The organism is Amycolatopsis sp. NPDC051045, assembly GCF_040682955.1.
In the GTDB taxonomy this organism is placed as follows: domain Bacteria; phylum Actinomycetota; class Actinomycetes; order Mycobacteriales; family Pseudonocardiaceae; genus Amycolatopsis.
The window spans coordinates 790,389-844,141 of the sequence record NZ_JBFBCC010000001.1 but is presented as its reverse complement, the minus strand read 5'-3'; the positions used below and the strand labels follow the sequence as shown (position 1 = coordinate 844,141).

Genomic DNA, 53,753 nt, shown 5'->3' with positions numbered 1-53,753 from the left:
CCAACCACGGCCGCCAGACCGCCGCCGCGTGCGCGAAGCTCGGCCTGCGCTGCGAACTCGTGCTCACCGCCAAGGTCCCGCGCGACGGCGAGGCGTACGAAAGCGGCGGCAATCTCCCGCTCGACCGGCTCTTCGGCGCGACCGTCCACATCTGTGCCGACGGCGAGGAAACCGGCCGCACCTACGACCGCCTGGTCGCCGAAGCCGCCGCCGACGGCCGGAAGGTCGCGACGATCCCCGTCGGCGGCTCCAACGACCTCGGTGCCCTCGGCTACGTCCGCGCCACCCACGAGCTGGCCCGCCAGCTCGCCGACCGCGGCATCGAGCGGGCCCACCTCGTCGTCCCGCACGCCAGCGGCGGCACCGCGGCCGGGGTGGCGCTGGCCACCGCGCTGCTCGGCGGCCTCGGCGTCGGCATCGCGTGCGTCAGCCACCCGCTCGACGAGGCCACGGAGAACCTGCGCGAACTGACTACCGGCGCGGCGAAGCTGCTGGGCGTCGAACCGCCGTCGCTCGACCACGTCCGGCTGGGCGATTCCACGCTCGGCCCCGGCTACGGCATCCCGACCGACGCGGTCTGGAACGCGCTACGGCTTTTCGGCCGCACCGAGGGCGTCGTGCTCGATCCGGTCTACACCGGCAAGGTGGCCGCCGCGCTGGTCGAATGGGCGGGCCACTTCGCCCCGGACGACCACGTGGTGTTCCTGCACACCGGCGGCATGCCCGGCCTGTACGGCTACGCGCCCGAATTCGCGGCGGCCGTCGAAGGCTGATTCGAGCCGGGGCGCCAGCTGCAGCAGCGTCAGCAGCAGGACGACGTCGGCGAGCAGCAGCAGCCGCTGCATGACCCCGATCGGGAAACCGTCGGAGATCTCGCGGAACGGCTCGATCCCGGCCTCGCTCAGCCGCACGAAGACGAAGCTCAGGGCGAACAGCGCGAACGCCCCCGCGGTCAGCCGGATCGCCCGGACCAGCGCGACCCGTTCGGGGTGGCCCTTCAGCGGTTCCAGCAGCGAAAACGCGGCGCCGGGCAGGCTGCAGAACGCCACCAGGCACGCGTAGAGGTGGATTTCGCCGCTGACCGGGTCCGGCGCCTCGGGGTAGCTGGCCGGGAAGATCGCGGCCGCCGCCATCCCGAGCGACCACAACGTGAGCAGCAGCCGGGTCGTCCGCGACAGCGGCACGCCGGCGACCTGCAGCGCGCCGAGGACCGCGAGCGACCCGATGGCCAGCGAGAGCACGCTCGCCCCGAGCATCCCTTCGCCGCGGTCGGTCACGGTGTAGCTCGACAGCGTGTCGTACACCGGGTTGCGCGAGCTGATGATGTGCAGCACCACGGCCGTGAACAGCCCCCACCCGATCGCGCCCAGCGCGACCAGCCGCCACGGTCTCGTGCGGTTCCCCGCTTCCGTCCCCATGGCATCCAGGGTCTCGGGAAACGCGCCGCCCGTGATCAGGGAAGACCCTGAATAACCCCCGAATTGAAATCGACCAGGACAAGGGCTTGGTCGTCGTGCCGCTTCGGCCGGGGCCAGCGTTCGCCGTCCGGGTCCTGCTTCTCCGCGGTGCGGACGGCGTCCAGCACGGCGTCGGGCCCGTCGGCGCGGGTGACCGCGAGGACCTCGCGCCAGCCGAACAGCTCGTACTGGTCGACGCCGATGGAAACGCCGTCGCTGGCGAGCAGCACGGCGTCGACGTCGGCGCGCCGCCAGCTGCGCCGGACCGCGTGCACGGCGGCGTCCGGCTCGGCTTCGGCGACCCAGAAGCCGTCGTGGGCGTTGCGCCGGCGCCGGACGTCGGCGCCGGTCTGGAGCATCCCGCACCGCCGCAGCCCCGCGAGCCGGTCGTCCGAGACGACGTCGACCCCGAAGCCGCCGAAGCCGATCACCGGGCTGTCGGCCAGCACGAGCGCGTCGACGCGGTCTTCGAGCCAGCGCACGGCCGCGACCGTGCTCGACGGCGATCGCTGCGGCCGCAGGCGGTGCTCCGCCGTGACCGCGGCGATCGCGCCGGCCAGGACGTCGGTCAGGTCGGCTTCGGGGGCCGCGCGGAGGTCGTCGGCGAGGCGCCTCGCCAGCCGTTCCGCGTACCAGCCGCCGGGGGGTTGCGAGGGGTCCGATGAGGTGGCGCCGTCGAGGACGAGCACCGCGTTGTCCAGCACGACGACGTGGTCCTCGGTGGGGCGTGGGTGGCCGTCGGCGCCCACCCCGGCCCGCTCGGCGATCGCGATCTCGGGCATCACCCGACTGTACGGCGCTCCGGCGGCGGCTTCACGCTGAGCGCGTCAACTTCGGTTGACAAGGAACAGGCGTCAACGTAGGTTGACAAGCATGACGGAAGCGACGGATTTGGCCGCCCGGGCGGGTGACCGCGATCCCCGGGTGGGGCTGCGCGCGGTCGCCGCGCTCCGGCGGCTGCTGGAACAACTGGAGGCCGTGCAGGTCCGCAGCGCGCGGGTGCACGGCTGGTCGTGGCAGGAGATCGCCGCCGAGCTGGGGGTCAGCCGGCAGGCCGTGCACAAGAAGTACGGGAGGCACTGATGTTCGAGAGGTTCACGGCCGACGCGCGGATGGCGGTCGTCGAGGCGCAGATCGTGGCGCGGGAGTCCGGTTCGGTGGAGATCGGACCGGCCCACCTGCTCGCCGGGCTGGTGAAAACGGGCGTCCAGGTGCTCGCCGAGCTGGGCGTGTCCACCGACGACATCGCCGCCGAGCTGGCGCGGACCCGCCGCCGCGGCGGCGTGAGCGACGCCGACGCCGAGGCGCTCACCGAGTTCGGCATCGACGTCGAGCAGATCGTCGAACGCGTCGAGCAGACGCACGGTGAAGGAGCGCTGGCCGGGCGGCTCGGCCCGGCCAAGCGCGGGCACATCCCCTTCACCGCCCAGTCGAAGAAGACCTGGGAACTGAGCCTCAAGGAAGCGGTCCGGCTGGGGGACAAGCACCTCGGCCAGGAGCACATCCTGCTGGCGCTGGCCCAGCAGCGCGGCACCGACGACGTGCTCGCCCGGCGCGGCGCCGACTACCTCACGCTGCGCCGGGCCGTGCAGCAGCGCAAGGCGGGTTAGTGCACGGCCTGCTGTTCTTCGCGCTGCGGTTCGCGCCACACGACCAGCGGCAGCAGCGCGTGGGTGAGCGGGCCGATCGTGAGGGCGTAGAGCACGGTGCCGAACCCGAGGGTGCCGCCGAGCGCGAACCCGGCGATCACCACGGTGATCTCGATCCCGGTGCGCACCAGCCGGACCGACCGGCCGGTGCGCGCCGCGAGCCCGGTCATCAGGCCGTCGCGGGCACCGGGGCCCAGCCGGGCGCCGACGTAGGTGGCGGTCGCGAAGCCGTTCAGCGCGACCCCGCCGGCCAGGAGCGCGATCTGCCAGCCGAGGTCGTGCTGCTCCGGCAGGACGGCCCGGACCAGGTCGACGGTCACCGAAATGACCACGACGTTCGCGACCGTGCCGATGCCGGGCCGCTGGCGCAGCGGAATCCACAGCAGCAGCACGGCCACCGAGATCACGCCGGTCGCCGTGCCGAAGGTCAGCCCGGTGTGCTTCATGACGCCTTCGGCCAGCACGCCCCAGGGTTCGAGGCCCAGGTGCGCGCGGGTGAGCATGGCGACGCTGGTGCCGTAGAGGGCGAGGCCCGCGAGCAGCTGGACACTGCGCCGGGCGGGGTCACGGGTGATCCGGACGGGCCGGAGATCGATCTGAGCCACGGTTCCACTATCGGGGGTAAGTGGTCTGGTAAACCATAGCCAATTCCGGGATATTGGTCTTATGGAACCTCTGATCCCGCTGGGTGGACGCATCTCTGGTCCGCGATTGGCCGTCATGCTGGGCTCGTGGCGGCAGGGCGGCTCCCGGCACGGGGCCGCGGACCTGGCCGCGGCGATCGAGCTGCAGGTACTGGACGGCCAGCTCTCGCTGGGCACCCGGTTGCCCGCCGAGCGGGAACTGGCCGACGCGCTCGGGGCGAGCCGGACGCTGATCGGCGCGGCGCTGGACCGGTTGCGGGACAACGGGTTCGTCGCGAGCCGCCGGGGCGCCGGTTCGTGGATCACCGCGCCCGGGCGGCGGCGCCGCGACACGGTCGTCCCGGACGGCGACGACCTGATCGACTTCGCCCACGCGTCGCCGTCGGCCACGCCGGGCATGATCGCGGCGGTCGACGCCGCGCGCTGCGCCCTCGTGGAGCACCTCGGGCAGCACGGGTACCAGGAGCGGGGCCTGCTCGGCCTGCGGGAGAAGATCGCCCGGCGGTACTGCGAGCGCGGGCTGCCGACGACGGCCGGGCAGATCATGGTCACCAACGGCGCGCACCACGCGTTCGTGCTGGTCCTGCGGATGCTGACCGGGCCGGGCGACCGGGTGCTGGTGGAGCAGCCGACCTACCCGAACGCGCTGGAGGCGATCCGGGCCGCGCACGCCATCCCGGTGCCGGTGGCGCTCGACCCGGCCGGCGCCCGCGGCTGGGACATCGCCGGCATCGACGCGGCGTTGCGCCAGGCGTCCCCGCGCCTGGCCTACCTCGTGGTCGACTTCCAGAACCCGACCGGTCTGCGCCTGGACGCCGCGGGCCGCGAACGGCTCGGCGCGGTCCTCGCCCGGGCGCGGACGCCGGTGGTGGTGGACGAGACGCTGGTCGAGCTGGACCTCGAGGGGGACCCGCTGGACGGGCCGCCGCCGCTGGCCGCGTTCGCGGGCGACCTGGCGATCTGCGTCGGCTCGGCGTCGAAGTCCCACTGGGGCGGCCTGCGCCTGGGCTGGATCCGCGCGTCGGAGGACCTGCTCGGCCGCCTGGTTTCGGCGCGCTACGCGGTGGACCTCGGCTCGCCGATCTTCGAGCAGGTGGTGTTCTCCGAGCTGCTGGAGGCCGACGGCTGGGCCGCACTGGCCCGTCGCCGCGAAGAGCTGCGCGGCAACCGCGACGCGCTGGCGGGCGCGGTGAAGTGGCACCTGCCGGACTGGACGTTCACGCTCCCGAAGGGCGGGTTGTCGCTGTGGTGCCGGATGGCGGAACCGGTGAGCTCCCGGCTGGCGGTGGCGGCGGCGAGCCACGGGATCCAGGTGGCCCCGGGCTCCCGCTTCGGCGTCCACGGCGGCATGGAGCGCTGGATCCGCCTGCCGTTCGCCTTGCCGCCGGAGAAGATCCACGAAGCGATCCGCCGCCTGAGCGCGGCGGCGGCGTCGGTTCGGGCGACGCCGGCCTCGCTGGACGCCCCCATCGCATGAACGAACCGGTGCGCTGGATGCGAGCCTGCTCCCAGGGATGGGCGGCGTTCATGTGCATCCAGCGCACCGGTTCGTCATTCCACACACCCGCTCACGGACGTGACCCCGTTCGCGGGTACCGCGGCTTCCCGGCACCGCCCCTCAACGTGCCGGGAAGCCGGCGGCTCAGGTGCGCTCTCGGTACTGCGAGTCCTCGCTCGGCGCGGTGAGCAAGGGCTCCCGGAACGCACCCGGTGTGGGTCCCGGCGCCGCGGGGGCAGCGCGGCGCCGGGACCGGGATCCGACCCGGCCGGGCGCGGTCGGCCGGTCGGAAAGACTGGGTCCGTCGGGAAGACGGTGGGTTCGCATGGGTTTCGCCCCTGGGGGTACGTCGGACGCGCCAAGGCGTCGCGAGACGTGAAAGAACCACGGATCACGTACTGGAGCAGGGGAAACGTCACGCCTCAACGGCGTGCGGGTGCGCCTGGATGATCTTGATTTGGACGCACTTGTCCCCGGCTGCCCGGTTCGGGGTCAGTCGGGGGAGGTGGTGGGCAGGGCGGCTTCCCTGCCTGCGCCGTCGACCTCGTGGTCTCGGCTGGTGCCGATCAGCTTGAGCTGCGTGGTGGTGACGTCGTCGGTGTGGACGGCGAAAGCGTTGCGGGCGCCGCCGGAACCGTCGTGGCCCGGAGCGGCGGTGGGGGCCGGCGCGCTCGGGGCGGTGGTACCGCCGGGGAGGCCGGGGGTGGAGTCGCCGCCACCGCCGTTGCGAGCGTGGGTCCCGGAGTCGCGCGGCTGGTCCTGGACCACCGGAAGCGGCTGCGTGTGCCGGACGACCAGGTGTGCGACCGGGATCCGGGTGGTCTGTTGCTGCTGCTGCGCCGCGTCGGAGACCGCGACCGGGACGGTCTCGGCGACCGTGGCGGGCACCTGCGTGACGACGGCGGGGACGCCGAGCACGACCGCGGTGACGCCGCCGGAGTTGGAGCCGCCGCTGAGCACCGGGCCCAGGATGTCGTCGAGGGGCAGCAGCGCGGGCGCGCCGGGGTAGCCCGCGGACGGCTGGGTGAGCGGCGCGAGCACGGTGTGGGAGAGCGTGTCCGTGACGACGTCGAGCGTGCCCGTGACGGTGGCGAGCGTCCCGCCGACCACGTCGAAGACGCCGCCGACGAGGCCGCCGAGCAGGTCGCCGCCGGCGGAGGTGGCCTTCGTGGACGCTTCGGCGGCCGAGGTGTCCTTTGTGGTCCCGGTGGCTCCGCTGACGGTGTCGAGGGTGCCGCTGACGAGGCCGCCGAGCAGGTTGCCGCTGGAGGAGGTGGCCTTCGGTGCTTCGGTGGGCGAGCTGTCCGAGGAGGCGACCTTTGCGGGTTCCGGGGTGGCCGAGGTGTCCTTTGTGGTCCCGGTGGCTCCGCTGACGGTGTCGAGGGTGCCGCTGACGAGGCCGCCGAGCAGGTTGCCGCCGGAGGAAGTGGTCTCCGGGTCCTCGGTGGCCGAGGTGTCCTTGCCGTCCTTTGTGGTCCCGGACGCAGCGGGCGGTTCGTCGGCCTGCTGCTGCGTCTCGTCCTCGGCGTTGTCGATCTTCGGCCGCTCCGCGCACTTGGCGGCGCCGGTCTCGTGGTGGCTCTTGCGGTGCCGTTCGTGCAGAACCGGTTTCGCGGCATGGTCCACAGTGGAAACCGCGGGCGCTTCGGGGCACCTCGGCTCGCCGGCCGCCGACGCGGTGCTGCCGGACAGCGCGGCGCCGAGCAGCCAGCCCGCGAGGGTCAGGCCACCGGCGACCAGGATCTTGGCGGCGGGCCGCTGCAGGGACGCCACCCACGGGCGTGGTGCGCGTACGCGCGCGTGCGAGGCGGTTTCACCCGTGGTGAGCACGGGCTGGGTGAGCGCAGGACGAGCGGGAGCGCCGCGGCGCACGTTCGCCGTGCTGCTCACCGCCACCACCACCGTCCGCGCCTGAGGCTCTCGCCACACCCGCTCGAGCCTGTTCTTGCTGGGTCTTTCTCCGGCCAGGTCGCAGTTCCCCCGGGGCTGCACTCTTTCTAGCACCGCTCGGGAGTCTTTCATCTCTCCCGCGTTCTATCCAGCCCGTGAGGCGCACCGGCCCGACCGCGCAAGGTATCTGCCGCCGACAAGTTGATCACTCTGAGTGCCGTTCGGGTGTTCGCCTGCAGCCATTCGGCGGAATCCTGCAAGTTGCACACTTGGCGGCTGACCTGATGTTTCCGCACTCCCGATCGCAATCCGTGCCGATTCGATTTCCCTCGGTACGCACACCGCCGCCCCGGCCAAGTGACCGGATCGACACCCGGAACGGGGACGACGACTGGGCCGAACGGGTTCCTCGACCGGCTTCGGTTGTCCTGCGCCGAAACCGCTTGGCTCGAACCGACCCCGGATCCGGCTGCGGTCCGTGATCACGAAACGGCCGGTCCGGCGTTCCCGCGAGGCGTCACGCGCGCCGGGAGGCCGCCAGGCGGAGCGCCGCGCCGCGAACTCTTCCGCGGCCCCCGCGGCCGTCACCGGCGGAGTTCGACTTGATCGCGGACAGTGACGAGATGCGTGAGCCAGTGGTGGACGCGCTGCCCGGCCGGTCCGGCCCGGCCGCCTCCGCCGAGACGAAGCTCCTCCGCCGGTGCCGTCGCGGAAATCGTCTACTGAGCCGGGCGGTGGACGTCAGACCAGTTTGCGCAACCGGGTGATGGCCTCGTCGATGACCTCGTTGCGCTTGCAGAACGCGAAACGCAGCAGGTGTTTCCACTCGTCCGGGTGATCGGTGAACACCTTCACGGGCACCGCGGCGACCCCGACCCGGCCCGGCAGTTCCCACGCCAGATCGGCGGCGTCGGTGAAGCCGAGCGGCCGCACGTCGACGCAGACGAAGTACGTGCCCGCCGTCGGCCGCACGGCGAACCCGGCGTCCGCGAGACCGGTCGAAAGCCGGTCACGCTTTTCCTGCAGCGAATCGCGCAGCCCGTCGACCCAAGGCAGCTCGTGGTCGAGCGCGTACGCCACGGCCGGCTGCAGCGGGCCGCCCGACACGAAGGTGATGAACTGCTTCGCCGCCTTCACCGCCGCGACGAGCTCCGGCGTCGAGCAGACCCAGCCGATCTTCCAGCCGGTGCAGTTGAACGTCTTCCCGGCGCTCGAGATGCTCACCGTCCGCGGCCGCATGCCGGGCAGGGTGACCAGCGGGATGTGCTCGACTCCGCTGGACACGTCGAAGACCAGGTGCTCGTAGACCTCGTCCGTGACGGCGATCAGGTCGTGCTCGACGCACAGGGCGGCCAGCGCCTCCAGTTCGGCACGGGTGAACACCGTGCCGGTCGGGTTGTGCGGCGAGTTGACCAGGATCGCCCTGGTCCGCGGCGTGACGGCGGCGCGCAGGCCGTCGACGTCGAGGGCGAAGCGACCGTCCGGGCCCTCGACCAGCCCGACGACCCGGCGCTCGGCGCCCGCCATCGCGACCGCGGCGGCGTAGGAGTCGTAGTAGGGCTCGATGACGATGACCTCGTCACCGGGCTCGGTCAGGGCCAACAACGCTGCCGCAATGGCCTCGGTGGCGCCTGCGGTGACCAGGATCTCGGTGTCCGGGTCGTACTCGGTGCCGTACCGCTGCCGGTGCCGCGCGATCGCGGCCCGCAGCTCCGGCCGGCCGAGCCCCGGCGGGTACTGGTTGGCCCCGCCGAACAGCGCGTTCTTCGCCGCTTCGAGCATCCCGGCCGGGCCGTCGGTGTCCGGGAAGCCCTGGCCGAGGTTCACCGCGTCGTGCCGGACGGCCAGCGCCGTCATCTCGGCGAAGATGGTCGAGGTGAACGGCCGGAGGCGGGGGACGAGAGCAGGTTCGCGCACGATCAGCCATCCTCACGGACAATGGGGATGTGGAGCAACTGACCCCCGCCAAGGTGACCCCGGCCGACCCGCCGGGCGGCGCAGCCGGTGAAGCGGAAAAAGCGCGCGCGCTGCGCAAGATGAAGCTCGTCGCGCTGTCGTTCCTGCTCGGTGCCACCGTCGTGTTCCTGCTGACCAGCTGGGCGCAGGCGAACGGCTGGCCGGGCTGGGTGGGTTACGTGCGCGCCGCGGCCGAGGCCGGCATGGTCGGCGCGCTGGCCGACTGGTTCGCCGTCACGGCGCTGTTCCGGCACCCGCTCGGGCTGAAGATCCCGCACACGGCGATCATCCCGAACAAGAAGGACGCGCTGGGCAGCAGCCTCGGCGACTTCGTCGGATCGAACTTCCTGTCCGAGGAGGTCGTGCGCGACAAGCTCAAGCGCGTCGAGCTCGCGCGGCGGCTCGGGGGCTGGCTCGCGGAGCCGGACAACGCCGAGCGCGTGACGTCCGAGCTGGCCACGGTGGTCCGCGCCGCCGTGAAGGTGCTCCGCGACGAAGACATCCAGGCGATCATGGAGCAGGCCGTCGCGCGGCGGATCATCGACAAGCCGTGGGGCCCGCCGCTGGGCAAGATCCTCCAGGGCGTGTTCGCCGACGGCGCGCACCACAAGCTCGTGGACCTGATGTGCGACCGCGCCTACGAGTGGGTGCGCGACAACCACACGACGATGCTGCGGGTGGTGTCCGACCGGGCGCCGAGCTGGTCGCCGAAGTTCGTCGACGAGATGCTGGCGGACAAGGTCTACGGCGAGGTGCTGTCCTTCGTGTGGGCGGTGAAGACCGACGTCAACCACCCGATGCGGCTGGCGCTGGACAAGTTCCTCGGCGAGTTCGCCCAGGACCTGCAGACCGACCCCGACGTGATGGCCCGCGCCGAGCAGGTGAAGGGCCAGATCGTGCACCACGACGAGGTGCAGCGGCTGATCGGCTCGGCGTGGAGCACGGCGAAGGAGATGCTGCTCACCGCGGCCGAGGACCCCTCGAGCGAGCTGCGCCGGCGCGTCCGGCTCGGGCTCACCTCGCTCGGGCAGCGGCTGATCACCGACGACCAGTTGCGCGAAAAGGCCGACGGCTGGGTCGAGGGGGCCGCGGCGTACCTCGTGAAGAACTACTCACGGGAGATCACCACGATCATCACCGACACGGTCGAACGGTGGGACGCCGAGGAGACGTCCCGCAAGATCGAGCTCCAGGTGGGCCGCGACCTGCAGTTCATCCGGATCAACGGCACCGTCGTGGGTGCACTCGCCGGGCTCGTCATCTACGCCGTCGCGGAGCTGCTGTTCTGAGCAGCCGGTTCATATACCACAGCCGGGGGCGCTTCAAACCAGTTGTCCACAGGAAGCTGAGTTATCCCCCGGGTTATCCACAGGTTTTCACGGTGATGGCCTAACGGCTGTCCACAACGTGTGGGGGCCGGGCGGTCCCGGCCGTGGATATGTGGGGCATCGTCCCCGAGTTGTCCACAACCGTTCGAGGGTCCGCCGCCCGGCTGAGGGCGCTCAGCCCGCCGCGGCGCGGGCGCGCCAGCCCCGCGCCTTCTCGCGGTTGCCACACACGCGCATCGAGCACCACGTGCGCGAGCGGTTGCGCGACTCGTCGTAGAACGCCCAGAGGCAGGTGTCGGCGGGGCAGATCTTCAGCCGGATCCAGTCGCCGCGCACGACCAGCCGCGCGCAGGCCGCGAAGACCGCGCCGACGACGTCGTCCGCGACGAGCGCCGGCCCGTCGGCGGTGAGGGAGATCCGGGTGCCGACGTCGACGCTGCCGCCGGGCAGCCGCGGGTCGCCGATCGCCGCGCGCAGGGCGTCCCGCGCCGCGCGGGCCTCGGCGGCCGGATTGGCCGCCAACGCGTGCGAAGCCGCCCACCCACGCCACTGCCCGGCATCTTCGAGCAGGTCGGTGCCCTCTTCGACGTTGACCGTGTTGAGGAACTCCACCACGAGGGAGGCGTCGGTGTGCACCTACCGAGTGTACGGCGGACGGTGGTTGCCCCCGACGCTGCTAACCCACATAATCGCTTCGATGGTTACTCATGATCGAAGGGAGCGACGATGAGTGCGGTACCGACGCTGGGTGTGGTGGCGCTCGACTGCCCCGACCCGGTGGCCTTGGCCGAGTTCTACCGGGCGGTGCTGGAGTGGGACGCGCCCGAGGTGACCGAAGACGGGCACTGGGTGACGCTGGCCAACCCGCAGGGCGGCGCGGGCATCGCCTTCCAGCGGGTGCCCGACTACCGGCCGCCGGCGTGGCCGTCCGCGGAAAACCCGCAGCAGATGCACCTGGACCTGAACGTTACGGACCTGGAAGCGGCGCACGAGCGCGTGCTCGGCCTGGGGGCGAAGCTGCTGGACGACGAGCCGAAGACGTTCCGCGTCTACGCCGATCCGGTGGGGCATCCGTTCTGCCTCTGCGCCTGCTGACGCGTTTTTGCGTAGTCTCGGCGGTGTGATTTGTCCGAAGTGTCAAAACCAGATGCGCACCGTGGCCAAGAACGGCGTCCACATCGACCAGTGCGACGGCTGCCGCGGGATCTTCCTCGACCGCGGTGAGCTCGAAGCGATCGTCGGTGCGGAGAGTTCGTTCTACGGCCACCAGCCGCCGTCGTACCAGGGTGGTCACGGCCGCCCCGACTCCCCGCGGCCCTACCGCGGCGGTCACCCGGATTCGCCCAAGGCGTACCGCGGCGGTCACCCGGATTCGCCGAAGGCGTACCGCGGGGGGCATGCGGACTCACCGCGGCCGCACCGCGGGTACTCGGATTCGCCGCGTCCGTACGGGCAGGGGCACCGCAAGCGCAGCTTCCTCGAGAACCTCTTCGACTGAGATGAGTCTCGACCTGCGGATCTGCCCGGCGTGCGGCGAGCTGGCGGACCGCCCGGTCGTGGCGGGCTCCGTCATCACGTGCACGAAGTGCGGGCACGAGTGGCCGTTCCGGAAGCTGCCGCTGTTCGCGCTGACCGGCCCGAGCGGTGCCGGCAAGTCGACGATGGGGCCGCTGCTGGCCGAGCGGTTCGCCGGTGACGTCGTGCTGCTGGAGCAGGACACCCTCTGGATCGGTGCCCTGCGCGACGACGTCGCGGCGTTCCGCTCGGTCTGGCTGCGGATGGCGGCGGTGCTGCACCAGAACGGCCGCCCGGTCGTGCTGTGCGGGACGGTGGCGCCTCCGGAATTCGAGCCGCTGCCGGAGCGCGCGTTCTTCAGCGACATCCACTACCTGGCGCTGGTCGGCTCCCCTTCGTCGTTGCGGGCCCGGCTGCGGGCGCGTCCGGCGTGGCGGGAGTGGGACGAGCCGCGGATCGAGGAGATGCTGGAGTTCAACGACTGGCTGCGGAGGTCGGCCCCCGAGCTCGGCGTCGACCTGTTCGACACCACCGAGGCATCGCCGGAGGAGACGGCCGATCACGTGGAGAAGTGGATCCGCGCGCGGCTGCCCTAGTGCCCTAGTGCCCTAGTGCAAGGGCCAGGTGCGGCCGTCGGGGGAGTCGAGCCAGAACTCCTGGCGGTCGCCGGTCACCGTCACGCCGAACCGGTCGCGTTCCGGCTTGCCCAGCTCGCACCAGTCGACGTAGGCCGCCTCGGCGAGCTCCCACAACGCACGCGGGCCGCCTTGGGCCACCTCGTCCGCGCCGCCGCGCTTGCGGTGGCGGACCCACGAGCCGTCCGGGTGGACCAGCGCGACGCCCGGTGCGTCGTCGTCGCCGCCTTCGCGCACCGACCGGACGCCGGGCAGCGCCAGCCCGGCGAAGAACTCGAACTGCTTGCGGGGCTGCAGCACCGTCGACATCGGCAGCCGCGTCTGCTCCCAGTCCCCGCGCGACGGCATCGGCAGCGGCCCCGCCTCCGGCAGCCGGTGCGCGCGAAGCGGCATGAACCGGCCGTCGCGCGCGAGGACGCGGCCCTGTGCGGTGCCGTCCTCGCCCACGACGAGCCGGACCAGCCCGGCGCCGATCGGGCGGTTCAGCGTCGTCACGATCAGCCCGCCCGGCGCGGTCTGCGCCAGCCAAGCCTGCGGGATCGACGACACCGCAGCCGTGCACAGCACCCGGTCGAAGATCGTCCCGGCCGGAAAGCCGAGCGCGCCGTCGCCCACCGCGCACGCCGGGTGGTGGCCGGCCGCGGCCAGCCGCTCGCGCGCCGCCGCGACGATCATCGGATCGATGTCCACTGAGGACACGCGGCCGGCCCCGCAGCGGTGGCTCAGCAGGGCGGCGTTGTACCCGGTGCCGGTGCCGATCTCGAGCACGCACTGCCCGTCGCGCACCCGCAGCTCCTCGAGCATGATCGCCATGATCGACGGCATGCTCGAAGAGCTCGTGGGTGTGCCCGTCACTGGGCCGCTGCGCCGGGCGAACTCCCAGCGGTCCGGGTCGTCGTCGAGCTGCGTCACCAGCACGTCCCGGGAGTAGACCGTCTCCAGCCAGCCCGGATCGCCGCGGTCGACCGCCGCCCACAGCCCGCCCGTCGGTACGAAGAACCGCGGCAGGAAGACGTGGCGGGGCACCGTGCGGAAGGCGGCGATCCACTCCGGGGCGTGCAGGACGTCCTCGTCGAGCAGGTGCTCGACGAGGCGTCGCCGCAGCCGGGCCGAGCGCGTCATGGGACCACGGTAGCGGTGAGCACCACCACACCCGATAGTTGCAAGCAGAGTGCTTGCAATAGCTAGCACCTCCGCGTACCGTCGAAGGTGTCGCGAGGAGGTGACCGGATGGCAGAAACCGGTGGGACATCAGGATCCGGAAGTCCCATGGAGAAGGTCGCGGACATCGCTTCCGACATCGGCGAGTACATCCGCCAGCAGCGCAACACCGCGAAGATCTCGTTGCGCCAGCTGTCGAAGCTCGCCGGCGTGTCCAACCCGTACTTGAGCCAGATCGAGCGCGGGGTCCGCAAGCCCAGCGCGGAGATCCTGCAGCAGATCGCCAAGGGCCTGCGCATTTCGGCGGAAGCGCTGTACGTGCAGGCCGGGATCCTCGACCTGCCGACGGGTGGGCCGGTGGGCGACGCGATCCGCGCCGACGCCGAGCTGACCGAACGGCAGAAGCAGGTCCTGCTCGACGTCTACGAGTCCTTCCGCCGGGAGAACGCCGCGGCACGGCCGGCCGCCGGGTCCGCTCCCGCCACGGACACCCCAGACACCCCAGCCGCAGATACCAAGGAGTCAGCATGACCACCCCCAAGACCGAAGACGTCAAGAAGGCCGTCACCACCGCCCTCGACCAGGTCCGCACCCCGCTGCTCGCCGCGCTCGGCGCCGGCAACCTGGCCACCCACGCCGTCACCGACGCCGTGGCGAAGGCCAAGGAGAACGTGACCAAGAGCGGCGAGGTCGCCCGCAAGAACCTGCAGGAGCTGCCGACCGACGTCGAGAGCCTCCGCGAGAAGCTGGACCCGGCCGAGCTGCGCAAGGTCATCGACGAGTACACCGAGGCCGCGCTCAAGCTGTACAACAAGCTGGCCGAGTCCGGTGAGCAGGCGTGGGACAAGCTCGCCACGCAGCCGCAGGTCAAGAAGGCCATCGAGCAGCTCGAAGAGGCCCTGACCACCGCGCAGGGCCAGGTCGAGGGCGTGACCACCGAGGTCCGCGAGCGCGTCGACGGCGTGCTGGCCAAGGTGACCAAGCGCACCCGCTCGGCCGGCGAGAAGACCGCCCGCAAGGTGACCGAGGTCGCCGGCGACACCGCCGACGCCATCGAGGAGCTGGGTGACGACGTCGCCCACGAGACCCGCTCGGCCAGCCGCAAGGTCGCGAACAAGACGGCCCCGAAGACGGCTGCCCCGGCCCGCCGCACGACCACGGCGACGACCACCACCGGTGCCGCCGCGAAGAAGCCGGCCGCGCCGAAGACCGACAAGTGACATCGCCGTGAACACCCGGCCCCGTCACCGGACCTCCGGTGGCGGGGCCGGGGTCGTTCGGGCGGTTTGCCGTAAGCTGTCGCTGTGCTAGTCGCCATCTGGATCCTCAATGTCATCCACTGGGGCAGCGCGCTGGTCGGGCTCTTCGCCTTCGTGCACGCGCTGCTCCAGCGCGCCGACGCGTACTCCGCGGCCGACCGCAAGACCAAGCCCATCTGGATGCTGATCACCGGTGGCGCGACGCTCGCCATGGTGCTGTTCCCCGTGATGGGCCCCGGGATGATCTTCTACGTGCCCGCCATGGCCGCGGCCCTCGTCTACATCGTGGACGTCCGCCCGAAGCTGATCGAAGTCCAGCGCGGCGGCTCCAGCTGGTGAGCTCCTTCCCGTCCCCGCCCGTGGTGGCGGGGGCGCTGTTTTAATGGGGACGTGACCTGGACGATCGCCGGGAGCCTCACCGTCGTTCCCGCCCCCACGCGTACTGACCTGCTCGCCGAGCCGGTGGCCAAGGCCCTGGCCTCGCTCGCCGACCCGGACGCCGTCGGCGTCACCGAGATCGACCCGTCGCTCGCCGACACCGCCGCCTTCTGCGAGGCCTACGGCTCGCCGCTCGAGGCGTCCGCGAACTGCGTCGTCGTCGCCGGCAAGCGGGCGGGCGAAGTCCGCTTCGCGGCCGCGCTCGTGCTCGCGACCACCCGCGCCGACGTCAACGGCGTCATCAAGCGCCGCCTCGACGTCCGCAAGGCGTCGTTCGCGCCGATGGACGAAGCCGTCTCGCTGACCGGGATGGAGTACGGCGGCATCACGCCGGTCGGCCTGCCCGCCGAATGGCCCATCCTGCTCGACCGCCGCGTCGCCGACGCACCCGAGCTCGTCATCGGCAGCGGGATCCGCGGCAGCAAGCTGCTGATCTCCGGCGCCGCACTGGCCGCCTTGCCCGGCGCGGAGGTCGTCGAGGACCTCGCCCGGTGACGTCCGTCTGGCTCTGGTACCTGACCGGTGCCGACATCGACTCGCTCGGTGTCACGGACGCGGACATCGTCGGCGCGGTCGAGGACGTGCTCGCCGACCACGGCCGCGGTCAGGTCGTCTTCGAGCCGCGGACGCACCTCGTCCCGGACAACGGCGGCAAGGGCCACTTCAACATCCTCCGCGGGCACCTGTCCTCGAAGCAGGTCAGTGGCGTGAAGGTCGTCGGTGACTTCGTGGGGAACTTCGAACGGGGCCTCCCATCGGAAATGGCGTTGATCCTGCTGCTCGACCCGGACACCGGCATGCCGCGGGCCATCGTCGACGGCACGATGATCACCGAGGCCCGCACCGGCGCGATGACCGCCGTCGGCGCGAAGTACCTGGCCCGCCCGGATGCCCGGGTGCTCGGGCACATCGGCGCCCGCGGTACCGCCTGGTGGAACGTCGTGCTGCTGGACTCCTTGTTCGACTTCGCCGAGATCCGCGTGACCAGCAAGCGCCCGGAGTCTCGCGAGGACTTCGGCCGCCGGCTGTCCGAGCGGCTCGGCAAGGACGTCCGCGTCTGCGCCACGGCCGAGGAGACCCTGGACGGCGCGGACATCCAGGTCGAGGCCTCCCGGCTCGTCGAACCCGAGGCGCTGGTGCGCCGCGAGTTCCTCCGGCCGGGCACCTTCCTGGTGCCCTACGGCACGATCAGCGCGCTCGAGCTCACGCTGCTCGACGACATCGACAAGGTCGTCGTCGACGACTGGCGCGAATCACGGTCCGGCAACCCGCGGTTCGGCGCCCTGCGCCCGCAGCTCAACGCCGGCCTCCTCACCGCGGACGGGGTCCACGCCGAGATCGGCGACATCGTGGCGGGCAGCAAACCCGGCCGCGAGCACGACGCCGAACGGATCCTGTTCTGGCACCGCGGACTGTCCACAACGGACGTCGCGGTGGCGAACATGATCCTCACCCGTGCCGAGGCTTCCGGCGTCGGCACCATGCTGCCCTACCGATGATCGTCTCCGACAGCGAGTTCGCCGACAGTGAACGGTTGGTTCTGGACAAACCGCTGGTAGAGGCCCTGACGCGGCGCCGGAAAGAGCTCTTGACAGCGCTCGCGGAGCGGGAAAAGCCGGTCTACGGCGTCAACACCGGGATGGGCCGCCTCGCGGGGGTCGCCCTCGATCCGCGGCAACAGGCGGAACACCAGCGCAACCTGCTGATCGGCCGCGCCGTCGGCGGGCCGCCGTGGCTGCCGCCCGAGGACGTCCGCGCGCTGCTCGTCGTCCGGTTGCGCGACTTCCTGCGGCCGTGGTCGGGGGTGAGCCCGGAGCTGGTGCAGTTCCTGGTGGACCGCTTGAACGACGGCTTCACGCCCGCGGTCCCGCGCTTCGGCCTCGGCAGCTCGGGCGAGATCATCGCGCTGTCGCACGCTTTTCAGACGTTCCTCGGCATCGGGACGGTCCTGGAGGACGGCGTCGAAGTGCCGGCCGCATCGGCGCTCGCTGCGCGCGGTGTCACGCCTTACGTCCTTGGGCCGAAGGAAGGCGCTTCGCTGCTTCAGGGCTCTCCGCTGGCGGTGATGTACGCGGAGCGCGGCTGGACCGAGACCCAGCAGCTCATCGACCTCCAGACGCTCGCCGCGGCGATGGCGATCGACGTGCTCGGCGCGCCGCGCGAGGTCTTCTCGCCGGTCATGGCGGGCGGCGACGATCACCTGCGAACGTTGCTGCACGAGCTGATGGAGCTGGTGGGCATCGGTCCGGTGCGGCCCGGCGTGGTGCAGGCCCCGCTTTCGGTGCGGGTCGCGCCGCGGGCGCTCGCGCACGCTTCCCGCGTCACCAGCGATTTGCGGGAAACCCGGCGACGCTGGGAGACGATGCCCGGTGATTCGCCTTCCTTCATCGATGGTTCGTTCGTGCCGGGGACCGGTTATCACGCGGTCGACCTGGGCCTGCGGATGGACGCGGTGACGGCCGCGCTGGTGCACCTCGGCGAACTCTCGGTGCAGCGGACGCACCGCCTGCTGGACGAGCGGTTCAGCGGCTTGCCGGCGCAGCTCACGACCGATCCGGGGCCACAGGCGGGATTGGTCCCGCTGCACAAGCGAGCGGCGGGCGAACTGCACGCGCTGCGCCGGCTCGCGGCACCGGCGACGCTCGGTTCGATCGACACCTCGGCCGGTCAGGAGGACGTGCAAGCGTTTGCGGGGGCGGCCGGCGAGCAATTGCGTTCGGCGGCTTCCCACCTTTTCGCGATCACGGCGTGCGAGCTGATCACGGCGTCCCAGGCCCGGCACTTGGCCGACGGCGATGGCGTACCGGGGCTTCGCGCGGCTTACGGGTGGGTGCGGTCGGTGGTGCCGCCGCTGGACGCGGACCGCCCGCTCGGTCCCGAGGTCGAGCGCCTGATCGCGGCTTGCCGGGCGAGTTCCTTCAACGACTTGGCGACGCTCACCTGAAACCCGCCGATTTCGGGCCGGGTAAAGGAATCCACCGGGTTGTCCACAGGCTGGCCCAGATGTGGACAACCGGCCGCCGGGCACCGCCGAAACGGACAGCCGGGCCGGGCGGGGCGCTACGTTCGTCGGTGTGCGCCCTCCGGGGACGCGGACCCCGGGGAAGGAGGGATACGACGGCGGGTCCGCGTGAAGGTGAGGGTGCGGGCATACGGGCGGAAGCCCAGATCGCGATAGAGAGGGAGGGCACCCACGGATTTCGGATGACCGATCACCGGGTACGCGACGGCTTCGCGAGCGCCGGCGTGGTGGGCCGCGTGCAGCGCGGCGAGGCACACCGCGCGGGCGAGCCCCGTCCGACGGAACTCCGGCAAGGTTCCGACGGGCTCCAGCTCGCCGACGGCATTGCGGTCGTCGAGCCAGATCAGGCACTGGGCGGCGAACCGGCCGTCGGGTGCTTCCACGACCCAGTCCAGCCGGCCCCGGTACGGCCAGGCGGCCATGACGGTGCGGTAGCTCGATTCGGTCACCCTCGACGGGTGCCAGACCACACGGTGCACCGCTACGCGGCGAGCCAGATCGTCCGGACCGACCGGCCGGACCGTGAACCCACCGGGCACCACCGGTTCGGGCAGATCCACGAGGAGGCGAGAGAGGTACGACTGGAAAACGGGACTTTCCTGAAGCGCGTAGCCGCTTCGCTCCAGCGCGGCGATGACATGCTTCTCGGCGTCGAGCACGGTGACAGCGAGCTCGGCTGCCGGGGCGGTGTCTTCGAACCAGCCGAGCACCTCGGACGCGAGTTGGGGGCGCGCCGGATCCACGAGCAGCGTCAGTTCACCGGGTAGTGAAATCCAGCCCCACGCGACGACTTCGCCGCCCGCTTCCCACAGCACGGTCGGCCACTCGGCTTCCCGGCCGGCGTGCTGGAACCGCTGCCACGCGAGATCCTCGACGTGCAGCGAACTCGCCTTCGACCAGATCCGCTGGGCCAGGCTCTGCATGGCCCGCAGGTCGGCCGGACCGGTGTAGCTGCGGCGCTTGACGACGGACATGGGCAGAATCGTCCTGCGCCGCACCGGCCTTCGCCCAGCGGTTTATCGCGGAGGTGGGTGTGGACGTCGGACTGCTCGGGCGCGCGGCCGCGATGTTCGCGGTGACGAACGTCGACGATCTCGTGCTGCTCGCGGTGTTCTTCGGCCAGGCGGCCGGACGTCGCGGCGAGCTCAAGGTCGTCGCCGGGCAGTTCCTCGGCTTCGCGGCGATCCTGGCGGTGTCGGTCGCGGGGGCGCTCGGGGCCGGGCTGCTGCCGGACGGTGCCGTCCGCTGGCTGGGCGTGCTGCCGGTGCTGCTCGGGATCCGCGCGGCCTGGCAGGCGTGGCGCCAGGACGACGACGAGCCCACGCCGGCGGCCGGACTGCTCGGGATCGCGACGGTGTGCTTCGCCAACGGCGGCGACAACGTCGGCGTGTACGTCCCCGCGTTCGCCGCGACCGGGCCCGCGGGCCTGGTGGGCTACGTGGTGGTGTTCCTGGTGGGCGTCGCGGCGTGGTGCGTCGCCGGGCGGTTCCTGGCGACCCGGCCGGGTATCGCCCGGGTGCTCGCACGGTGGGGCCACGTGCTGCTGCCGGCGGTGCTGATCGCGCTCGGCGTGCTGATCCTGGTCGGCGCGTTCTAACGCGCCATTCGGCCGGGGTGGCCGAGTGTCGGCCGCTGCCTGGTCGCGGGGCTTCGTCCGGGCGGCGCCGGGCTTCGGCCGGCGTGTGGCGCGCGGGGCCGGCGTGTGGCGCGCGGTAGGTGGCGTTGCGTAGCCGCCGGAGGTTCTGGGGCGGTGGGCGTCGGACGGTGCGGGACGTGTGCGGAAGCGCGGTCTGCGCTGTCCCAGCGCGGACCGGGCTAGTCGCGACGCGCGTTCTGCAGCGCGAGGCCGCGCGGTGTCGCCATGCGGGTGATCAACGCGAACGCGCCGTCGCACACGAGGGCCAGCACCACCGCCGCCAGGCCGCCGGCGAAGATGGCGCCGTAGCCCTGGACGCCTACCGCGAAGCCGTCGACTATGTAGCGGCCCAAGCCGCCTCCGTCGTTGACGATCGCGCCGATGGCCACCGTCGCGATCAGCTGGAGGAACGCCACCCGTGCGCCCGCCAGGACCACCGGGGAGGCCAGCGGGAGCTCGAGGCGCAGCATGATCTGCCACTCGCGGTAACCCGTGCCGCGGGCGGCGTCGACCGTCTCCTGCTCCAGGGACACCACGCCCGCGTACGTGTTGGTGAACAGCGGTGGCATCGCCAGGGCGACCAGGGCCAGCAGCAACGGCCAGAACGTCGTGTCCAGTTCCCAGTGGCTGGCCAGGAACCAGAACAGGATGATCAGCCCGAAACTCGGGATCGCCCGGCCGATGTTGACCGCGCTGCTCGCGAGGAACGCGCCGCGGCGGTAGTGGGCCAGCCACAGCGCGGCCGGGATCGTCAGCACCGCCGCGATCGCCAGCGCGAGGAGGGAAAACCTGAGGTGCTCCAGCGTCCGGTAGGGGACACCCGCCCGGTCGGTCCAGCTCCAGCGGTTCGGGTCGGCGAGCCACGCGTTCAGCTGGTCGAGGAAGTTCATCGCGCCCGCGCCTTCCGGGTCCAGGGCGTCAGCAGGCGTTCGCCGAGCCAAAGAAGGAGGTCGACGGCCACCGCCAGGACCACCGACAGCGCCATGCCGACGATGATCTCCGTCGAATTGGGCGTCGCGTTCTGGATGCCGTGGCGGATGAAGTACCCGAGGCCGCCGAGGCCGAGCATGGAGGTGACCGTGACCAGGCCGATGGTCGTCACCGCGGCGACGCGCAGGCCGGCGATGACCACCGGCAGCGCCAGCGGCAGCTCGACCTCCCAGAGCATCCGCCGGCGGGTGAAGCCCATGCCGGTCGCGGCTTCGCGGACCTCCGTGGGTACCTGGTCGACGCCGGTGACGATGTTGCGGACCAGGATGAGCAGCGTGTACGTCGCGAGGGGGATCACCGCCGTCGTGAACGTCAGCCCGAAGAACGGCCGCAGGACGGCGAACGCGCCCAGGCTGGGGATGACGTACAGCGCGCCCGTGGTGCTCAGGATGAACCCGTACGTGCGGCGGAATCGCAGCGAGACCAGCGCCAGCCCGATCGAGACCACGAGGCCGATGCCGAGCGCGGTGGCCGTCAGCGAGATGTGCTCGACGAGCCGCTCGATGATGGCGTCGGCGTTGCGGTCCACCCACTTCCACTGGAAGATCGGCGGTCCGCTGTCGGCGGCCAGCGGCGTCACCGTGGTCACGTGCACCGGCCGACCCTACCCCGATCGGGCGGCAAAATTCCGCGGACTGGGAATTCTGGGGGCTTCCTCCCACGATGTGGATTCTTGTCGGAGGACGGCGCTAGGGTCCTTTCGTCTGTTCGAGTGACGAGGGAGTGGGGATTCGTGCGCTGGTTCCGGAACGCGTCCGTGGTGGCGGTGGCCGTCGCGGCGACGCTCGGTTTGGCCGCCTGTGGCGGCAGCGACGGCGGTGACAAGCCCGCCGCGCAGAGCAAGGGTGGGGCGCCGATCGTCGTCGCGTCCTTCAACTTCACCGACAGCCAGATCCTCGCCGAGATCTACGCGCAGGCGCTGGAAGCCAAGGGCTATCCGGTGACGCGCAAGCTGAACCTCGGCTCGCGGGAACTGATCTACCCGTCGCTGAAGTCCGGTGAACTGCAGTTCATCCCGGAGTACCAGGGCGCGGCGATCACCACCGGCTTCGGCAAGGAGGCCGGCAAGACCGCGCAGGAGGAGCACGAGCAGCTGGCGAAGCTGTTCGAGCCCAGCGGCATCGCACTGCTGAACTTCGCGGCCGCCGAGGACAAGAACACCTACATCATCAAGTCCGACCTGGCCAAGGAAAAGGGCATCGCGTCGATCAGCGACCTGAAGAAGCTCGACAAGGTCGTCATGGCGGGCCCGCCGGAGTGCGAGAAGCGCCTTCCGTGCTTCCTCGGCTTCAAGGACGTCTACAAGCTGACGAACGCGAGCTTCCAGACCATCCAGGAGGCCGGGCCGCGCGTCGAGCAGCTCAAGTCCGGGGCCGTCACGGTCATCCCGGTCGACTCGGTCAGCCCGCTGACCGGTGACGCCAAGTACACGGTGCTCAAGGACGACCTCAACATCGTGCCGACCGAGAACGTCGTGCCCGCGGTGACCAAGAAGGTGCTCGACGAGCGTGGCGCCGACTTCGCCAACGCCGTGAACGCGGTCAGCGCGAAGCTGACGACCGACGTCATGCGGGACCTGAACAAGCGCGTCGACTCCGACGGCGAACGGGCCGAAGACGTCGCGAAGGACTGGCTGACCCAGGCCGGTCTCTGACCCCCCGACCGCAGGCCGTCCCGGGTTTGGGACGGCCTGCGGTCGGCAAGGCAGCAAGACGGCAAGCCGTCGAGTGTCAAGCGGTGCCGCGCACGACCCACGCGCGGGCCGTCAGCGGGATCGAGCCGTCCGGATCCGTCGGCAGGCTGCTGCGCAAGAGTTCGCGGATCTGGTGGCGGCGGGCTTCCGGCAGCGTGGCCAGGTACGACGGCGCCGGGCCCTGAGCGCCGAGGAACGGCTGCCAGTAGTCGTCGAAATCCGTGAACACCGCCGGGATCTTGATTTCCCCGACGGACACCGCCGTGAAGCCCGCTTCCGTCCACAGCCGGCCGAACGGCTCCGGGCGGCACAGCGGGAACCGGCGCCCCTCGTCCAGGTCGGCGACCTTTTCCGGGTCGAGTTCGGCGGCCGCGTCCCAGAAGCAGCGGATGATCTCCATGCCTTCGGCGAGGTCCCAGAGGTAGGCGGCGGCCGATCCACCCGGGACGGTTACCCGCGCGATCTCCGCCGCCGCGCGGGCCGGGGCGGGGACGAAGTTCAGGACCAGGCCCGACACGGCCACGTCGAAGCGGTCGTCGGGGAACGGCAGCGATCGCGCGTCGGCGAGGGTGAACGACGCCCGTGGATCGGTCACGCCCGCGCGAGCCGTCTTCAGGAACCCCTCGGACGGGTCGACGCCGACGACTTCGGTGGGGTCGGCCGCCGCCAGCACCGCCGACGTCAGGGCGCCCGTGCCGCAGCCGACGTCGAGCCAGCGTCGGCTCGCCGGGGCGTCGAGCTGCCGGACGAACGTCTCCGCGATCCGGCGGCTCCACCGTCCGATGTAGGCCTCGTAAGCGTCGCCTGACTGCCACATGCACCGAGTACAGCACAAAACCGCTGGTCAGTCCTTCGCCAGCGCATCGGTCGCGGTGTGGCCAGCTGACGTCACCCGCTGCAGGAAGCCGGCGATCAGCGCCAGCTCGTCCTCGCTGTAGCCGGCGCAGAGCTCGTCCATCGCGGTGTTCATCCCCGAGTAGAGCCGGAAGAGCTCGGCGTTGCGACCGCGGACCGCGCGCACGGCGATCGAGCGCCGGTCGGCCGCTTCGGGGTCGCGTTCCCGGACGATCCAGCCGCCCTTCTGCAGCCGGTCGAGGATGCCGGTCAGCGTCGCCGGGTGCAGCCCGGCCCGGCGGGCCAGCGCGCTCGGCCCGAGCGGGCCGTGCCGGGCGATCAGCTCCAGGCAGTCCAGGTCGACGTCCTTGAGCGCCAGGTGGGCGCTGACCTGGTGGTTCAGCAGCGACAGCTGGTTGCGCAGCTCCCGCAGCGACTCCTTCACCGCCACGGTCGACCGGCGACGGCGGACTCCCGAACTCATCTGCTCCTCGTATCAGTCGGCTCAGCGCAGCCTAACCGGCGTGACGTCCGCCGCTCGGTATCCGGGACGTCGTGAGGGTGCCCGCAGGACGTGCGGGCGGCGGTGGAATCGTGGAGTCTGTTCGCGAACTTCGGAGAAGGAGTGAAATGGGTAAGGTCACGGCCACCGCGGAGCGCACGATCGACGCGCCGGCGGACAAGGTGCGCGCGCTCGTCGCCGACTACGCCGAAACGCGCCCGAAGCTGCTTACCGAGCACTACCGCGACTACGAGGTGACCGAAGGCGGCGTCGGCGCCGGGACCAAGGCCGGCTGGAAGCTGCAGGCGACGTCCAAGCGCGTGCGCGACGTCAAGGCCACCGTCACGGAGCCGAAGCCGGGCACGCTGGTCGAGACCGACGCGAACTCCAGCATGGTCACCACTTGGACGGTCACCGAGGCGGGTGAACGCAGTGTCGTGAAGATCGAGACGACCTGGGACGGCGCCGGCGGCATCGGTGGCTTCTTCGAGAAGACCTTCGCGCCCGGTGGACTCAAGAAGATCTACGACGGCGTGCTGGCGAAGCTGGCCGAGCTGGTGTGACTGTGGTGCGGAGGTCGGGTGTGACCCATCACAATCGGAATGATCGCCCCGTTTAGCTGGTTGCACCAGGTGGAATCCGGGGCGCCTGCCCCGCTTCGAGACTGAAGGAGTTCGACGGTGAACGCACCCACCCAGGCGACCGAAATCCGGTTGGCGTCGCGTCCGGAAGGTGTTCCGACGCACGACAACTTCGAGATCGTCGACACCGAGGTGCCGACGCCGGGGGCCGGCCAGCTCCTGGTGCGCAACCTGATCATGAGCGTCGACCCGGCCATGCGCGGGCGGATGCGGGACGTGAAGTCCTACGCGCCGCCGTTCCAGGTCGGCGAGGTCATGGGCGGCGGGGCGGTCGGCGAGGTCGTCGAGTCGAACATCGACGACGTCAAGCCGGGTGACCACGTCCTGCACCAGGCCGGCTGGCGCACGCACGCCGTGCTCGACGCCGGGCGCTTCGTCAAGGTGGACGCCACCGCGGCGCCGCTGTCGACCTACCTCGGCGTGCTCGGCATGCCCGGCCTGACCGCGTACGCGGGCCTGCTGAAGTCGGCCGAGTTCAAGCCGGGCGACACCGTGTTCGTCTCCGGCGCGGCCGGCGCGGTCGGCTCGCTGGTGGGCCAGCTCGCGAAGCTGAAGGGCGCCAAGCGCGTCATCGGCTCGGCGGGGTCGGCGGAGAAGGTCCGGCACCTGATCGACGACCTCGGCTTCGACGCGGCCTTCAACTACAAGGACGGCCCGGTCGCCGAGCAGCTCCACGCCGCCGCGCCCGAGGGCATCGACGTCTACTTCGACAACGTCGGTGGCGAGCACCTCGAAGCCGCCATCGACGCGATCAACCTGCACGGCCGGATCGCCGTCTGCGGGATGATCTCCCAGTACAACGCCACCGAGGCCACCCCGGCGCCGCGCAACCTGGCGCAGATCATCGCCAAGCGGATCACGATCCGCGGCCTGCTGGTGCTCGACCACTGGGACCTGCAGCCGCAGTTCGTCAGCGAGATCGCGCCGCTGGTGAACTCCGGTGAGGTCAAGTATTCGGAGACCTTCGTCGACGGCATCCGCAACGCCCCCGAGGCGTTCATCGGCCTGCTGTCGGGCGCCAACACCGGCAAGATGCTGGTCCGCATCGCGGACTAAAGGAGCTCGGCCAGCTCCGTCAGAGCTGCGATCGTGTACGTCGGCTCGGGTGAGCCGGGCAGCGGGCGGACGCCGGGGCGGGCGAGCAACGCCGTCCGCAGCCCGGCCGCCTGCGCGCCCGCGATGTCCCAGTCGTGGGCGGCAATCATCACCGCGTTCCGGGGCTCGACGTCGTAGGCGTCGAGGACCTGCCGGTACGGCTCGGGCGCCGGCTTGAGCCTGCCCACCTGCTCGGCCGAGAAGATCCGGTCGAGCAGCGGAGCGAGCCCGGCGTTCTGCAGCTGCGCCTCGGCCGTCGCGAGCGGCGAGTTCGTCAGCGCGACCACGGTGTGGCCCGCCTCGCGCAGCTTCACCAGGCCCGGTTCGACGTCCGGGTGGGCCGGAAGCGAGCGCAGTCCCTCGCCGATCTTCGCGACGTCGACCTCCCGCCCGTGTCGGGCCGCGACCTCCACGGCGGCGGCTCCCGCGATGCCGGCGAAGTCCTGGTAGCCGCCGGTCGCCGTCACGGTCAGCACCGTGTGGATGGCCAGCCCGAACCACTCGCGCCGCAGCTCCGGGCCGCCGACGACGGGGTCGATGGCCGTGAGGTCGAGCAACGTCTCGTTGACGTCGAACACGCACAGCATGCGCATCTCCGGAGGTTCGAAGGTTCTCGTACCTAACGAAAGGTACGACAGCTGTCGTACGATGTCCAGCATGCCTGGTGAACTGCCGATTCCGGAGATGGCCGACGTCGACCTCGGCGCGGTCCTGTCCGCGCTCGCCGACCCGCACCGCCGCGCGGTGGTCCTGGAACTCGTCGGCGGCGACGGCGCCGAGCGGGCCTGCTCGTCGTTCCCGCTGCCGATCGCCAAGTCGACCCGCACGCACCACTGGCGCGTGCTGCGCGAGGCCGGTCTGGTCCGGCAGCGCGACGCCGGGAACGGCACGTTCGTCCGGCTCCGCCGCGACGAGTTCGACGCCCGTTTCCCCGGCCTGCTCGACGTGGTCGCCGAAATCAGTATTGCTGGTTCAGCGCCCGTTCGTTGAGGTCCGCGTCCAGCGCTTCCGCCGAGATCGGCAGCGCCATCTGGTCGCGCAGGATCGTGCCCAGCGACGGCAGCGCCGCGCGGTCCGGCCAGGTCGCCGGATCCCACAGCGACGACCGCAGGAACGCCTTCGCGCAGTGCATGTACACCTGCTCGACCTCGACGACCACCGCCAGCTTCGGCCGCTTGCCCTGCACCACCAGCGACTCGAAGAACGGTGCCTCCGACACCAGCGTGGCGCGGCCGTTGACCCGCAGTGTCTCGTTCATGCCCGGCACGAGGAACAGCAACCCGGCGTGCGGGTTGTCCACGATGTTGCGGAAGCTGTCGATCAGCTTGTTGCCCGGCCGGTCCGCGAGCACCAGGGTCCGCTCGTCGAGCACCAGGACCGAACCCGCCGGGTCGCCGCGCGGTGAGACGTCGCAGCTGCCGTCCGGTGCCGACGTCGCCAGCAGCACGAACGGCGAATGCGCGATGAGCTTGCGCGCGTGCTCGTCGATGCGGTCGATGATCTTCTTCTGCGTCCGCTCGGCGACCTCGCCGATGACTTCGCGCAGCGCCTCGTGCGAGTTGATGATCCCCATGCCCCCACGCTAGCGCCCCCCACCGACAATCCGGCCCACGATGGCGGCGCGCGCGGCCTCGGTGGATTTCCGCACCACCAGGTCCGCCGAATAGCCGTGCTTGCCGAAGACGCCGTCGAGGTGGAACGTGCCGTAGCCGTGAGCCTGGGTGAACAGCTGCTCCATCAGCTCCAGCGCCGTCGCCGGATCGGGGGCGACCACCAGGCAGCGCAGCAGGAACTCGTCGGTCAGCCGCCGGGTCTGGTCGTGGAGGCCGGTGTGCTGCGGCCCGTGGAGACCCTCGGCGTAGATGACGTTCATCCCGGCCCGGCGCTCGATCAGGTAGCGCGTGTACGCGCCGGCCGCCGCGGCCAGGGCGTCCACCGGGTCTTCGTGGGCACCGGCGGCTGAGGTGACGCGATCGGCGAGCTGGCAGGCGATGTTGCCCGCCACCTCGGCCAGCAGGCTCTCCCGGGAGGCGAAATGCCGGTACGGGGCGCCGGGACTGACCTTGGCCCGCCGCGCGACCTCCGCGACGGAGAAGCCTTCCAGGCCCTGTTCGGCGATCAGGTCCAGGGAGACCCGCACGAGCTCGCCGCGCAGGTCGCCGTGGTGGTACTTGCCGCCCATGACCTGGTTCACATCTTTCGCTCGGAATATGTAAGAGACCTCTTACGTCGGACATGTATGAGACCTCTTACGACGGTACTTGAACTTGGAGGGTTCCATGAGCACGACCACGCACGCCATCGCCGCCCCGGCGCCGGGCGCGCCGCTCGCGCCGACCACGATCGAGCGCCGTGACCTGCGTCCGGACGACGTCCTGATCGACATCGCCTACGCCGGTATCTGCCACAGCGACATCCACCAGGCCAAGGAGGACTGGGGCCAGGCGATCTTCCCGATGGTCCCCGGCCACGAGATCGCGGGCGTCGTCGCCGCGGTCGGCTCGGCCGTGACGAAGTACCAGGTCGGTGACCGCGTCGGCGTCGGCTGCATGGTCGACTCCTGCGGCAAGTGCGAGTACTGCCGCGCCGGCACCGAGCAGTTCTGCGTGAAGGGCAACGTCCAGACGTACAACGGCGTCGGCTTCGACGGCGAGAACACCTACGGCGGCTACAGCAACCAGATCGTCGTGAAGGACGCCTTCGTCTGCCGCATCCCCGAAGGCATCGACCTCGACGTCGCCGCGCCGCTGCTGTGCGCGGGCATCACCACCTACTCGCCCCTGCACCACTGGGGGGCCGGCCCCGGCAAGAAGGTCGCCGTGATCGGCCTCGGCGGGCTCGGGCACCTGGGCGTCAAGATCGCCGCCGCGATGGGCGCCGAGGTGACGGTGCTCAGCCAGAGCCTCAAGAAGCAGGAGGACGGCCTCAAGCTCGGCGCGAAGGACTACTACGCGACCAGCGACGAAGCGACGTTCGACGTCCTGCGCGGCAAGTTCGACATCATCCTCAACACCGTGTCGGCGAAGCTGCCGGTGGACGCCTACCTCGGCCTGCTGCGGGTCGGCGGCGCGATGGTGAACGTCGGCGCACCCGGCGAGCCGCTGTCGTACAACGCCTTCTCGCTGCTCGGCGGCAACAAGGTGCTGGCCGGCTCGATGATCGGCGGCATCGCCGAGACGCAGGAAATGCTCGACTTCTGCGCCGAGCACGGCATCGGCGCCGAGATCGAGACGATCTCGGCCGACAAGGTCAACGAGGCCTACGAGCGCGTCGAGAACTCCGACGTGCGCTACCGGTTCGTCATCGACGCCAAGACGATCGGGGCGTGACCACCGGAGCACGGCAACCGGTCAGAACACCACTGTCCGGTTGCCGTGCACCAGCACGCGGTTCTCCAGGTGCCACCGGAGGCCGCGCGCGAGCGTGACCTTCTCGATGTCGCGGCCCTTGCGGACCATGTCCTCGACCGAATCGCCGTGGTCGACGCGGATGACGTCCTGCTCGATGATCGGGCCCGCGTCGAGGTCCGCCGTCACGTAGTGGCACGTCGCGCCGACCAGCTTCACGCCGCGCGTGTGCGCCTGGTGGTACGGCTTCGCGCCGATGAACGACGGCAGGAAGCTGTGGTGGATGTTGATCGCCCGCCCGGCCCACTCGCGGCACAGGTCGGCGGGCAGGATCTGCATGAACCGGGCCAGCACCACCGCGTGCGGCTCGTGCTCGTCGACCAGCTTGCGCACCTGCTCGAACGCCTCGGCCTTGCCGTCCGCCGGGAACGGCACGTGGTGGAACGGGATGCCGTGCGCGCGGGTGATGTCGGCGAGCGAGCCGTGGTTGCCGATCACCGCGGCGATGTCGACGTCGAGTTCCCCGGAGGCGACGCGGCCGAGCAGGTCGTACAGGCAGTGCCCGGCCTTCGAGACGAGGATCACCACGCGGCGCCGCTCGCCGGTGTCGCTGACCTGCCAGCTCGAGTCGGCGGAGAGGTCCGCGGCCACCTCGCCGAACCGGGCACGCAGCTCGGCGGCGTCGAACGGCAGCGAGTCGGCGCGGACCACCTGGCGGGTGAAGAACCAGCCGGTGTCCGGGTCGGTGTGGTAGGCCGCCTCGACGATCCAGCCGCCGTGCTCGGCGAGGAACCCGGAGATCCGGGCGATGATGCCGGTGCGGTCGGGGCAGCCGAAGGTGATGACGTAGCGGCGTTCGGGAGCGGTCACGCCAGGCATTCTTCCTTGCCCTGGTCAGGGCGCTGCGAGCGGTGCGAGGTCACCCCGGACGGACGCCTGGTGCGGACGGCCCCACAGCGCGCGGTAGACGTCGTCGGCGGCGCCGTCGATTTCCGCGTTCGGTGTGCCCAGCGTCCACGTGCGCTCGGGCGTCGTGACGCGGACATCGGCTTTCTTGCCCAGGCGCGGGGTGAGGTAGGTCAGGAACTCGTGGATGCCGTCGTTCGCGAACTCCGGGGAGAAGCGCGTCGGCGGGACGTCTTCGAGCGCCGATTCGGCGTCGAGGCGGTGGATCGCCGTCTCGTGGGCCATCCGCCGCGTCCAGTCGCCGACCGTCACGTCGAAGCCCGGGTACGGCGAGAAGGCCGGGGCTTCCGGGGCGCGGTCGAGCGCTTCGCGCAGGGCCAGGCGCTGGCCGTCCCACCACCCGAGCACGTCCTCCCAGTCCGGGGGCGGGGCCGGCTTCGCGGGCCGGTTCAACGCCAGCCCGACGGCGAAGGCGTGCACGAACGCGATGTGCGTCACCAGGTCCTGGACAGTCCACTTCGGACAATTCGGCACCCGGGCGGCCGGACCGGCCCGCAGCGCCGCCCGCTTCAGCCCGTCCGCGTGGACGTCGATCGCTTCGAGCATGGAACGACCGTAGGCCGTCTCTTCAGGCGGTCGCGACCTCTTTAGGAGGGCGCGACGGCCGCCCAGGGGACCGTGAGTTCGCCGAGGCGGATCCGGGACGGCGGGCCCAGCACCGGCCAGCCCCGCGCGGCCAGCTGCCGGACCGTCTCCAGCCAGCGCGAACGGACGCCGAACGCCTGGTGCGGCGCGGCCGTCGCCCAGCAGGCGTCGAGGGAAGAAAGCAGCTCGTGGACGCGCTCGCCCGGCACGTTCCGGTGGATCAGCGCCTTGGGGAGCCGCTCGGCGATCGTCGACGGGCGATCCAGCCCGGCCAGCCGCATCGACAGGGTCAAGGAAATCGGCCCGGCGGCGGAAACGAGGACCCACGTCGACCGCCGGCCGATCTCGTCGCACGTGCCCTCCACCAGGAGACCCTCGGCCGGCATCGAGTCCAGCATCAAGCCCCACGCGCCCGCGACTTCGTCCTCCGCGTACTGCCGGAGCACGTTGAACGCGCGGACCAGCACCGGCCGCGTCCCGGCCAGCTCGAACCCGCCCCGGCGAAAGTCCAGGAACGGCGGCGCCGCGGCGGATTGCGCGAAAGCCACCCGCACGGGGTCCAGCTCGAGGCCCAGCACCCGGACGTCCGGCCGGACCCGGCGCAGCCGGCGGGCCAGTTCGACCGTCGTCACCGGGGAAGCGCCGTACCCGAGGTCGACGACCAGCGGCTCGGCCGCCGAGCGCAGCAGCCGGGAAGTCACCGGGGCCGCGGCGATCCACCGGTCGACCCGGCGCAGGCGGTTCGGGTTGGTCGTGCCGCGCGTCGGCGCGCCGACCGGGGTCAGTTTGCTTCGGTGAGCCACTTCGCGCTGAATTCGGCTTCGCGCTCCAGCAGCTTCGTGACCTGCTCGACGATCACGCTTTCCAGCTTCCCGCCGAACAGCGGGATCCGGACCGTCACCTCGCCGCTCGTCCGCAGCACCGTCTTGGCGCCGTCGGCCAGCAGCGCCGTCCGCGCGACGATCTCGCCCGGGACGCCGCCGACCTCGACCGAGGCGTTGCCCTGGTACTCCGCGCCGGACGGGCGCCAGACCTGCGTGCGCGTCACCAGCAGGTCGCCCTTGTGCAGCGTCCGGACCGCCTGCGGGAGCTTGTCCGCGCTGATGCCCTGCCGCAGCTGGTACCGCAGGCCCGCGTCGGAAGCCTCGTACGACAGCAGAGCCGCGTCGTGGCCGCCGAGCTGTTCCAGGCGCGCCCGCAGCGCGGCCTCGCCGGCGACGGCCGCGTAGGTGGCCGCCACGTCCGCGGCGAACTCAGCGCGGTGCTCGATCCGGGTTCCCATGAGCCGGACAGTACCGTCAGACGCGTGAACTCCGCCCACACTCCGGCCTTGCCGAAGCTCTCCGCGTACACGACGCTGCGGCTCGGTGGGCCGGCCAACCGGTTCGTCAGCGCTGTGACCAGCGAAGATCTCGTCGCGGCCGTCCGCGAGGCGGACGCGGCGGGCGAGCCGGTGCTGCTGCTGGGCGGTGGTTCCAACCTGGTGGTCGCGGACGCGGGGTTCGACGGCACGCTCGTCGCAGTGGCGAACACCGGCTGGCGCCGCGACGGTGCCGTCGTTGAGGTCGAGGCCGGCCAGAACTGGGACGCCTTCGTCGCCGCACTGGTCGAGGCCGGGCTGGGCGGGCTCGAATGCCTCTCCGGGATCCCGGGCAGCGTCGGGGCGACGCCGATCCAGAACGTCGGTGCGTACGGCTGCGAGGTCGCCGAGTCGATCGTCTCCCTGGAGCTGTACGACCGCGGGACGCGCGAGGTGCGCACGCTCAAGGCCGACGACCTCGGCTTCGCCTACCGCACCAGCGTCCTCAAGGGCACGGACACGGGCGTAGTCCTCTCGGTCCGCTTCGAGATCCGCGAAGACGGCCTGTCCGCGCCCATCCGCTACGCCGAGCTGGCGCGCACGCTCGGCGTCGAGATCGGCGCCCGCGTCCCGGCCGCCGCAGCGCGCGAAGCCGTCCTCGAGCTGCGTCGCGGCAAGGGCATGGTGCTCGACCCGGCCGACCACGACACGTGGAGCGCCGGCTCGTTCTTCACCAACCCGATCGTCCCGGCTGCCGAGGCCGAAGCGGTCCTGAAGCGGATCGCCGGGAGCGTCGGCACCGACGTCCCGCAGTACCCGGCCGACGGTGGCGTCAAGCTGTCCGCGGCCTGGCTGATCGAGCGCGCCGGCTTCGCCAAGGGGTACCCCGGGCCGGGGAACCGGGTCTCGCTGTCGACGAAGCACACCCTGGCCCTGACCAACCGCGGTGACGCGACGACGGAGGACCTGCTCGCGCTCGCCCGCGAAGTGCGTGACGGCGTGTACGCGCGCTTCGGCGTCCGGTTGCACCCCGAACCGCTGCTGATCAACTGCGTGATCTGAGCCGAACCGGGCAACCCGTACGTGTCTGGGACGTCTTTGTCGACAAAGGCATGGCCACCTGATCGAAGGGTCTTTACCTTTCGGCGGGTAACGTCGGCTGGGTGACCAGCGCCAAAGGCGTGTGCCCGCTGGTCGGCGGGGGATCCAAGGCTTCGGGGGGTCCGGGGGCGGAGCTCCCACGGCTGGGGTGCGGGGGCCTGGCCCCCGCAATAAACAGGAGGTTTTCGGTGATCGAACGGCGTACGGTCTTCAAGGCTGCCCTGGCGGCTGGAGCCGCACTGGTCGCCGCGGCGTGCTCCAGTGAGAACGGTGGCACGGCGCTGCCCACCGGCGCGAACGCCGACGGCGAGGGTGGCGCGCAGCCGGTGGCGAAGATCACAGCCGAGCCCGCCGTCAACGCCAAGGACGTCCCGGTCCTCAAACCCGCCGTGCTGAAGGTCGCCGACGGCAAGCTCACCGAGTGCAAGCTGAGCGCCGAGGGCGGCAAGACCGTCAAGGGCGACACCTCGCCGGACGGGCTCACCTGGACCAGCTCCGAGCCGCTCGGCTACGGCAAGACCTACACCTACGCGGCCAAGGCCACCGGCTCCGACGGCAAGCCGGTCGAGTTCACCGGCAGCTTCACCACGATCGCCCCGGCCAAGCAGGTGCGCGCCACGCTCAACCCGTCCGACGAACAGACGGTCGGCGTGGCCATGCCGATCAGCGTCAAGTTCGCGTCGCCGGTGAAGAACCGCGCCGCGGTCGAGAAGGCCCTGTCCGTGAAGACGGACAAGGAGGTCGAGGGCGCGTGGGGCTGGCTGTCCGACAGCCAGGTCGACTACCGGCCGAAGGAGTACTGGCCGCAGAACATCACCGTGAACGTCGAGGCGAAGCTGTACGGCGTCGACCTGGGCGGCGGCGCGTACGGCAAGGCCGACGTCACCACGAAGTTCAAGATCGGCCGCAACCAGGTCGTCAAGATCAACACCCCGGAACACCAGATGCACGTCTACCGCGGCGGCGCCCAGGTCAAGAGCTACCCGTGCGCGAACGGGCTGGACGGCGAGGTCGACCGCAACACCCCGAACGGCACCTACATCGTCATGAGCAAGGAGCCGTCGGCGATCTTCGACAACGCCCGCTACGGCTACACGAACGTCAACAAGAAGTGGGCCTGCCGGTTCTCCAACCACGGCGAGTTCATCCACGAGAACCAGGACAACGCGGCCAACATCGGGAAGACCAACAACTCCCACGGCTGCGTCAACCTCCTCGAGGCCGACGCCAAGGACTACTTCGACTCGGCGCTGATCGGCGACCCGGTCGAGATCACCGGCTCGCAGCTGTCCCCGCCGATGAACTCGGACGTCAAGGACTGGAACTACAGCTGGGCGGCCTGGCAAGGGCTGGGTGCGAAGTAACCCGTGCGCACCGAAGTCGTCGGGCACGGCGGGGTCCGGCTCGGCCTGCGGGTCGAGGGCACCGAAAACAGCAGGCCGATCGTGTTCGTGCACGGCTGGGCGCAGTCGTCCGGCTGCTGGGCCGCGCAGCTCGCCGACCCCGCGCTGACCGAGCGGTTCCGGCTGGTCGCGGTGGACCTGCGCGGGCACGGCGCCTCCGACGTCCCGGCCTCGGGCCGCGCTGATGAGCCCTCGGCGGGAAAGCGTGCCTCGGGCTATGACGACCCGCGGGTCTGGGCCGACGACCTCGCCGCGGTGCTCGACTTCGCCGGCCCGGACGCGATCGTCGTCGCGTGGTCCTACGGCGGCCTGGTCCTGACCGACCACATCCGGGTGCACGGCACCGCACGGCTGCGTGGGCTCGTGCTCGTCGGCGCCATCACCGAGATCGGCCGCGACCGGCCCGGCGGGCGGGTCGGCAGCCTGATGCGCGAGCACATGCGGGCGATGCTTTCGGACGATCCGGACATCGCGATCCCGGCGCTCACCGCGTTCAACCGCGAGATGACCGCGAGGCCGGTGCCCGGCGCCCAGGCCCAAGCCCTGCTCGGCGCTTCGCTCAGCGTGCCCCCGTCGGTCCGCGCGGCGTTGTTCCGCCGGGACATCGGTAGTGAAGAGGTCCTGCCCGCGATCGACAAACCCACCCTGGTCTTGCACGGCTCGCACGACCGCGTGATCGACTCCACGGCGGCGAAGCACGCCATCGGGAAGATTCCGGGTGCCGTCGGACGTTGGTTCCTTGGCGGGGGGCATGCGCCCTTCGCCGAGTCCGCGGACGAGTTCGACGCGGTGCTGCGGCAGTTCGCCGAGGAATGCTGACGTACGCAGGAGACGTGACCAGGTGACCAGCAACATCCGGAGGTTCCGGGCTGCGCCGCGCCGGATCGCGGTGCTTTCCGTGCACACATCCCCGCTCGAACAGCCCGGGACGGGCGACGCCGGCGGGATGAACGTCTACGTCAGCCAGACCGCGATCGAGATGGCCCGGCGCGGCGTCGAGGTCGAGGTTTTCACCCGTGCGACCGCGTCCGACCAGCCGCCGGTGGCCGAGCTCGCGCCCGGCGTGACCGTACGGCACGTGCAGGCCGGCCCGTTCGAGCCGCTGGGCCGCGACGAGCTGCCCGCCCAGCTGTGCGCGTTCACCTCCGGCGTGCTGCGGACCGAGGCCTTCCACGAGCCCGGCCACTACGACCTCATCCACTCGCACTACTGGCTGTCGGGCCAGGTCGGCTGGCTGGCCCGCGACCGGTGGTCCGTCCCGCTCGTGCACACCGCGCACACCCTGGCGAAGGTGAAGAACGCCGCGCTCGCCGAGGGCGACAAACCCGAGCCGCGCACCCGCGTGATCGGGGAGGAGCAGGTGGTCGCCGAGGCCGATCGGCTGGTCGCCAACACCGCGGTCGAGGCGCGCCAGCTCATCGACCTCTACGACGCCGAGCCGCACGCCGTGCACGCCGTGCCGCCGGGCGTCGACCTCGAGCGCTTCACGCCGGGCTCGAAGGACGTCGCGCGCGCCGAACTGGGGCTGCCCGGCGACGCCGTCGTGCTCGCCTTCGCCGGCCGGATCCAGCCGCTGAAGGCGCCGGACGTGCTGCTGCACGCCGCAGCGGCCCTGCTGCGGCGGCGCCCCGAGCTGGCACCGAAGCTGGTCGTGTTGATCGTCGGCGGGCCGTCCGGCAGCGGACTGGCGCAGCCACAGGCCCTGCGCGAGCTCGCCGTCTCCCTCGGCATCGAGCGGCAGGTCCGGTTCCTGCCGCCGCAGCCGGGCGAGGCGCTCGCCCGGGTCTTCCGCGCCGCCGACGTCGTCGCGGTACCCAGCTACAACGAGTCGTTCGGCCTGGTCGCCCTGGAGGCGCAGGCCTGCGGGACGCCGGTGGTCGCGGCGGAGGTCGGCGGCCTGCCGGTGGCGGTGCCGCACGGGGTGTCCGGGCTGCTGGTGCCGGGGCACGGCGCCGACGAGTGGGCGGACGCGCTGGCCGCGGTCGCGCTGCGCCCGGACCGGCGCGCCGAGCTCGGCGCCAACGCCATCGTGCACGCGCGGCGGTTCTCCTGGCGCCGTACGACGGACGCGCTGCTCGACATCTATGCTCAGGCCACCAGCGCGTTTTCCCACGCGCTCGACCTGCGCGCGGAGGTGGCGGTGTGAGCCTGGACGAGCTGATCCAGTCTACTTTGGACTCGGCGGAGCTGAAGTACGACAAGCGCGGGCCGGGCAAGTACTTCGTCACGCTGCCGGGAACGAAGAAGCTGCAGACGAACGCGTGGCTGGTCGACGGCGACCACGCGTTTTCCGTGGAGGCTTTCGTCTGCCGCCGTCCGGATGAGTCCCATGAGGACGTTTACCGCTTCCTGTTGCAGCGCAACGCGAAGCTCTACGGTGTGCACTACACAGTGGACAGTCTCGGGGACATCTACCTGGTCGGCCGGTTCGGCAAGGACACGATGACCGCCGACGAGCTCGACAAGGTGCTCGGCCAGGTGCTGGAAGCGGCCGACGGCGACTTCAACACGCTGCTGGAGATCGGCTTCGCGACGTCGATCAAGCGCGAGTGGGACTGGCGCGTCTCCCGCGGTGAATCCCTGGCCAACCTGCAGGCGTTCAAGCACCTCGTGGCGCCCGAGAAGGCGCACGAACCGGGCTTGACCGAGTCGTGACCCGGGCCGTGCAACGGCCCTGAACCGGACATCCGTCTCCTCACCAGTCGAAACTGGAGGGAGACCCATGATGCGGACTCGATGGAGAGCCGCGCTCGCGATCGCGGGTGTGGCGTTCGTGCTGGCCGGCTGCTCGGCGGCGCAAGACGGGGCGTCGTCCACGGCGGACAGTGCCGGGTCCGGGCCGTTGCCGGCCGCGCCGCAGCAGGGCAACGGCAAAGCGACGCCGAACAAGGGCCAGCAGGTGACCCCGCCGCAGGCCGGGGCCACCGACCGCAAGCTCTCGCGCAGCGCCCGGCTCGAACTGACCGCGCCCAAGGTCACCGACGTCGTCGCGCAGGCCCGCGGGATCGCGCAGGGCGCCGGCGGCTACACCGGGCAGGAGAGCACCGGCGAAGAGCTGGCGACGCTGAGCCTCGCGGTGCCCGCGGACAAGCTCGACGGCGTGCTCGACCAGCTCTCGCACCTGGGCAGCAGCCTGGTGAAGCGGGAGCTGAACACCCAGGACGTGACCGAGCAGGTCGTCGACGTCGAAGCGCGGCTGGCGACGCAGCGGGCGTCGGTGGAGCGGATCCGCGCGTTGCTGGCGCGGGCGACTTCGGTGTCCGAGATCGCTTCGGTCGAGAGCGAGCTGACGAGCCGCGAGTCGACGCTCGAATCGCTCGAACAGCAGCGGAACTCGCTGGCGGGCAGCGTCGCGATGGCGACCGTCGCGATGACGATCCGCGGCGTAGCCGCGCCCCCGCCCCCGAGCGAGGACCACAGCGGGTTCCTCGGCGGGCTGGCCGGCGGCTGGCACGCGTTCCTCGTCTTCGGCGGCGGCCTGCTGACGGTGCTGGGCGCGATCGCGCCGTTCCTGCTGTTCATCGTGCCGCTGGGCTGGCTCGGCTGGTGGCTGCACCGCCGTCGCCGGACGCCGGTGCCGGAACCGACCGAGAGCTGAGCGGAACAGGCGGGACGGCTCGAGGGAGGGGGGAGTCGCGATCTCGAGCCGCCCCGCTGAAGTTCCCGCCGATCAGGACCCGGTGACGAGGGGGGTGTCAACGGGGCCGGGCGGGCCGCGGCCCGGCAGGGGGGAGACGAGCCGCGGTCAAAGCCCGAAGCCGGCCGGGGAGTGCGTGGAATCCGGCCGCTCGGGACGTAGTCAACCTGTCAGATCTCGACGGGTAATCACAAGACTACCGGCTAGCCCGTTCGAGTGAATTTTCATAACGGCGATAACGGTATGCAGTCTGCTGCCGGGATTTTGCGCGTTGTTGGCGGCCGGACTTGTCGAAGAGTGAGGTGTTACTCCGCAGTAACACACTCTGGGTAGGACGGGCGTGCGGCGGAGGTCACCGGTGGCTCCCGTGGTCCGTTCTGGCAGGCTGTGGCTATGGCCGAGATTGGGACGTTGGTGCTGCTGCGGCACGGGCAGAGCACGTGGAACGCGGAAAACCTGTTCACCGGCTGGGTGGACGTACCGCTTTCGGAGCAGGGCGAGGGCGAAGCCCGCCAGGGCGGTCAGCTACTGGCCGACGCCGGGCTCCTGCCGGACGTGGTGCACACCTCGCTGCTGCGGCGCGCGATCTCCACCGCGAACCTCGCGCTGGACGCGGCCGACCGGCACTGGATCCCGGTGAAGCGCGACTGGCGCCTCAACGAGCGCCACTACGGCGCGCTGCAGGGCAAGAACAAGAAGCAGACCCTCGACGAGTTCGGCGAGGAGCAGTTCATGCTCTGGCGCCGGTCGTACGACACCCCGCCCCCGGCGATCGACCCGAAGGACGAGTGGAGCCAGGCCGGCGACGCCCGCTACGCGAACCTCGGCGACCGCGCGCCGCTGACCGAGTGCCTGAAGGACGTCGTCGAGCGGCTGCTGCCGTACTGGGAGTCCGAGATCGTGCCGGACCTCCGTGAGGGCAAGACCGTGCTGGTCGCCGCGCACGGCAACTCGCTGCGCGCGCTGGTCAAGCACCTCGACGGCATTTCCGACGCCGACATCGCGGGCCTCAACATCCCGACCGGCATCCCGCTGCGCTACGACCTCACCGAAGACCTGCAGCCGGTGAAGCCGGGCGGCGAGTACCTCGACCCCGCCGCCGCCAAGGAAGCCGCCGCCGCGGTGGCCAACCAGGGCCGCTGACGCCGAAGTCCGTGTAATGCCACCTTCAGGGCCCTAGCGTCCGTGAAGGTGGCATTACACGGCTTTCCGGCCGCGGTGGGATCAGAGGAGGCCGGCCTCGCGGGCCCGCGCTCCGGCCTGGAACCGGGACGTCGCGCCGAGCAGCTCCATCAGCTCCGCCACCCGCCGCCGGTAGGTCCGCAGGCCGACGCCGAGGGCGCGGGCCGCCGTCTCGTCCTTGCAGCCCGACGCGAGCTGCTCCAGGATCTCCCGCGCGCCCAGCTCGGTGAAGCGGGCCTGGTAGGACTCCAGGTCGGTGGCGCCGTGCCAGGCCGCTTCGAACAGCGACTGGATGCCCTGCACCAGGGCCGGGCTGCTGATCACGGTGTAGCCGCGGACGCCGCCGACGTGGTTTCCCGCCACGATCGCGATCCGGCGGTCGAGCAGGATCGTCTCGTTGATCTCCCGTTCGGTGATCCGGATCCGGGCGCCGTGCGCGGATATCTGCCGCAGGTGCTCCGCCAGCGCCGGGTCGAAGAGCACGCCGGGCTGGTACACCTTGCGCACGGTCATCCCGCGCACCGACTGCTCGCGCGCGGGAGCAGTCGGGTGCGCGACCGACCACGTGTGCAGGTCGCGGGCCGCGCACGAAATCTCCGTCGCGGCCTCGAACAGGTGCGCCGTCCGCTCGAACAGCTCGGCTTCGCCCCGCACCATGACGACGTCAGTGACCTTCTCCACGCTTCCAGTGTGGCAGCAAGATGCCAAACCCGGCGGCGATCGAGCCTGCTGGGAAGGCTGGAGCCATGACCACGAACACCTCTCCCGCTGCCGCAGCGGGTACCTGGAAGCTCGGCTCCTTCGAAGTCAACCGGCTCGGCTACGGCGCCATGCGCTTGATGTCCACTTCGGACGGCGGCATCCGCGATCGCGAGACGTCGATCGCCGTGCTCCGGCGCGCCGTCGAGCTGGGTGTGAACCACTTCGACACCGCCGCCTTCTACTTCGCCGGCCCGCGCTCGGCGAACGAGCTGATCAACCGCGCCCTCGCGCCGTACGACGACCTGACGATCACCACCAAGGTCGGCCCCGGCCGCGACTTCGAGGGCACCTTCCACACCGCCCGGCCGGACCAGCTGCGGGCCCAGGTCGAAGAGAACCTGCGCCAGCTCGGTCTGGACCACCTCGACGTCGTCAACTACCGGATCGGCCAGAGCCTCGACCGCGGCGAGGGCTCGCTCGCCGAGGGCTTCGGCGCGCTCGCCGAACTGCGCGAAGCCGGGATGATCCGCGAGCTGGGCATCTCCAACGTCGGCCCGGAGCACCTCACCGAGGCCCTCGGGATCGCGCCGGTCGTCTGCGTCCAGAACCAGTACGGCCTGTCCGCGCGCCGCGAGGACGACGAGATCGTCCGGATGTGCGCCGAGCGGGGCATCGCTTTCGTGCCGTTCTTCGCCGTCGCGAGCGGGACGGGCGAGGACGCGCGGGTCGCCGAGGTCGCCCGCCGCCACGACGCCACCCCGGCGCAGGTGCGGCTCGCGTGGACCCTGCACCAGGGCCCGCACGTGCTCGCCATCCCCGGCACCGGCGATCTCGCCCACCTCGAGCAGAACGTCGCCGCGGCGGCGCTGGAGCTCACCGACGACGACCTGAAAACCCTCGACGGGGAAGGGTGATTCACCCGGAAGGTCTCGGTCGGGAATCGACCGGGTGAACGCGGGCTGACGCCCCGGCGAACATGTCCTCCCCAGGTGTCGCGGTGCTCACGACAAGGCGGACAACGCTAGGCCGAAGGGCCACATCACCGCTTACGATCGGCCCGTGACCACGCCTGTTTCACTCGCACTGGCCATCGGCGCGCTGGTGGCCGGTGCGGTGGCCGGCTACCTCGTCGCGCGGGCGCGGACCCGGCGGGAGGAGGCCCGGCCGCCGGGCCCGACCGTCGCGGAGCTCCTGGAACGGCTGGTCCGTTCGTCGAACAACGGCATCGTCGTGCTCAACCGGTTCGGCGACATGGTGCTGCACAACCCCCGCGCGTACGAGCTGGGCCTGGTCAAGGTCAACCAGGCCGACCCGCGGGCCCGCAAGGCCGCCGAGCAGGTCGCCGAGACCGACGAGCCGATGGAGATCGACCTCTCGCCGCTCGAAGCGCGCGGCCGCCAGCCCGAAGCGGTCCTCGGTCAGGTCCGGCCGCTCGGCGACGGCTTCACCGTCGTCGAGGCCGTCGACCACTCCGAGGCCATCCGGCTGGAGGCCGTGCGCCGCGACTTCGTCGCCAACGTCAGCCACGAGCTCAAGACCCCGGTCGGCGCGATCGCGTTGCTCACCGAGGCCGTGCTCGACGCCGCCGAAGACGTCGAGGAGGTTCGCCGGTTCGGCGGCAAGATCCTGCGCGAGTCCACGCGCCTCGGCCGGCTCGTCACCGAACTGATCGCGCTCTCGCGGCTGCAGGGCGCCGAGCGGCTGCCCGACCTCAACGTCGTCGAGGTCGACGCCGTCGTCCGCGAGGCGCTCGGCCGCACCACGCTCTCGGCCGAGTCGGCCGATATCCGGGTCACCACCGACCACCCCAGCGGCCTGCTCGTCGAGGGCGACCGCACGCTGCTGGTCACCGCGCTGTCGAACCTGCTGGAGAACGCCGTCGCGTACTCGCCGGCCGGCAGCCCGGTGACGATCTCCCGGCGGCTCGCCGACGGGATGGTCGAGATCGCCGTCACCGACCGCGGCATCGGCATCGCCGAGGACGAGCAGCAGCGCGTGTTCGAGCGCTTCTACCGCGCCGACAAGGCCCGCTCCCGCGCCACCGGCGGCACCGGCCTCGGCCTGGCGATCGTCAAGCACGTCGCGGCCAACCACGGTGGCTCGGTCGGGCTGTGGAGCCGTCCCGGCACCGGCTCGACGTTCACCCTGCGCATCCCCGCGCACGTGCGCCCCGACCCGGCCCCTGAGCCGGCGCGAGCGGCCAAGACCTCGCCGGCACCACGGCAGGAGAAGACCCCCGAGCGCACCCAGAGGCTCGTGGTTACCGGGCAGGACAGCCCAGATCATGGAGGAAACCTGTGACCAGGGTTCTCATCGTCGAGGACGAGGAGTCGTTCGCCGACCCCCTCGCCTTCCTGCTGCGCAAGGAAGGGTTCACCGCGGCCGTGGCCGGCACCGGCCAGGCGGCGCTGGAGGAGTTCGACCGCAACGGCGCCGACATCGTGCTGCTCGACCTCATGCTGCCCGGGATGAGCGGCACCGACGTCTGCAAGCAGCTGCGGCAACGCTCCGCCGTGCCGGTCATCATGGTGACCGCGCGCGACAGCGAGATCGACAAGGTCGTGGGCCTGGAGCTGGGCGCGGACGACTACGTCACCAAGCCGTACTCGGCCCGCGAACTCATCGCCCGGGTCCGCGCGGTGCTGCGCCGCGGCGGCGAGCCCGGCTCGGACGGCGAGCTGGCCCCGCTGGTCCTCTCGGCCGGCCCGGTCCGGATGGACGTCGAGCGGCACGTCGTGACCGTCGGCGGTGCCGAGGTGTCGCTGCCGCTCAAGGAGTTCGACCTGCTCGAGTACCTGCTCCGCAACGTCGGCCGGGTGCTGACGCGCGGCCAGCTCATCGACCGGGTGTGGGGCGCGGACTACGTCGGCGACACCAAGACGCTCGACGTCCACGTCAAGCGGCTCCGCTCGAAGATCGAACCGGACCCGGGCTCGCCGCGGCACCTGGTGACCGTGCGCGGTCTCGGCTACAAGTTCGAGACGTAAAAAGTCCCGTTCGTGGCGGTATCGCCCGGGGGTGGAGGCGCGCCGGGGCGGTACCGCACCGAGTGTTGTTGGTTACATGTTCGAGACCTGGCGCTGGGGCCGGTACGCTGGACCCCCGTGCGCCTAGGGGTCCTCGACGTCGGTTCCAACACCGTCCACCTGCTCGTGGTCGACGCCCACCGTGGCGCCCACCCGACGCCGATGCATTCCGAGAAGTCCGTGCTCCGGCTGGCCGAGCAGATCACCCCCGGCGGCGAGCTCGCCAAGGCCGGGGCCGACGACCTGGTGACCGCGGTCGAATCCGCGAAGGAAGCCGCTGCCCGGCTCGGCTGCGAAGAGCTGATGGCGTTCGCGACGTCCGCGGTGCGCGAAGCGAAGAACTCCGCCAAGGTCCTGGCCCGCGTGGCCGACAAGACCGGCGTCGAACTGCAGGTCCTTTCGGGCACCGACGAAGCGAGGCTCACTTTCCTCGCCGTCCGCCGCTGGTACGGCTGGTCGGCCGGGCAGCTGCTGGTGCTGGACATCGGCGGCGGCTCCCTGGAGGTCGCGATGGGCCGCGACGAGGAACCGGTGCTGGCCGAATCCCTGCCCCTGGGCGCCGGCCGGACCACGCGGACCCGCTTCCGGCACGACCCGCCGACGCGCTCGGAGCTCGTCGCCACGTCGGCGTGGCTCGACGACCAGCTCACCGAGCTCGCGCGCAAGGTCACCAAATGGGGTGAACCCGACCGGGTCGTGGCGACGTCGAAGACGTTCCGCTCGCTCGCCCGGCTGACCGGCGCCGCCCCCTCGGCGGCGGGCCCGCGCGTGCGACGTACGCTCACGGAAACCGCATTGCGCCAGCTCCTGGCCTTCATTTCGCGGATGCCCTCGGCCGATCTCGCGCAGCTCGAGGGCGTCAGCTCGGGCCGGTCGCACCAGCTGGTGGCGGGCGCGCTCGTCGCGCAGGCCACGATGCGGGCGCTCGGGGTGCCGGAACTCGAGATCTGCCCGTGGGCTCTGCGAGAGGGTGTCATCCTGCGGCGGCTGGACCATTCGAACGGCGCGGATGAGACTGGAGCCGCCCTCGTGGGCCGCTTCGGCGCACAGGAGGACCGGTGAAAGCAAGCGGCTGGACTTCGTACGGAGAAGACGGGCACGGTGGAGAGATGACGGACACGCAGAGGTCGGCGTACAGCACGCGCGGCGCCACCGAGCTGCCGTCAGGCGCCTTTTCGCGAGATGCCGAGGACCCGGGACGCGCAGGGGATTACCAGGTATGACGGACCAGACCGGAGGCGACCAGCCGCAGAAGACCGTGGCTGAGCTGCTCGCCCAGCACGGCGCCCAGGTCGACGGCAGCCGCCGCCGGCGGCGGCGCGCGGCTGACGACGACGACGAACCCGCCACCCCGGAAGCCCCGCCCGGCGCGACCGGCTCGCACCGGCGGCCGGGTGTGAGCGACACCGGTCCGCAGGCGATCATCGACCGGGTGGCCGCCGAGGGTGCGCCACCCCCGCCCGCACCCCCCGCCCGGCCCGCCGGACGGCGTCGCGCCGAGCCGCCGTCCCCGCCGCCGCCCGCGCCCCGCGCGGTCCCGCAGGACTCCCAGCCGCTGCCCCGGCCGGTGCCGCCGCCCCCGGCGCGGCCCGCCCCCGGTGGCGCCGAGTCCGGCCAGTACGCCCGTCCGGTCCCGCAGGAGTCCGGCCAGTTCAGCCGGCCGCCGCAGGAGTCCGGGCAGTTCGCGCGCCCGCAGGAGCCGGCCCAGCCGCCGGTGCCGCCGCGCCCGCAGGAATCGGCTCAGCTGCCGGTGCCGCCGCGCGCCGCGCCGCGCCGCCAGCCCCCGCCGTCGCAGCAGTTGCCGGTGCCGCCCCAGCCGTCGCAGCAGCTGCCGGTCCCGCCGGCGGCCGAGGAGACCCGGGCGGCCGTCCCGCCGGTCCGCCGCCGCCCCGGCCCGCCGCAGCCGTCACAGCAGCTACCCGTGCCGCCCCAGCCGTCGCAGCAGCTGCCGGTCCCGCCGGCGCCCGGCGGACCGCTGTCGGCCCGGCTCGACGGCCTCAACGGCACTCCGGACGCCGACATCGACGTGCCGGGCCCGATCGCCGGCGGGGCGTTCCCGCCGCCGCCCGCCGCGCCCGGCCGCCCGCGCCGCGCGCCGTCGCGCCGTCCGGAGCCGAAGCGCGAGGACCACACCGAGCAGTTCTCGGCGGTCCCCGACGACGAGCCGCCCGCCCCGCCGGTGCCGCCGAAGGGCAAGAAACCCGAGCCACCGGCGCCGTCCTCGCCCGCGGGCCTCGCGAACTGGCGCAAGCGGCGGCAGAAGGAGCAGCTGGAGGACACCGAGATCGGTGTCATGCCGGTGGTGCCCACCGACACCCCGGACGACGGCTACCCTGAGGACGACTTCGAGCCCGACGGCTTCGCCCCGGAGGGCAGCGGCTACCAGGCCGCCTACGAGGCGGGCCCGCCGACCGGTGCGTACCCGCCGCCGATGCCGTTCGCGCCCGGCGACCAGGCGCCGCGGGCGCCGATCCCGGACGACCTCGAGCCCTACGAGCGCGAGTTCGCCGACGGCTACCCGGCGGACGGCCCGGACTTCGAGCAGGACGACTACGCCTACGAGCAGGGCGAAGGCTACGAAGACGACGAGTACGACGACGCACCCGAGCCGGCCGTGGAGCCGGAGCCCGCGGCCTCGCCCGGCAAGCAGTGGCTGGCGTTGGCCGGCCAGCTGGCGATGGGCGTCGTCGGCGGCGCCGCCGTCTGGCTCGGCTTCAACTGGCTGTGGGTGAACATCCCGGCCGCCGCGCTGATCGCCGCGCTGCTGGTCGTCGTCGCGCTGGTCTGGATCGTGCGGAAGATCCGCCGCGCCGAAGACCTGCAGACCACGGTGCTGGCCGTGCTGGTGGGCCTGGTGGTGACGGTCTCCCCGGCGGCGCTGCTGCTCGTCGGCCGCTGAGGCGGTGATCCGCGTCCCGTTGGCGGCCCGGCGACGCCGGGCACACTCGGTGACGAGGCAGGATGGCCCGCGTGACAGACGAGCAGCCGGTCCCCGTGGGACTCAGCACGGCGTCCGTGTGGCCCCTCAAGGCCGGGACGGCCTTCGAGCTGGCCGCCGAGCTCGGCTACGACGGCGTCGAGGTGATGGTCTGGGCCGACGCGGTCAGCCAGGACGTCACGGCGCTGCGGCGCTGGTCGCGGCGCACCGGGGTGCCGGTGCTGTCGGTGCACTCGCCGTCCCTGCTGATCACGCAGCGGATCTGGTCGCCGGATCCGGCCGTGCGGCTGCGGATGTCCGTCGACGCCGCGCTGGAGCTCGGGGCGCGCACGGTGGTGGTGCACCCGCCGTTTCGCTGGCAGCGCCGGTACGGCGACTCGTTCGGTGATCTGGTCGGCGAACTGGAGGAGTCCAGCGGCATCGAAATCGCCGTCGAAAACATGTTCAAGGTCCGGCCGCCCGGCGGTTCGCGGAATTCCCGCGTGTCCGCGTTCCGGCCGTCGATCGATCCGACGGACGTCGGGTTCCGGCACTACACGCTCGACCTGTCCCACGCAGCGGCAGCCGAGATGGACGCGCTGGCGCTGGCGCAGCGGATGGGCGACGGCCTCACGCACGTCCACCTGGCCGACGGCACCGGCGTCCCGAAGGACGAACACCTGGTACCCGGGCGTGGCGGCCAGCCCTGCGCCGAACTGCTCGAAAAGCTGGTCAGCAACGGTTTCGCCGGGCAGATCGTGCTGGAGATCAACACCCGGCACGCCGTCACCCCGGCCCAGCGGATCCGCGACCTGGCCGAGGCGCTGTTGTTCGCGCGGTTCCACCTCGGGCAATAACCGAGCACGTTCCGGCAGGGCACAACTACTCCCGAGTGCATTTCCGCCGGTCCAACCCGTAAAGTTCGGACCGTGAACCCGTCGCTCTCGTTGCTTGTCACCTACCCGGATTCCCGAAATGGCGCGGACCGTTCGTGAGCGGAATGGACGGCACCGCCGTGGCCTTCGACACGGCGAGTGCGGCGCGGTCGCTGGGGGACGGCACCTTCACCGCGGTGCTGCGTGCGGAATGGGCCATCGGCTCGCACCCGCACGGGGGTTTCCTGCTCGCCCTGCTGGCCAAGGCGGCGATCTCCGCGCTGCACGAGCGTGGTGAGCCGCACGCGGAGCCCCTCGTCGTCAGCGCGGAGTTCCTGCACGCGCCCGCGCTCGGCCCGGTGCTGCTGCGCACGGACGTCCGCAAGGTCGGCCGCCGCGCGACGGTCGTCGAGGTCCGGCTCGAACAGCGCGGCCGCAGCTGCGTCGAAGCCAGGGTGACGACGGGACGGCTGCCGATGCGGCGCCCGGAGTGGACGGACGTGCCGTCGATGCCCGCGGAGCCCCCGCCCGGGGCGCTCGCCATGGCCGAGAGCACGGAAGGCCCGTTCAACCTGGCCAAGGGCTGCGAGGTCCGCCTCGACCCGGCGACCGCGGGCTACCTGTCCGGGCGCACGGGCGAGCCGCCCCGGATGCGGCTGTGGGTCCGGCCGCGGCACGGCCTGGCCGACCCGTACTTCACGCTGCTGGCGTCGGACGTGAACCCGCCGGTGGTGATGAACCTCGGTCGCATCGGCTGGGCCCCGACGGTCCAGCTGACGGCGCTGCTGCGGACCCGCCCGGCGCCGGGGTGGCTGCGGGTGGTGGTCGAGTCCCGCTCGGTGCACGAGTCGTGGTTCGACTCCGACGCGACGGTGGTCGACGCCCAGGGCCGGCTGGTGTGCCAGGCGCGGCAGCTGGGCCTGGCCCCGGCACCGGGCGGCTGAGGCCGGCTCCGCCCCCTGCGCCCCGGCTCTGGGATCCCGGGCGGCGTTTGGCACGCTTGCTGCCATGACGGTCATCGCGGTGCTGGGTGCGGGCAAGATCGGTGAGGCGTTGCTTTCGGGGTTGCTGCACGGCGGCCACGAACCGGGCGATCTCCTCTTCACCGAGCGGTACCCGGCGCGCGTCGAGGAGCTCACCGCGCGGTACGGCATCCGTGGCGTCGAGGTCGAGGAAGCCGCCCAGCGCGCCGACATCCTGGTCGTGGCCGTGAAGCCGCAGGACATCGATCCGGTGCTCGACGAGCTGGCGCCGCTGCTCGGGCCGTCGTCGCTCGTCGTGTCGCTGTGCGCCGGGCTGCCCACGTCGCTGTACGAACGGCGGCTCGCCGAGGGCGTCCCCGTCGTGCGGGTGATGCCGAACACGCCGATGCTGGTCAACGAGGCCATGAGCGCCATCTCCGCGGGCCGGCACGCGACCGCGGACCACCTGGCCGTGGTGCGGGACCTGCTCTCGCACGTCGGTCAGGTCGTCGAGGTGCCCGAAGCGCAGCAGGACGCCGTCACGGCGCTGTCCGGCTCCGGGCCGGCGTACTTCTTCTTCCTGGTCGAGGCCATGATCGACGCCGGGATCCTGCTCGGGCTGCCGCGGGCGCTGGCCGGGCAGCTGATCATCCAGTCCGCCGTCGGGGCGGCGAAGATGCTCGCCGAGTCGGAGGAGCACCCGGTGCTGCTGCGCGAGGCCGTGACGTCCCCGGCGGGCACGACCATCAACGCCATCCGCGAGCTGGAGAAGCACGGCGTCCGGGCGGCGATGCTGGCCGCCATCGAGGCGGCGAAGGACCGGTCCGTAGAGCTGGGCAAGGCTCACGAAGGCTGACGAAGCCGCCAGTCCGCGGCCCGGGCGTCGAGCTGGACCAGCGTCTCGAACAGCGTTTTCCCCTGTTCGGTGAGCGTGTAGCCGGTGCCGGCGTGGTCGGTCGTGGACGCCGCCGGCGAGGACGGCGCGCTCGAGCTGACGCTGGTCTGCGGCTGGTGCCACGCCATTTCGTTCGCCGTCCGGGCGCTCCGGCTGCCCCTCGAACCGGGGCACGACGGCCATCCCGGACGCGTGATCGGTGCCCGGATTCGCCGGAACGGGCGATTCCGGAGGTCTTGCACGGCCGGGTGCTTGTGCGTTAGCGCTGGTAGGGGCCCATCTCGGTGACAGGCGTCGCATTAGTCCCACCAGTCCCGCTACTCTCGATAGAGCACGTGCGTGTCGATACCACAGGTGGGGAAGCCTCGTGGCGCGACACGTGTCGAAGGACGCGGTAAACATGTCGCCCAACAAAAAGGAGGATTTGCCCGCAGTCGGGCAGGTCCAGTTTCTGACGGTTGCCGAGGTGGCCACGCTGATGCGGGTCTCCAAGATGACCGTCTACCGTCTCGTGCACTCGGGTGAGCTGCCCGCCGTCAGGGTGGGGAAGTCCTTCCGGGTGCCGGAGAAAGCAGTGCACGAGTACCTGCAGGGTGCCTACTACGACGTGGGCTGAACCGGTCGCCGGGCACGCCGTGGCCTGCGGCGCGCAGCGCTACACCGTGCCCGCCGACCGGCCCGCGAAGCATCACGGGTAACCTCAAAGACCGCTCGTGCCTGTGCGCTCCACCCGTTGGACGCTGCGCCGGGCAGCGTGACCGACGTCGACCTAAGGAGCGCCCATGGGCTCTGTGATCAAGAAGCGCCGCAAGCGCATGTCGAAGAAGAAGCACCGCAAGCTGCTTCGCCGCACGCGAGTGCAGCGTCGCAAGGCCGGCAAGTAAACACTGCTGAGCGCGAACGTGGCCCGTCCAGTCTCTGGACGGGCCACGTCCATGTGGTGGGCAGGTTCCGCCCGTTCGAGTGAGGCGTGCGTTGCTTTCCGGGGAACCGTGGGCAATAGCACGTCGGAGAACCCTGAGCTACCACTGAAGAGCGGTAACATCTCAATGGTGTCCGCGCGATGCTCCAGTGAGTGCAGGTTCGCGCGCCTCGGGTGACCGTCCACCCCCCACATGCCCTACGCCGCAGGGAGTCGCATGCCGTCGAACATCGTGCTCGTCACCGGGGTCGCCGGGGAGCTGGGCGGGAAACTGCTCGCCCGGCTGGGCAACCACCCCGACGTCGAACGGGTCATCGGTGTCGACACGGTCCCGCCGGACAAGGCGGTCCTGCAGCGCATGGGGCACGCGGAGTTCGTCCGCGCGGACGTCCGGAACCCGCTGATCGCCAAGGTGATTAGCACGGCCAGGGTCGACACGGTGGTGCACGCGTCCTGCACCGTGCACCCGGCCGGGCCAGGCCGCCGCACGGCGATCAAGGAAGTCAACGTCATCGGCACCATGCGGCTGCTGGCCGCGTGCCAGCGGTCCCCGCTGGTCCGCAAGCTGGTGGTCAAGTCGACGGCGGCGGTCTACGGCGCCGGCGCCCGCTCGCAGGCCGTTTTCACCGAGGACTCCGAGCTCATCCCCACGTCGACCAGCGGGTACGCGAAGGACGCCGTCGAGATGGAGGGGTACGTGCGCGGCCTGGTGCGCCGCCGCCCCGACATCACCACGACGCTGTTCCGCTTCGCCAACATCATCGGTCCCGAGACCGACACCGTCCTCGCCCGCTACTTCGCGCTGCCGGTGGTGCCGACGGTCTTCGGCTACGACGCGCGCATCCAGCTGCTGCACTCCTCGGACGCGTTGTCGGTGCTGGAACGGGCGACCCTGCACGACAAACCCGGCGTGTTCAACGTCGGCGCGGAAGGGGTACTCACCCTTTCGCAGGCGATCCGGCGAGCCGGCCGGGTCGAGCTGCCGATGCCGCGGAGCGTGGTGCCGTCGGTGGGCAAGGTCCTGCGCGGCGCCCGCGTCGTGGACTTCTCCGCCGACCAGGTCCGGCTGCTGAACTTCGGCCGGGTCGTCGACATCGCCAAGCTGAAGCAGGAGTTCGGGTACACACCGCGGTGGACCACGCGTGAGGCGTTCGACGACTACATCGTGGGACGCGGGCTCCGGCCGGTGCTCGACGGCGGCAAGCTGGCCGGGCTGGCCGGCAAGGTGCTCGTCGCCGCGGCGACCGGGCAGGCGACGAGCCGGTGAGCATGCCGTTCGGGGGTCCGGGTGGCGGAGCCCCCGGCCCGGAGCGAAGCTCCGGTTGTTACAGCAGGCCGCACGACTTGGACGACTTCGAAAGCGAGGCGGAGACGGTGGGCGGTGCCGAGGCGCGAGTCATCCCCCTGCACGGACCGGGCCGGGAAAAGCCCGAGGCGGTGGCGGCGGAGCAGGACCTGCGCGAAGAGGAAGCAGCACGGGAAAACGCGGCGCCGGTCGTCGCCTTCCCCGGCGCGGACCAGGTGGCGCCGGCCCCCGAAGTCCTTTCGGACGCGGCCCGCTCCGCGCTCACCTTCATCCGCGACCGGCTGACGGGCGACTACACGGTGGACGAGTTCGGCTTCGACGCCGAGCTGACCGACGCGGTGTTCCTCCCGCCGCTGCGCGCGCTGTACAAGAAGTGGTTCCGCGTCGACACGTACGGCGTCGAGAACCTGCCGGTGTCCGGCGGTGCGCTGCTGGTGTCCAACCACTCCGGCACGATCCCGCTCGACTCGCTGATGACGGCGGTGGCGGTGCACGACGAGACGGGCGGCCGGCACCTGCGCGGCCTCGGCGCCGACCTGGTGTTCCAGGTGCCGCTGGTGGGCTCGTTCGCCCGCAAGTCCGGCCAGACGCTGGCCTGCCACGCGGACGCCGAACGCCTGCTGCGCAAGGGTGAGCTGGTCGGTGTGTGGCCGGAGGGCTTCAAGGGGGTCGGCAAGCCGTTCGCCTCCCGCTACAAGCTGCAGCGCTTCGGCCGCGGCGGCTTCGTGTCCGCCGCGCTGCGCGCCGGCGTGCCGATCATCCCGGTGTCGGTCATCGGCGCCGAGGAGATCTACCCGAAGCTCGGCGACATCAAGGTGCTGGCCCGGATGCTGGGGCTCCCGTACTTCCCGGTGACGCCGTTCTTCCCCATGCTGGGCCTGCTGGGCGCGATCCCGCTCCCGACGAAGTGGAGCATCGAGTTCGGCGAGCCGATCGCGACCGACTCCTACGGCCCGGACGCCGTCGATGACCCGATGCTGGTGTTCCAGCTGACCGACCAGATCCGGGAGTCGATCCAGCAGACGCTGTACCAGCGGCTTTCGCAGCGGAAATCGGTCTTCCGCGGCTGAACCGGTCACCCCGGCCCGGTGCTCTATCCTCTGCGGGCCAGGAGGTGAGGATGGCCACCGAGGACGCGCGGCGCTGGGACGCGGTCGCGCGCGCCCGGGCCGCGCTGGACGCCCTCGAACGGCTCGTCGGGGGCATGGGCACCGCCGTGCTGGCCGTGGCCGCCTTGCTGTGGCTGCTCGGGACCGCGGTGCTGTGCCTGGCCGGGGTCGGCCTGCTGCTGGTACCCGCCGGGTTGCGGCTGCTGCGCGTCGTCGCCGACCGCGAGCGGGCGCGGCTGGAGATCCTGCGCCCGCCGCCCGTGCCGCCCGGGCTGCGGGCCGCCCTCGCCGACACCTCCGTCCGGCGTGAACTGGGCTGGCTCGTCTGCCACAGCACCCTCGGCACGCTCCTCGGGTTGATCGCCCTCACCCTGCCCGTCGACGTCATGCACGACGCGTCGTTCCCCCTGTGGTGGCGGTTCGTCTCGCCCAGCTCCGCCACCCCCGCCCAAGGCTTCTTCACCGCGACGACCTGGCGCGACGCCTTTGTGGTCGGTCTGTTCGGCGTCGCCACGCTGGTGGTCACGGTCCTCGTCATGCCGGTGCTGGACCGGTGCCAGGCGTGGCCGGGGCTGCGGTTGCTCGCGCCCCACCGCGGGGCCGACCTGGCGCTGCGCGTCGCCGAGCTCACCGCCACCCGCGCGGCCGCCCTGGACGCCCACGCCGTCGAACTGCGGCGGATCGAACGGTCGTTGCACGACGGCACACAGAACCGGCTCGTCGCCGTGAACGTGCTGCTCGGCGCGGCGAAGCGGGCGCTGGCGCGGGATCCCGCCGCCGCCGAGCAGATCCTCGACCGGGCCCAGGACGCCTCCGAGCAGGCACTCGCCGAACTGCGCGGGGTGGTGCGCAGTATCCTCCCGCCGGTGCTGACCGAACGCAGCCTCCCGGACGCGCTCACCGCCCTGGCCGCCGACTGCCCGGTGACCTGCCGGATCGACGCCGAAGTGCCCGCCCGGTTCGCGGTCTCGGTCCAGGCGACCGCCTACTTCGTGGTCGCCGAGGCGCTCACCAACGTCGCCAAGCACAGTGGTGCGGACGCCGCCACGGTCCGGCTCCGCCACGCGCCGGACCGGGTGCACGTGGAGGTCACCGACGACGGCCGCGGCGGGGCGGCCGAGGACACCGGGTCCGGGCTCACCGGCATCCGGCGCCGCGTCGAGGCCCACGACGGGACGTTCGCGCTGGCCAGTCCCGTCGGCGGACCGACGACCCTGACGGTGAGCCTGCCGTGCGGATCGTGATCGCCGAAGACGACCTGCTGCTGCGCGAAGGCGTCGCGATGCTGCTGCGCGCCGAAGGGGTCGACGTGCTCGCCGCCGTGGCCAACGCCGAGGACTTCCTCACCGCGGTGGACGAACACGCGCCGGATCTGGCCATTGTGGACGTCCGGATGCCACCGACGCACACCGACGAGGGCATCGTCGCCGCCGTCGAGGCCCGCCGCCGGCAGCCCGGGCTCGCGGTGCTCGTGCTCTCCGCCTACGTCGAGCAGGCGTTCGCCACCGAGCTGTTCACCGACGGCGGTGCCCGGCTCGGCTACCTGCTCAAGGAGCGCGTCGGCCGGGTCGAGGAGTTCCTGGAAGCCCTGCACCGGGTCGTGGACGGCGGCACCGCCATCGACCCGGAGGTCGTCGCCCAGCTGCTGACGCGCAGCCGCCCGGACAACCGGCTC

61 protein-coding genes and 1 pseudogene (2 of these 62 cut by a window edge) are annotated in these 53,753 nt (G+C 71.5%); 41 read left to right on the top strand and 21 right to left on the bottom strand.

Features of this window, described 5'->3' with window-relative positions; translation table 11 throughout:
* Positions 1-773: the 3' portion of a D-cysteine desulfhydrase family protein gene (locus AB0M80_RS04030; protein ID WP_364558449.1), read on the top strand. Its footprint begins 256 nt before the window's first position; only the last 773 of its 1,029 coding nucleotides appear in the window; its start codon lies beyond the left edge, outside the window; its stop codon occupies positions 771-773.
* A gap of 84 nt (positions 774-857) precedes the next feature.
* Here the strand turns inward: AB0M80_RS04030 and AB0M80_RS04025 are convergent.
* Positions 858-1,418: pseudogene (locus tag AB0M80_RS04025) on the bottom strand (DUF998 domain-containing protein); the annotation flags it as partial.
* A gap of 35 nt (positions 1,419-1,453) precedes the next feature.
* Entirely contained in the window at positions 1,454-2,239 is a 786-nt protein-coding gene (locus AB0M80_RS04020; RefSeq protein ID WP_364558446.1) for a protein phosphatase 2C domain-containing protein, read from the bottom strand.
* A gap of 91 nt (positions 2,240-2,330) precedes the next feature.
* Here AB0M80_RS04020 and AB0M80_RS04015 point away from each other — a divergent pair, with 91 nt between their 5' ends.
* Positions 2,331-2,540: a sigma factor-like helix-turn-helix DNA-binding protein gene (locus tag AB0M80_RS04015; protein ID WP_004559389.1), complete on the top strand. Its 210-nt coding sequence runs from the start codon at positions 2,331-2,333 to the stop codon at positions 2,538-2,540.
* A complete protein-coding gene (locus AB0M80_RS04010; RefSeq protein ID WP_364558443.1) occupies positions 2,540-3,067 on the top strand; it encodes a Clp protease N-terminal domain-containing protein in 528 nt (175 codons plus the stop codon). The genes AB0M80_RS04015 and AB0M80_RS04010 overlap by 1 nt, the downstream gene beginning before the upstream one ends.
* On the opposite strand, the gene AB0M80_RS04005 is transcribed toward AB0M80_RS04010, so the two are convergent.
* On the bottom strand, positions 3,064-3,711 hold the full coding sequence (locus AB0M80_RS04005) for a hypothetical protein (protein ID WP_364558440.1): 648 nt from the start codon (positions 3,709-3,711) through the stop codon (positions 3,064-3,066). The genes AB0M80_RS04010 and AB0M80_RS04005 overlap by 4 nt on opposite strands.
* A 61-nt stretch (positions 3,712-3,772) precedes the next feature.
* On the opposite strand from AB0M80_RS04005, the gene AB0M80_RS04000 reads away from it, so the two are divergent.
* Positions 3,773-5,227, top strand: a complete 1,455-nt coding sequence (locus tag AB0M80_RS04000) for a PLP-dependent aminotransferase family protein (protein WP_364558437.1) — start codon at positions 3,773-3,775, stop codon at positions 5,225-5,227.
* A gap of 513 nt (positions 5,228-5,740) precedes the next feature.
* On the opposite strand, the gene AB0M80_RS03995 is transcribed toward AB0M80_RS04000, so the two are convergent.
* Positions 5,741-7,138: a hypothetical protein gene (locus tag AB0M80_RS03995; protein ID WP_364558434.1), complete on the bottom strand. Its 1,398-nt coding sequence runs from the start codon at positions 7,136-7,138 to the stop codon at positions 5,741-5,743.
* Between the two features lie 741 nt (positions 7,139-7,879).
* Positions 7,880-9,055, bottom strand: coding sequence for a pyridoxal phosphate-dependent aminotransferase (locus AB0M80_RS03990; RefSeq protein ID WP_364558431.1), 1,176 nt, complete (start codon positions 9,053-9,055; stop codon positions 7,880-7,882).
* Positions 9,056-9,084: 29 nt separating this feature from the next.
* Between AB0M80_RS03990 and AB0M80_RS03985 the strand changes: the two genes are divergently transcribed.
* Positions 9,085-10,383 carry a DUF445 domain-containing protein gene (locus AB0M80_RS03985; RefSeq protein WP_364558428.1) on the top strand — a complete coding sequence of 433 codons (1,299 nt, stop codon included), beginning with the start codon at positions 9,085-9,087 and terminating at the stop codon, positions 10,381-10,383.
* A 213-nt stretch (positions 10,384-10,596) separates the two neighbouring features.
* Here AB0M80_RS03985 and AB0M80_RS03980 read toward each other — a convergent pair whose 3' ends face one another.
* The gene (locus AB0M80_RS03980) at positions 10,597-11,058 is read right to left on the bottom strand and encodes a CGNR zinc finger domain-containing protein (protein ID WP_364558425.1); all 462 of its coding nucleotides are present in this window, start codon (positions 11,056-11,058) and stop codon (positions 10,597-10,599) included.
* 90 nt (positions 11,059-11,148) lie between these two features.
* Between AB0M80_RS03980 and AB0M80_RS03975 the strand changes: the two genes are divergently transcribed.
* From AB0M80_RS03975 to AB0M80_RS03965, 3 genes are read left to right on the top strand one after another with little or no spacing between them, the layout of a single operon-like run.
* Positions 11,149-11,517: a VOC family protein gene (locus AB0M80_RS03975; RefSeq protein ID WP_364558423.1), complete on the top strand. Its 369-nt coding sequence runs from the start codon at positions 11,149-11,151 to the stop codon at positions 11,515-11,517.
* A 7-nt stretch (positions 11,518-11,524) separates the two neighbouring features.
* Complete coding sequence (locus AB0M80_RS03970) at positions 11,525-11,920, top strand: zf-TFIIB domain-containing protein (protein WP_364558420.1); 396 nt, start codon at positions 11,525-11,527, stop codon at positions 11,918-11,920.
* Between the two features lies 1 nt (position 11,921).
* Positions 11,922-12,533 carry an AAA family ATPase gene (locus AB0M80_RS03965; protein WP_364558417.1) on the top strand — a complete coding sequence of 204 codons (612 nt, stop codon included), beginning with the start codon at positions 11,922-11,924 and terminating at the stop codon, positions 12,531-12,533.
* 12 nt (positions 12,534-12,545) lie between these two features.
* Here AB0M80_RS03965 and AB0M80_RS03960 read toward each other — a convergent pair whose 3' ends face one another.
* Positions 12,546-13,694, bottom strand: a complete 1,149-nt coding sequence (locus tag AB0M80_RS03960) for a methyltransferase domain-containing protein (protein ID WP_364558414.1) — start codon at positions 13,692-13,694, stop codon at positions 12,546-12,548.
* A gap of 147 nt (positions 13,695-13,841) precedes the next feature.
* Here AB0M80_RS03960 and AB0M80_RS03955 point away from each other — a divergent pair, with 147 nt between their 5' ends.
* The 6 genes from AB0M80_RS03955 (at position 13,842) to AB0M80_RS03930 (ending at position 18,374) form a co-directional block, all read left to right on the top strand.
* Positions 13,842-14,264 carry a helix-turn-helix transcriptional regulator gene (locus tag AB0M80_RS03955; protein ID WP_364558411.1) on the top strand — a complete coding sequence of 141 codons (423 nt, stop codon included), beginning with the start codon at positions 13,842-13,844 and terminating at the stop codon, positions 14,262-14,264.
* Positions 14,261-14,953, top strand: coding sequence for a hypothetical protein (locus AB0M80_RS03950; protein WP_364558409.1), 693 nt, complete (start codon positions 14,261-14,263; stop codon positions 14,951-14,953). The genes AB0M80_RS03955 and AB0M80_RS03950 overlap by 4 nt, the downstream gene beginning before the upstream one ends.
* 84 nt (positions 14,954-15,037) lie before the next feature.
* Positions 15,038-15,331: a DUF2516 family protein gene (locus AB0M80_RS03945; protein ID WP_013222364.1), complete on the top strand. Its 294-nt coding sequence runs from the start codon at positions 15,038-15,040 to the stop codon at positions 15,329-15,331.
* Positions 15,332-15,382: 51 nt separating this feature from the next.
* Positions 15,383-15,925: a YbaK/EbsC family protein gene (locus AB0M80_RS03940; protein ID WP_364558406.1), complete on the top strand. Its 543-nt coding sequence runs from the start codon at positions 15,383-15,385 to the stop codon at positions 15,923-15,925.
* Positions 15,922-16,929, top strand: coding sequence for an ornithine cyclodeaminase family protein (locus tag AB0M80_RS03935; protein ID WP_364558403.1), 1,008 nt, complete (start codon positions 15,922-15,924; stop codon positions 16,927-16,929). The genes AB0M80_RS03940 and AB0M80_RS03935 overlap by 4 nt, the downstream gene beginning before the upstream one ends.
* Positions 16,926-18,374: an aromatic amino acid lyase gene (locus AB0M80_RS03930; RefSeq protein ID WP_364558401.1), complete on the top strand. Its 1,449-nt coding sequence runs from the start codon at positions 16,926-16,928 to the stop codon at positions 18,372-18,374. The genes AB0M80_RS03935 and AB0M80_RS03930 overlap by 4 nt, the downstream gene beginning before the upstream one ends.
* Positions 18,375-18,490: 116 nt before the next feature.
* On the opposite strand, the gene AB0M80_RS03925 is transcribed toward AB0M80_RS03930, so the two are convergent.
* Positions 18,491-19,450: a GNAT family N-acetyltransferase gene (locus tag AB0M80_RS03925; protein ID WP_364558398.1), complete on the bottom strand. Its 960-nt coding sequence runs from the start codon at positions 19,448-19,450 to the stop codon at positions 18,491-18,493.
* A 35-nt stretch (positions 19,451-19,485) separates the two neighbouring features.
* Here AB0M80_RS03925 and AB0M80_RS03920 point away from each other — a divergent pair, with 35 nt between their 5' ends.
* Positions 19,486-20,049, top strand: a complete 564-nt coding sequence (locus tag AB0M80_RS03920) for a cadmium resistance transporter (protein ID WP_364558395.1) — start codon at positions 19,486-19,488, stop codon at positions 20,047-20,049.
* 218 nt (positions 20,050-20,267) lie between these two features.
* On the opposite strand, the gene AB0M80_RS03915 is transcribed toward AB0M80_RS03920, so the two are convergent.
* The gene (locus AB0M80_RS03915) at positions 20,268-20,978 is read right to left on the bottom strand and encodes an ABC transporter permease subunit (RefSeq protein WP_364558392.1); all 711 of its coding nucleotides are present in this window, start codon (positions 20,976-20,978) and stop codon (positions 20,268-20,270) included.
* The gene (locus tag AB0M80_RS03910) at positions 20,975-21,673 is read right to left on the bottom strand and encodes an ABC transporter permease (RefSeq protein WP_364558389.1); all 699 of its coding nucleotides are present in this window, start codon (positions 21,671-21,673) and stop codon (positions 20,975-20,977) included. Before AB0M80_RS03910 ends, AB0M80_RS03915 begins: the two co-directional genes overlap by 4 nt.
* Positions 21,674-21,811: 138 nt before the next feature.
* Here AB0M80_RS03910 and AB0M80_RS03905 point away from each other — a divergent pair, with 138 nt between their 5' ends.
* Positions 21,812-22,732 (top strand): ABC transporter substrate-binding protein, encoded by a 921-nt coding sequence (locus AB0M80_RS03905; protein WP_364558386.1) that lies wholly within the window; start codon positions 21,812-21,814, stop codon positions 22,730-22,732.
* Between the two features lie 76 nt (positions 22,733-22,808).
* Here AB0M80_RS03905 and AB0M80_RS03900 read toward each other — a convergent pair whose 3' ends face one another.
* Both AB0M80_RS03900 and AB0M80_RS03895 read right to left on the bottom strand, forming a co-directional pair.
* Positions 22,809-23,588: a methyltransferase domain-containing protein gene (locus tag AB0M80_RS03900; protein WP_364558383.1), complete on the bottom strand. Its 780-nt coding sequence runs from the start codon at positions 23,586-23,588 to the stop codon at positions 22,809-22,811.
* Positions 23,589-23,615: 27 nt separating this feature from the next.
* Positions 23,616-24,089 carry a MarR family transcriptional regulator gene (locus AB0M80_RS03895; RefSeq protein ID WP_364558380.1) on the bottom strand — a complete coding sequence of 158 codons (474 nt, stop codon included), beginning with the start codon at positions 24,087-24,089 and terminating at the stop codon, positions 23,616-23,618.
* Positions 24,090-24,235: 146 nt separating this feature from the next.
* Between AB0M80_RS03895 and AB0M80_RS03890 the strand changes: the two genes are divergently transcribed.
* Together AB0M80_RS03890 and AB0M80_RS03885 are read left to right on the top strand one after the other, a co-directional pair.
* The gene (locus AB0M80_RS03890) at positions 24,236-24,670 is read left to right on the top strand and encodes an SRPBCC family protein (RefSeq protein WP_364558378.1); all 435 of its coding nucleotides are present in this window, start codon (positions 24,236-24,238) and stop codon (positions 24,668-24,670) included.
* A 117-nt stretch (positions 24,671-24,787) separates the two neighbouring features.
* A complete protein-coding gene (locus AB0M80_RS03885) occupies positions 24,788-25,804 on the top strand; it encodes an NADP-dependent oxidoreductase (protein WP_364558375.1) in 1,017 nt (338 codons plus the stop codon).
* Here the strand turns inward: AB0M80_RS03885 and AB0M80_RS03880 are convergent.
* Entirely contained in the window at positions 25,801-26,430 is a 630-nt protein-coding gene (locus tag AB0M80_RS03880; RefSeq protein WP_364558585.1) for a haloacid dehalogenase type II, read from the bottom strand. The genes AB0M80_RS03885 and AB0M80_RS03880 overlap by 4 nt on opposite strands.
* A gap of 70 nt (positions 26,431-26,500) precedes the next feature.
* On the opposite strand from AB0M80_RS03880, the gene AB0M80_RS03875 reads away from it, so the two are divergent.
* The gene (locus AB0M80_RS03875) at positions 26,501-26,833 is read left to right on the top strand and encodes a helix-turn-helix transcriptional regulator (RefSeq protein WP_364558372.1); all 333 of its coding nucleotides are present in this window, start codon (positions 26,501-26,503) and stop codon (positions 26,831-26,833) included.
* Here AB0M80_RS03875 and AB0M80_RS03870 read toward each other — a convergent pair.
* On the bottom strand, positions 26,802-27,416 hold the full coding sequence (locus AB0M80_RS03870; protein ID WP_364558369.1) for a pyridoxamine 5'-phosphate oxidase family protein: 615 nt from the start codon (positions 27,414-27,416) through the stop codon (positions 26,802-26,804). The genes AB0M80_RS03875 and AB0M80_RS03870 overlap by 32 nt on opposite strands.
* Before the next feature lie 9 nt (positions 27,417-27,425).
* Positions 27,426-28,025 (bottom strand): TetR/AcrR family transcriptional regulator, encoded by a 600-nt coding sequence (locus tag AB0M80_RS03865; RefSeq protein WP_364558366.1) that lies wholly within the window; start codon positions 28,023-28,025, stop codon positions 27,426-27,428.
* 97 nt (positions 28,026-28,122) lie between these two features.
* Here AB0M80_RS03865 and AB0M80_RS03860 point away from each other — a divergent pair, with 97 nt between their 5' ends.
* Positions 28,123-29,172 (top strand): NAD(P)-dependent alcohol dehydrogenase, encoded by a 1,050-nt coding sequence (locus tag AB0M80_RS03860; RefSeq protein WP_364558364.1) that lies wholly within the window; start codon positions 28,123-28,125, stop codon positions 29,170-29,172.
* A gap of 21 nt (positions 29,173-29,193) precedes the next feature.
* Here the strand turns inward: AB0M80_RS03860 and purU are convergent, their stop codons facing one another.
* The 4 genes from purU to AB0M80_RS03840 are packed head-to-tail and all read right to left on the bottom strand — an operon-like array spanning position 29,194 to position 32,023.
* Positions 29,194-30,069 carry a formyltetrahydrofolate deformylase gene (gene purU / locus AB0M80_RS03855; protein ID WP_364558361.1) on the bottom strand — a complete coding sequence of 292 codons (876 nt, stop codon included), beginning with the start codon at positions 30,067-30,069 and terminating at the stop codon, positions 29,194-29,196.
* Positions 30,070-30,084: 15 nt separating this feature from the next.
* Positions 30,085-30,702, bottom strand: a complete 618-nt coding sequence (locus AB0M80_RS03850) for a maleylpyruvate isomerase family mycothiol-dependent enzyme (RefSeq protein ID WP_364558358.1) — start codon at positions 30,700-30,702, stop codon at positions 30,085-30,087.
* 41 nt (positions 30,703-30,743) lie between these two features.
* The gene (locus AB0M80_RS03845; protein ID WP_364558355.1) at positions 30,744-31,544 is read right to left on the bottom strand and encodes a class I SAM-dependent methyltransferase; all 801 of its coding nucleotides are present in this window, start codon (positions 31,542-31,544) and stop codon (positions 30,744-30,746) included.
* Entirely contained in the window at positions 31,523-32,023 is a 501-nt protein-coding gene (locus AB0M80_RS03840; RefSeq protein WP_364558352.1) for a DUF2505 domain-containing protein, read from the bottom strand. Before AB0M80_RS03840 ends, AB0M80_RS03845 begins: the two co-directional genes overlap by 22 nt.
* A 24-nt stretch (positions 32,024-32,047) precedes the next feature.
* Between AB0M80_RS03840 and AB0M80_RS03835 the strand changes: the two genes are divergently transcribed.
* The 7 genes from AB0M80_RS03835 (at position 32,048) to AB0M80_RS03805 (ending at position 39,325) form a co-directional block, all read left to right on the top strand.
* Positions 32,048-33,103, top strand: a complete 1,056-nt coding sequence (locus AB0M80_RS03835) for a UDP-N-acetylmuramate dehydrogenase (RefSeq protein WP_364558349.1) — start codon at positions 32,048-32,050, stop codon at positions 33,101-33,103.
* A gap of 227 nt (positions 33,104-33,330) precedes the next feature.
* The gene (locus AB0M80_RS03830; protein WP_364558346.1) at positions 33,331-34,506 is read left to right on the top strand and encodes an Ig-like domain-containing protein; all 1,176 of its coding nucleotides are present in this window, start codon (positions 33,331-33,333) and stop codon (positions 34,504-34,506) included.
* Positions 34,507-34,509: 3 nt separating this feature from the next.
* Positions 34,510-35,364, top strand: a complete 855-nt coding sequence (locus tag AB0M80_RS03825; RefSeq protein WP_364558342.1) for an alpha/beta hydrolase — start codon at positions 34,510-34,512, stop codon at positions 35,362-35,364.
* Between the two features lie 22 nt (positions 35,365-35,386).
* Positions 35,387-36,691 carry a D-inositol-3-phosphate glycosyltransferase gene (gene mshA / locus AB0M80_RS03820; RefSeq protein ID WP_364558339.1) on the top strand — a complete coding sequence of 435 codons (1,305 nt, stop codon included), beginning with the start codon at positions 35,387-35,389 and terminating at the stop codon, positions 36,689-36,691.
* Positions 36,688-37,200 (top strand): YbjN domain-containing protein, encoded by a 513-nt coding sequence (locus tag AB0M80_RS03815; protein ID WP_364558336.1) that lies wholly within the window; start codon positions 36,688-36,690, stop codon positions 37,198-37,200. The genes mshA and AB0M80_RS03815 overlap by 4 nt, the downstream gene beginning before the upstream one ends.
* A 70-nt stretch (positions 37,201-37,270) precedes the next feature.
* Positions 37,271-38,143, top strand: coding sequence for a DUF4349 domain-containing protein (locus tag AB0M80_RS03810; protein WP_364558333.1), 873 nt, complete (start codon positions 37,271-37,273; stop codon positions 38,141-38,143).
* A 432-nt stretch (positions 38,144-38,575) separates the two neighbouring features.
* Entirely contained in the window at positions 38,576-39,325 is a 750-nt protein-coding gene (locus AB0M80_RS03805) for a phosphoglyceromutase (protein WP_364558330.1), read from the top strand.
* Positions 39,326-39,406: 81 nt separating this feature from the next.
* Here the strand turns inward: AB0M80_RS03805 and AB0M80_RS03800 are convergent, their stop codons facing one another.
* A complete protein-coding gene (locus AB0M80_RS03800) occupies positions 39,407-40,045 on the bottom strand; it encodes a DNA-binding response regulator (RefSeq protein WP_364558327.1) in 639 nt (212 codons plus the stop codon).
* Positions 40,046-40,110: 65 nt separating this feature from the next.
* Here AB0M80_RS03800 and AB0M80_RS03795 point away from each other — a divergent pair, with 65 nt between their 5' ends.
* The 8 genes from AB0M80_RS03795 to proC all read left to right on the top strand — a co-directional run bounded on the left by AB0M80_RS03795 (position 40,111) and on the right by proC (position 48,702).
* Positions 40,111-40,980 (top strand): oxidoreductase, encoded by an 870-nt coding sequence (locus tag AB0M80_RS03795; RefSeq protein WP_364558324.1) that lies wholly within the window; start codon positions 40,111-40,113, stop codon positions 40,978-40,980.
* A gap of 145 nt (positions 40,981-41,125) precedes the next feature.
* Positions 41,126-42,367 carry an ATP-binding protein gene (locus AB0M80_RS03790; protein ID WP_364558321.1) on the top strand — a complete coding sequence of 414 codons (1,242 nt, stop codon included), beginning with the start codon at positions 41,126-41,128 and terminating at the stop codon, positions 42,365-42,367.
* Positions 42,364-43,053, top strand: coding sequence for a response regulator transcription factor (locus AB0M80_RS03785; protein WP_360263359.1), 690 nt, complete (start codon positions 42,364-42,366; stop codon positions 43,051-43,053). The genes AB0M80_RS03790 and AB0M80_RS03785 overlap by 4 nt, the downstream gene beginning before the upstream one ends.
* Positions 43,054-43,170: 117 nt before the next feature.
* The gene (locus AB0M80_RS03780) at positions 43,171-44,154 is read left to right on the top strand and encodes a Ppx/GppA phosphatase family protein (RefSeq protein WP_364558316.1); all 984 of its coding nucleotides are present in this window, start codon (positions 43,171-43,173) and stop codon (positions 44,152-44,154) included.
* A 157-nt stretch (positions 44,155-44,311) separates the two neighbouring features.
* Positions 44,312-45,991 carry a hypothetical protein gene (locus AB0M80_RS03775; RefSeq protein ID WP_364558313.1) on the top strand — a complete coding sequence of 560 codons (1,680 nt, stop codon included), beginning with the start codon at positions 44,312-44,314 and terminating at the stop codon, positions 45,989-45,991.
* Between the two features lie 62 nt (positions 45,992-46,053).
* Positions 46,054-46,866: a sugar phosphate isomerase/epimerase family protein gene (locus tag AB0M80_RS03770; RefSeq protein WP_364558310.1), complete on the top strand. Its 813-nt coding sequence runs from the start codon at positions 46,054-46,056 to the stop codon at positions 46,864-46,866.
* Positions 46,867-47,009: 143 nt separating this feature from the next.
* Positions 47,010-47,828, top strand: coding sequence for a thioesterase family protein (locus tag AB0M80_RS03765; protein ID WP_364558582.1), 819 nt, complete (start codon positions 47,010-47,012; stop codon positions 47,826-47,828).
* A gap of 64 nt (positions 47,829-47,892) precedes the next feature.
* Positions 47,893-48,702 (top strand): pyrroline-5-carboxylate reductase, encoded by an 810-nt coding sequence (proC, locus tag AB0M80_RS03760; protein ID WP_364558307.1) that lies wholly within the window; start codon positions 47,893-47,895, stop codon positions 48,700-48,702.
* Here the strand turns inward: proC and AB0M80_RS03755 are convergent.
* Entirely contained in the window at positions 48,690-48,869 is a 180-nt protein-coding gene (locus AB0M80_RS03755; protein WP_364558305.1) for a hypothetical protein, read from the bottom strand. The two genes, proC and AB0M80_RS03755, sit on opposite strands and share 13 nt — an antisense overlap.
* A 272-nt stretch (positions 48,870-49,141) precedes the next feature.
* Here AB0M80_RS03755 and AB0M80_RS03750 point away from each other — a divergent pair, with 272 nt between their 5' ends.
* The 6 genes from AB0M80_RS03750 to AB0M80_RS03725 all read left to right on the top strand — a co-directional run.
* The gene (locus AB0M80_RS03750; RefSeq protein WP_013222402.1) at positions 49,142-49,357 is read left to right on the top strand and encodes a helix-turn-helix domain-containing protein; all 216 of its coding nucleotides are present in this window, start codon (positions 49,142-49,144) and stop codon (positions 49,355-49,357) included.
* Positions 49,358-49,523: 166 nt separating this feature from the next.
* Complete coding sequence (locus AB0M80_RS03745) at positions 49,524-49,625, top strand: AURKAIP1/COX24 domain-containing protein (protein ID WP_007030867.1); 102 nt, start codon at positions 49,524-49,526, stop codon at positions 49,623-49,625.
* Positions 49,626-49,880: 255 nt separating this feature from the next.
* Positions 49,881-50,930: an NAD-dependent epimerase/dehydratase family protein gene (locus tag AB0M80_RS03740; protein WP_364558302.1), complete on the top strand. Its 1,050-nt coding sequence runs from the start codon at positions 49,881-49,883 to the stop codon at positions 50,928-50,930.
* Positions 50,931-51,007: 77 nt separating this feature from the next.
* Entirely contained in the window at positions 51,008-52,039 is a 1,032-nt protein-coding gene (locus AB0M80_RS03735; protein WP_364558300.1) for a lysophospholipid acyltransferase family protein, read from the top strand.
* A 50-nt stretch (positions 52,040-52,089) separates the two neighbouring features.
* Complete coding sequence (locus tag AB0M80_RS03730; RefSeq protein WP_364558297.1) at positions 52,090-53,322, top strand: sensor histidine kinase; 1,233 nt, start codon at positions 52,090-52,092, stop codon at positions 53,320-53,322.
* Positions 53,310-53,753 carry the 5' portion of a response regulator transcription factor gene (locus AB0M80_RS03725; RefSeq protein ID WP_364558295.1) on the top strand. The gene runs 219 nt beyond the window's last position, so the window shows 444 of its 663 coding nt (coding positions 1-444); the start codon lies at positions 53,310-53,312; its stop codon lies beyond the right edge, outside the window. The genes AB0M80_RS03730 and AB0M80_RS03725 overlap by 13 nt, the downstream gene beginning before the upstream one ends.

Bases quoted from the DNA above. Each gene is read 5' to 3' on its own strand.
- AB0M80_RS04020 (WP_364558446.1), bottom strand. From the start codon at position 2,239: ATGCCCGAGATCGCGATCGCCGAGCGGGCCGGGGTGGGCGCCGACGGC.
- AB0M80_RS04015 (WP_004559389.1), top strand. From the start codon at position 2,331: ATGACGGAAGCGACGGATTTGGCCGCCCGGGCGGGTGACCGCGATCCC.
- AB0M80_RS04010 (WP_364558443.1), top strand. From the start codon at position 2,540: ATGTTCGAGAGGTTCACGGCCGACGCGCGGATGGCGGTCGTCGAGGCG.
- AB0M80_RS04000 (WP_364558437.1), top strand. From the start codon at position 3,773: ATGGAACCTCTGATCCCGCTGGGTGGACGCATCTCTGGTCCGCGATTG.
- AB0M80_RS03975 (WP_364558423.1), top strand. From the start codon at position 11,149: ATGAGTGCGGTACCGACGCTGGGTGTGGTGGCGCTCGACTGCCCCGAC.
- AB0M80_RS03965 (WP_364558417.1), top strand. From the start codon at position 11,922: ATGAGTCTCGACCTGCGGATCTGCCCGGCGTGCGGCGAGCTGGCGGAC.
- AB0M80_RS03960 (WP_364558414.1), bottom strand. From the start codon at position 13,694: ATGACGCGCTCGGCCCGGCTGCGGCGACGCCTCGTCGAGCACCTGCTC.
- AB0M80_RS03955 (WP_364558411.1), top strand. From the start codon at position 13,842: ATGGAGAAGGTCGCGGACATCGCTTCCGACATCGGCGAGTACATCCGC.
- AB0M80_RS03950 (WP_364558409.1), top strand. From the start codon at position 14,261: ATGACCACCCCCAAGACCGAAGACGTCAAGAAGGCCGTCACCACCGCC.
- AB0M80_RS03930 (WP_364558401.1), top strand. From the start codon at position 16,926: ATGATCGTCTCCGACAGCGAGTTCGCCGACAGTGAACGGTTGGTTCTG.
- AB0M80_RS03915 (WP_364558392.1), bottom strand. From the start codon at position 20,978: ATGAACTTCCTCGACCAGCTGAACGCGTGGCTCGCCGACCCGAACCGC.
- AB0M80_RS03900 (WP_364558383.1), bottom strand. From the start codon at position 23,588: ATGTGGCAGTCAGGCGACGCTTACGAGGCCTACATCGGACGGTGGAGC.
- AB0M80_RS03895 (WP_364558380.1), bottom strand. From the start codon at position 24,089: ATGAGTTCGGGAGTCCGCCGTCGCCGGTCGACCGTGGCGGTGAAGGAG.
- AB0M80_RS03890 (WP_364558378.1), top strand. From the start codon at position 24,236: ATGGGTAAGGTCACGGCCACCGCGGAGCGCACGATCGACGCGCCGGCG.
- AB0M80_RS03880 (WP_364558585.1), bottom strand. From the start codon at position 26,430: ATGCTGTGCGTGTTCGACGTCAACGAGACGTTGCTCGACCTCACGGCC.
- AB0M80_RS03875 (WP_364558372.1), top strand. From the start codon at position 26,501: ATGCCTGGTGAACTGCCGATTCCGGAGATGGCCGACGTCGACCTCGGC.
- AB0M80_RS03870 (WP_364558369.1), bottom strand. From the start codon at position 27,416: ATGGGGATCATCAACTCGCACGAGGCGCTGCGCGAAGTCATCGGCGAG.
- AB0M80_RS03865 (WP_364558366.1), bottom strand. From the start codon at position 28,025: ATGGGCGGCAAGTACCACCACGGCGACCTGCGCGGCGAGCTCGTGCGG.
- AB0M80_RS03860 (WP_364558364.1), top strand. From the start codon at position 28,123: ATGAGCACGACCACGCACGCCATCGCCGCCCCGGCGCCGGGCGCGCCG.
- purU (WP_364558361.1), bottom strand. From the start codon at position 30,069: ATGCCTGGCGTGACCGCTCCCGAACGCCGCTACGTCATCACCTTCGGC.
- AB0M80_RS03850 (WP_364558358.1), bottom strand. From the start codon at position 30,702: ATGCTCGAAGCGATCGACGTCCACGCGGACGGGCTGAAGCGGGCGGCG.
- AB0M80_RS03840 (WP_364558352.1), bottom strand. From the start codon at position 32,023: ATGGGAACCCGGATCGAGCACCGCGCTGAGTTCGCCGCGGACGTGGCG.
- AB0M80_RS03810 (WP_364558333.1), top strand. From the start codon at position 37,271: ATGCGGACTCGATGGAGAGCCGCGCTCGCGATCGCGGGTGTGGCGTTC.
- AB0M80_RS03805 (WP_364558330.1), top strand. From the start codon at position 38,576: ATGGCCGAGATTGGGACGTTGGTGCTGCTGCGGCACGGGCAGAGCACG.
- AB0M80_RS03795 (WP_364558324.1), top strand. From the start codon at position 40,111: ATGACCACGAACACCTCTCCCGCTGCCGCAGCGGGTACCTGGAAGCTC.
- AB0M80_RS03775 (WP_364558313.1), top strand. From the start codon at position 44,312: ATGACGGACCAGACCGGAGGCGACCAGCCGCAGAAGACCGTGGCTGAG.
- AB0M80_RS03770 (WP_364558310.1), top strand. From the start codon at position 46,054: ATGGCCCGCGTGACAGACGAGCAGCCGGTCCCCGTGGGACTCAGCACG.
- AB0M80_RS03765 (WP_364558582.1), top strand. From the start codon at position 47,010: ATGGACGGCACCGCCGTGGCCTTCGACACGGCGAGTGCGGCGCGGTCG.
- proC (WP_364558307.1), top strand. From the start codon at position 47,893: ATGACGGTCATCGCGGTGCTGGGTGCGGGCAAGATCGGTGAGGCGTTG.
- AB0M80_RS03755 (WP_364558305.1), bottom strand. From the start codon at position 48,869: ATGGCGTGGCACCAGCCGCAGACCAGCGTCAGCTCGAGCGCGCCGTCC.
- AB0M80_RS03750 (WP_013222402.1), top strand. From the start codon at position 49,142: ATGTCGCCCAACAAAAAGGAGGATTTGCCCGCAGTCGGGCAGGTCCAG.
- AB0M80_RS03745 (WP_007030867.1), top strand. From the start codon at position 49,524: ATGGGCTCTGTGATCAAGAAGCGCCGCAAGCGCATGTCGAAGAAGAAG.
- AB0M80_RS03740 (WP_364558302.1), top strand. From the start codon at position 49,881: ATGCCGTCGAACATCGTGCTCGTCACCGGGGTCGCCGGGGAGCTGGGC.
- AB0M80_RS03730 (WP_364558297.1), top strand. From the start codon at position 52,090: ATGGCCACCGAGGACGCGCGGCGCTGGGACGCGGTCGCGCGCGCCCGG.